This window comes from Desulfopila sp. IMCC35006 (assembly GCF_005116645.1).
Classification (GTDB): Bacteria; Desulfobacterota; Desulfobulbia; order Desulfobulbales; family Desulfocapsaceae; genus Desulforhopalus_A.
The window spans coordinates 1-57671 of record NZ_SWCM01000012.1 but is presented as its reverse complement, the minus strand read 5'-3'; the positions used below and the strand labels follow the sequence as shown (position 1 = coordinate 57671).

The following is a 57671-nucleotide window of genomic DNA, read 5'->3' as shown; positions in this document are numbered from 1 at the left end:
CCATGAGTTGGATCAACATCATGGGCGATACCGGGTTGATCAATCATTTCCTGTTGAGAATAGGCCTGATTCAGGCGCCGATCTCGATGCTCTACAATGAGTTCACCGTGCTGATGGGGCTGCTCATGTACCTGCTGCCCTTTATGATCCTGAACATCTATGTCAGCCTCGAGGGCATCGACAAAAGTCTGCTCGAAGCGGCCCGCTCCATGGGCTGTACCGAATGGCAGGCCTTTCGTGAGGTGACTCTGCCCCTCAGCCTTCCCGGGCTCAGCGCCGGGTCGCTTTTAGTCTTTGTGCTGACGGCGGGCACCTATCTGCCGCCGATGATCCTCGGCGGACCGGGCAACGACATGATCGCCAACCTTATTTTCAAGCGGGTCATCGGCACCCTCGACTGGCCCTTCGGTTCCGCTATCAGTGTTATTTTACTGGCACTGCTCTTTATTATTGTCTGGACCTACAACCGTTATCTGGGAATCAACCAGATCTTCAAAAGCTTTCAGGGGAATTAGTATATGCGACGCTCTTCCATAGGCTGGAAACTCATCAGGCTGCACACAATCCTGGTCTATATCTTCATGTTTACCCCTATAGTGGTGGTCATTGTCCTGGCTTTCAACCCCAAACAGTTTGGCATCTTTCCCATGGAAGGATTCAGTTTTCGCTGGTTTGTCAAACTGGCCCAGAACGATTCGATCATCGACGCTTTCAAGAATTCCCTGATCCTGGGCGGGCTGACAGCGGTGCTGTCGACCAGTATCGGCATCATGGCGGCGCTGGCCTTTATCCGCTTTGATTTTCGCGGTAAAAACACCATCAACACCCTGCTGCTCTCCCCGATCATGATTCCCGAGGTGGTTCTGGGGGTTGCCCTGCTGCTTTTCCTACGGTTTCTCCAGCAGCCGAAAAGCTTTGCCCTGCTGCTTATCGGCCATGTCGTTCTGACCCTGCCCTATGTTTTACTCATCGTCCAGGCCCGTCTGGTCGGCATAAAAAAAGAATACGAAGAAGCGGCCAAGTCCCTCGGGGCCAATGGCTTTCAGACCTTTATGGAAGTGACATTTCCGCTTCTTCTGCCGGCCATTCTCGCCGGGGCCCTTTTTTCCTTTACCATATCGTTTGATGACATCACCGCCACCCTGTTCTGGGCCACCGCCGAAAACCAGACGGTTCCGGTCAAGATTTTCAGCATGCTGCGCAACTCGATCAGTCCGGAAATTAACGCCCTGGGCACGGTGATGATTGTCATGACCGTTGCCACCCCCCTGCTGGCAGGATATCTGTCGCGCAAGTTTACCAATTTAAAAGCCTAGCACGTAAGACAAAACCATCAACAGAGGAGAACCAATGACCACACTAACAACAGAAAAACTGGATAGGGTATATGACGCCTATAAAAGTGGCCGACTGAGCCGTCGTCATTTCCTCAAATACCTTGCTCTGGCCGGCGCCTCCATAGGCCTTGTGGGATCACCCTTTGGCAGCATGCTAGGAGATGCCCGGGCAGCTAACTCTATCCGTTTTGATAGCTGGGGCGGCCCGACTTCCGAGGCTCTCCGCAAATACGCCTTCAAACCCTTTACGGAAAAAACAGGGATAGAAGTGATTGAAGGTGAATTCGGCGACATGGACTCCTATCTGACCAGAGTCAAGGCCTCCTATCCGCCGGGGGGAGAGTTCAACATTGCCCACCTGAGCGCCGTCTTCGATTATGCCCGCTATGCGGAACTGGGTTTTGCATCAGTACTTGATGAATCAAAAATTCCCAACCTGCAAAACGTCATGCCTTCCATGATCAAACCACTGCGAGAGATAACCAAGGGAACACTTTCCGCAGTTCCCTATGATCTTGGTCAGACTGGAATCGCCTATAACAGTAACAAAATAAGCAAGGAAAAGGCCGAGAAACTGGGAGTTGGTCTGCTATGGGATAAAGAACTGAAAGGCAAGCTGGGCAGTTGGGGCGGTGATTTCAGAACCAATATGTGGTATGCCGCACTGCACACCAACCAGGACCCCAACAAGATGACCGACCTCAAGGCTATCTGGGCCGCACTGCGTGAACAGCGCGACCTGATGAAAAAATACTGGAGCTCCGGAGCCGAACTGATGAGCCTGCTCGCCAACGGGGAAATCTATGCCACCGTCGCCTGGTCCGGCAGGGTTGCCGCGCTGCAGCAGGAAGGTCACCCCATCGGCTATCTCTCGCCCAAAGGCACCTATTCCTGGATGGAATATCTCTTTGTCCTCAAGGGGACCGACCTGGACGTGGCCCAAAAACTGCTCAACTTCATGCTCGAGCCTGCGGCCGCCATAGCGGTATCCGAAGGCCAGAACTATCCGCCGAGCCTTGATCCGACCAAGGTTGCCCTGACCGACAAGATCAAAAAAATGCCGGCCTTTGATCCGACCGGCAAGCTGGACGGCTATCTCTTTGCCGATCCGGCCTACTGGAACGCCAACCAGCTGGAATGGACAGAAAAATGGGACCGCATCAAGGCGGGAAGCTGATATTTTTCTTGGTAAACCAGGGCCGGGCACTTCGCGCTGCCAGGTATCCGGCCCTGCAGTACATAATCAAAAACGGGGAGACAACGTACATTGGCTACCAGCAAGAAACAACCCTTGGTTCAGTTCAAAGGCATAATGAAGCAATACGGCAAGGTGACCGCCGTGGAGAAAATGGATTTTGACATCGAAGAAGGCAGCCTGGTAACCTTGCTGGGTCCTTCTGGCTGCGGCAAAACGACCCTGCTGCGCATGGTTGCCGGACTTGAAGATCCGACCGAGGGCGATATCTATATCAAAGGTGTACGCATAAATGATACCCCGATCCATAAGCGCAACCTGGGAATGATTTTCCAGAATTATGCTCTTTTTCCCCATAAGACTATTTTTGACAACGTCGCCTTTGGCCTGAAATACCGCAACGTATCAAAAGACCAGATCCGGGAGAAGGTTATGCAGGCCCTGGAAATGGTCCGGCTGCCCGGCGTCGAAAACCGCATGCCCAGTCAGCTCTCCGGCGGTCAGCAGCAGCGCATCGCCATGGCCCGCGCAATCGTCATTGAACCCGATGTGCTGCTGATGGATGAACCGCTCTCCGCCCTCGATGAAAACCTACGCGAAGAAATGCGACGGGAAGTGGACAACCTGCAGCAGATGCTGGGGGTCACCACAATTTTCGTCACCCATGACCAGCGTGAAGCACTGTCCATGTCGGATAAGATCCTGGTCATGAAGGCCGGCCGTAAACAGCAGGAAGGCGATCCGCAGACTGTCTATAACCAGCCGGTCAATCATTTTGTCGCCGATTTTCTAGGCCACTCCAATTTTATCAAGGGTCAGATTGTCGACGTCAATAAGGAGCACGTCCATGTTCAGATTGAAACCGGCGACCTGCTCATTGCCGATAATAAAAACACCTTTAACCTGGGGGATCGGGTCGAGCTGGTGGTCCGCGCCCAGCGTTTCGATCTGGTAGACGAAGATGAAATTACCACGAAACAGGAGATGAATTCCTTTGCCGGCCGCATCAAGGACCGCAGCTACATGGGAGGAGAAGTTAGTTATTTCATTGAGTTGGGTACTGGAAGAGAAATTCACATTATCAGCATGATGCGCACCAGAATCTACAGCATCGGCGAAAAGGTCCGAGTGCAGGTGGCACCGCATCATTGCCATCTGCTCGCCATTGAATCTTGATGGTGTCGTAAAAATTCCCCAAAGGGGAGAGCAATCTTCATCTGCTCTGCTCAATCGTTAAATTGTTATAAAACTGAAGAAGTTAAGGTTATCTATGCTGCAACTCGACCAGATCACAAAAGGATTTTCCCAACGGTATCCCGCCCGCTTTTTGACGATTGACTCCCATACCCAAGGAGAACCCACCAGACTGCTGATAGGAGGCGTGGGAGAACTCCCCGGCAGGACGATCATAGAAAAACGGGATTTTTTCGCCTCACGATACGACAATTTGCGCCTGCTGCTCACCCAGGAACCGAGAGGCCATAGAGATATGTTCGCCGCGGTGGTCACCGAACCGGTCAGCCCACAGGCGAAGTTCGGCCTCATCTATATGGACGCCAGACGTTACCCCTATCTCTGCGGCCATGCCACCATCGGCGCCGTCACCGCCCTCATTGAAACCGGCGCGATTGAAGCGGAAAACGGCGATACGATTATCACTGTCGACACCCCATCCGGCCCCCTGCACGCCCATACCCGGGTTGCAGCCGGCCGGGTGCTCTCGGTCGGCATCGATATGGTGCCGTCCTTTGTCCAAAAAACGGATTGCCCGCTGGAAATACCGGGATTCGGCCGGGTGAACGTTGATCTGGTCTGCGTCGGCGGTTTTTTTGCCATGGTGTCGGCGGCATCGATCGGCATCGAGCTCAGTGCCAGCAACAGCACCGAACTTATTGCCCTCGGCATGGCTATAATCGATGCGGCCAACCGGGAGCTGCAGGTCTATCACCCTGAACGAGCTGAGGTCAACAGCATTGACGTTACCGAATTTTATGCCGAAAACCCCGGAGATGAGCAAGGCCGAAACGGCACAAGCGTAGTCACCTACGGCGAGTCCCATATGGACAGATCCCCCTGTGGCACCGGTACCACGGCGAAAATGACCCTGATGCACCATAAGGGCAGCCTCGGCATTGGCGATACCTACCGGAATGCGAGCCCTTTGGGCACAGTTTTCGAGGGTAGAATAATCCGTGAATTGACCATAGGCGAATTTGGCGGTATTATCGGTCAGGTCAGGGGAAGTGCGACAATCACCGGGTTGCATCAATTTGTCCTTGACCCAAATGATCCGTTCCAAAATGGTTTCTTACTGTGAGTCTATGCAAGAAAAGCACTGCCCTGAAATTGTTCTACACAACGCCAATCTGGCCAGCGGCAATACCAACACCCCGATTCTCCCAACGGCTGACGCCCTGGCTCTCTGCCGGGGACGCATCATCGCGCTTGGCAGCAGCGACGACATGCTCCATCTGGCAGGCCCGGATACGCAAAAGATCGACCTTGACGGTCGCCTGATCGTCCCCGGGTTTTTCGACAGCCACATCCATTTCTACGAATGGGCCCTGAAGCGCCGGGATCTGCAGCTGGACGACCTGGCCAGTCTCGAAGAGCTGCTTGCCCGGGTACAAAACAGTGCCCAAAACCTTGCCCCCGGCCAGTGGATCATGGGTCAGGGCTGGAACGAGACCGAATGGAGCGTCCCCCGCCAACCCAGCCGGCAGAGCCTTGACCAGGCGGCCCCGGACCATCCGGTATTGCTGTGGCGCTGCGATCTCCACATGGCCGTAGCCAATTCAGCGGCACTGCGTTTAGCCGGGATAGACAACACCACCCCGGACCCGCCCGAAGGAAGGATCGAACGTGATGAAGCTGGAGAACCCACCGGCGTCCTGCGCGAACTGGCCATCAACCTGGTACGCCGGGCTATTGATGCCCCGACGGCTGCCCGGGTGACCGACGCCTTTGCCGATGGCATCAAGGCACTGCATCGCTGGGGAATCACCAGTATTCAAGATATACGGCTGATGGCCGACAGCGATGGCGCCAGCTCCTTTCAGTGTTTCCAGCAGCTTGACCAGGATGGACAGCTCGATCTTCGCTGCTGGATGAGCCTGCCCGGCCACCAGCTTGAGGATATCATCGGCCTTGGCCTCCGCTCCGGTTTCGGCAGCGACTGCCTGCGCATCGGCCATATCAAGTTTTTTTCCGACGGCGGCATGGGGGCGCGCACGGCCTGGATGATCGACCCCTATCTTGATGCCGAACGCGGCATGCCGCTCATGGATATGCAACTGCTGGCCAGAGACATCGAGAAAGCCGACCGAGCCGGCCTCTCGGTCATGGTCCATGCTATCGGGGATCGCGCCAACCGGGAAATAATCAGTCTATTCGAGGATCTTGCGGAAAAGCGCAAGACGTATCCGACACCACTGCCCCCTGCTTTTCGCCACCGTATCGAGCATGTGCAGATGATCCGTCCGGAAGACGTCAAACGAATCGGCACGCTCAACCTGGCACTCAACGTCACCCCGGCGAATATGATTCTGGACATTAATCTTATCGACCGTATCGTCGCGGAAAAGGGCCAATGGGCATATGCCTTCCGACAGCTGATAGACACGGGGGCACCAGTCATGTTCAGCTCTGACTGCCCGGTATGCAGTCCCGACCCGCTGCCGGCCATTCATGCCGCGGTCACCAGGCAGCGCCCTGACGGCACACCGGAGCAAGGCTGGTACCCGAAAGCCAGGATCAGTGTCGCCGAGGCATTGAACGCGTACACCTCCGTCCCGGCGGCAGTTCACAATGCCAGCAACCTGGGAGCTATTGCACCAGGCAACAGAGCCGATCTGGCGGTGCTCAGCACCAACATCCTCAATGATCCGCCATCTTCTATCCCCGGAACACAAGTGGATATGACCCTTTTTGATGGCCGGATCGTGCACCGACTCTTTTAACCTGTTAAATCAAACTGGAGCGCAACAATGGATAAGCGTATCAACTCTGTGCTGGTTCTGGGGCTTGGCAAAGTCGGCTACCTGGTGGCCCTTCTGCTGCATGAGACGGGATTCAAGGTAACAGGTGCTGATGTACACCCCGTTGAAACATTTCCGTTCCCCGTCCACCCCCTCGATGTCACCAGCCACGCCGACCTGACGGCCGCACTCAAAAACCATGAGGCGATTATTTCCTGCCTGCCCTATCATTTCAACGTCGCGGTAGCCCGGGTCGCCGCACAATGCGGGGTCCACTACTTTGATCTCACCGAGGATGTCGGCACCACCAGGGCAATCAGCGAAATGAGCAAAACCACGCCGACGGTCATGGCGCCGCAATGTGGCCTGGCGCCCGGCTTTATTGCTATTGTCGGGGCTTCCCTGGCCCGGAAATTTGACAAAATCAGATCCATCAAGCTGCGGGTCGGTGCCCTGCCGAAGCATCCGACCGGCCTGCTCGGCTACGCCTTCAACTGGTCGCCGGAGGGGGTGGTCAATGAATATCTCAATGATTGTGAAGTCATTGAGGGGGGGGTCCGCAAATGGGTTTCGCCTCTTGAATGGCTGGAGATGATAGTCATCAATGGCCTGCAGCTGGAGGCCTTCACCACTTCGGGGGGGCTGGGCACCATGTGCGAGACCTACCATGGCCTGGTGGAGAACCTCGACTACAAATCTATCCGATACCCAGGGCACGCCGCCCTGATGAACTTTTTCCTGCACGAACTGTTGATGCGCGAAGACAGGGCCCACGCCGGCAAGATCCTGGTCAACGCCAAGCCGCCGGTAAGCGAAGATGTGGTGTATATCCACGCCTCCGCAGAAGGCTGGCAGAACGGCAATCTCAATCGTGAAGAATTCGTCAGAGCCTATTCTCCGATCGAAATTGCCGGAAAAATGCGCCGAACCATTGCCTGGACAACCGCCGCTTCGATCTGTTCGGTGGTGGAAATGGTCAGCAGCGGGGCCCTGCCGGAGAAAGGATTTATCAAGCAGGAGGAAATTCCTCTGGCTACCTTTCTTGCCACCCATAATGGGCGGTTGTATGACGGCCGCCCCCATGGCGGCAGGTTGATCTGAGCAAGATCATTTATCCAGCACATGGTGCAGCAGCCGGGCAAGATCGCGCCGATCAAGCCTGGTCAGACCATACGCCTCTGCCCGCTGCATGGCCTGCCGATATTCTTTGGCGGAAACGGCAGACCCAAGCTCAACAAAGGCATCGGCTCTGCCGCAGGGTCGATACTGGTCCATGATATTCACATAACAGTTGACCGATATTTGCTCTGCCAGAAACCGGAGAATACCGTCCGTCTCGGCACCGCCACCGGGCATCAGCAGATGCCGGACCAGCAGCCCGTGTTCCGCCAGCCCCTGACCATTGATCTGCAGATCACCCACCTGCCGCTGCATTTCCTGCAGCGCCATCCGGGCGACTTCCGGGTAATCGGCAGCCTTGGCATATCGCCTGGCGGAATCTGCAGACCAGAACTTACAATCCGGCATATAGATATCGACTATGCCATCGAGCAGGCTGAGGGCAGCAACGCTGTCATACCCGCTGCTGTTGTAGATGAGCGGGACCCTGAGACCGCCTGCAACAGCAAACGGCAGAGCCGCAAGAATCTGCGGAACCACATGGCTGGGAGTGACCAGATTGATGTTATGGCATCCCTGCGCCTGCAACTCCACCATCACCTCGGCCAGCTGCCGGTCATCGACCGCAAGGCAGCCGGATTCGTGCATATGGTCGGGATGGCTGATGTCGTAGTTCTGGCAAAACACGCAGAGCAGACTGCAGCCACAGAAAAAAATCGTCCCGGAACCATGCTCGCCAACGAGCACTGCCTCCTCGCCAAAATGCGGTCCATAGCTGGCAATCTCGGCTTTCACGCCAGTGCGGCACAAGCCGAGCTGGCCTTGCAGCCGGTCGACTTTGCACCGGCGCGGACATAAGCTGCAATCTGCCAGCAACCGCCGGCTCGCCTCAATTCGCTCTGCCAGCAGACCTGATCGTGCAGCTGCGAGATAGGAACTCGTGGTCATCGACTCTCTCCTGGACATATCGATAAAAATAACTCCGCCAACACTCGGTCCGGCAACCTTAAAACCTGGATGGCGCAAAAGCCCCCGGATCAAGAACCGGTTTCCTGCCGCAGGCAATATCCGCCACCAGCTGACCGGTTCCCGGACCTAAGGAGATGCCCAGCATGGCATGACCGGTTGCCAGAATGAGATTGGGATAGAGCTCGGTGCGACCAATGATGGGCAGGCCGTCTGGCGTCGTCGGTCTGAGCCCGGCCCAGCTTGTGATATGTTCAGGCAGCCGGGGAAAATTGAGGTAGCGGCGGGCAGCGCTCATGATGGTCTGGATTTGCCAGTAGCTGACCGACATATCAAGCGCACTCAATTCAAGACGACCGGTAAAGCGCAGCAGATCACCCATAGGCGAAGCCGCGATTTTCTGTTCGCCCAGCAACAGGGCGTGGCGAAGGGTGTCTGGTGGAGCGGCCATGGTGATACTGTACCCTTTCGCCGGCTGCACCGGGACATCCAGGTGCAATCCCCTGACCACCTCAGGCGACCATGAGCCGGCGGCCAGGATAACCTCCTCCGGGCAGAATGTACCGCACCTGGTCACGACGCCACACACACGTCTGTTCCTTCCCTGCAACTGGTGCACCGGACAGTGTTCATGAATTTCACCCCCCAGACCCCGTACACGCAGGGCGAGCTGCTGCAGAAAGAGTCCGGGATTGAGGTTGGCATCCCCTGGATAAAGAATTCCTCCGACAACCGTATCGGTAACCGCCGGTTCAAGACGACGCAGCTCTTGGTGGTCGTAAATGGTGGCTGCCACGCCATGGCTGCGCAACAGCTCCGCTTCCTCGCACCCTGCACGCAAGGCAGCGACCTGGCGATAGAGATAGAGCAGGCCTTTTTGCTGATAATTGCAGACGATCCCCTCCTCGTCTATCAAGTGCGCATAGTTTTGCGCACTCAACTCCCCCAGGGCTTTGAGTGGCGAAAGGGCCCTGTCGACATTGCCCTGCGAGCAGTTCCGGACAAAGCGCAGCAGCCATTGCAGGTAATCGGGAGCGAAGCTGAACTGCATGGCAAAGGGACTGGTCGAGGGACGAAGCAGCCACTTGATTGTCTGCGCGATCACCCCGGGTGCAGCCAGTGGAATAATGTGGCTGGGTACAATGTGCCCGGCATTACCGGTTGAACTCCCGTCAGCGACACTGCCGCTGTCGATGAGGGTCACCTTCCGCCCGGCACGCAGCAGGTAATAAGCGCAGTTCAGTCCGATCGAACCACCGCCGATGATGAGAATATCTTGCCTGTCGCTCATCCTTTTCCTCCTGCCGTCAACTCTGCTGCGTGACAATCATTTGGGAATACCACCGGCAAAAGGATCACGCGAATCCACCAGCAGTTCCCCTCTGGCCATGACCCATGCCTCGCCGGTAATTGTCGGGACGAGCTGCTCGCCGACGGCTTCGATCTTGCCCTCGAAAATGGAGCCGATAATACTCTGCTGCCGCCAGACCTGCCCCGCACCAAGTTTCCCGTCGGCGTAGAGACAGGCCAGCTTGGCACTTGTCCCCGTCCCGCATGGCGAACGGTCATATGCCGCACCCGGACAGAGGACAAAGTTTCTGCTGTCGGCTTCCCGGCTCGCACCAAACAGTTCAATATGGTCAATTTCGGCACCGTTGCTGCCCCGTATCCCCCCGGCTGTCAACTGGCGGCGTATTTCCCGGCAAAAACCGGTAAGCTGTTCCAGGTTAGCCGCCGTGATAACAAGATCATGATCATGCACCAGAAAGAACCAGTTGCCGCCCCAGGCGACATCGCCATGGATGGTTTTGCCGGCAATTTCAAGGGGAACCCGGGTGAGAAAACGATACGCCGGCACATTTTTCAAGGACACACGATTCGGATAGTCATTTGCCTTGCCCTGTGCAGTCGGATGCAAGGTCGCTTCGACAACTCCCACCGGGGTTTCAACTTTCACCGTTCCCGGCTGAATCCTGCCGAGAAAAGAAAGTGTGGCGATCACCCCGATCATGCCGTGACCGCACATGCCGAGATAGCCGACGTCATTAAAAAAGATAACCCCGAACTGGCAATCCTGCTGAGCCGGCGCAACCAGATAGGCGCCGACCAGGACATCCGAGCCCCGGGGTTCATGCAGGATGGTTTTCCGCAAGGTGTCATGCTGCTGCTGCAGAACAGCCAGCTGTTCGGCAACCGACCCCCGGGGAACAGAAAAAGGCAGCTCAGGGATAAGCCGCGTCGGTTCGCCTCCGGTATGCGAGTCTATGTACGGTATCGATTTCATCGGATATCCATTGCCGGCAAGGCGGCAAACAGTTTCTTAAAGGCCGATTTTTCATGTTCTTCAAGGGGCAGCAAAGGCCTTCGGGGACTGCCGACATCAATGCCCAGCAGTTCGCAGCCGTATTTAACCTTCTGGGTGTAGCTGCCGCTCTCAAGGCTGCGCAACAATACCAGAAGCCCTGACATCATGTCCCTCGCGGCAAGAAAATCCCCGGCCAAGGCAGCGTCCAGCACCTGACGGTGCAGGCGGGGAGCACAGGAAGCGCCACCGCCAATCCAGCAGGTTGCCCCCCAGAGGAAATAGTCCAGGGCCTGATCATCGCTGCCGCAGATCATCTGATACCTGTCTTTATAGCGGAGATGGAATTCATACACCCGGGACATATCGCCGCTCGCCTCTTTAATGCCGACAACGTTTTCGACCCCTGTCAGCTCATCCATGACGTCGTAACCAATTTCCGTCCCGGCGCGCCAGGGGAAATTGTAAAGAATGACCGGGATGGTAACCGATTGGGCCACAACCCGGTAATGGGCGAGTAATTCCTGCTGATTGGGACGGGAATACGGCGGCACGGCGACCATCAGACCGTCGTAGCCCATCGTTTCAGCAGCCTGGCTGTAGCCGATGACATCCCGGGTTGCACCGCTGTTCGTCCCGGCGATGAGCACCGCCCGATTGCGCACTTTTTCTTTTACAAAGCGAAAGATTTCCAACCGTTCCGCTTCGCTTAACGCATACACTTCCCCGGTTGTCCCGCCGGGTACAAAACCGGCAACCCCTTCTGCCAGCAGAAATTCGATAAGCTGCTCCAGGACCGGGTAATTGATATTTTCATTGGCATCAAAGGGCGTGACTAAAGGGGCAAATAATCCAGTATATCGCACAGAAAACTCCTCGTAGTTATACAGGGATAAAAAGGAATCGGATCATTGGGCGAGAGCGTTTACTGCTAAGAAACGCTTTCAGGCAGAAGCTAATTCAAATTTAAGACTTGTCAAATCCGGTACCATAAACCGAAAAAAATTGTGATTACCACCAAACTTACACTATATCGGCTTATGAGGTGCCCTTTGCACGGGACGCCATAAACCCATCCCTGGGGGCTTGACCGCAGCCATCCAGGCTGCGGGACACCCGTCCAAAGGGCACCTCATATCCCTCTGGACCTACCAGGCTGAACTGTAGTGGCCATCACCAAAAGAATTGTCCGGGAAAATTGAGTACACCGCGGAAGATGGTTACTGTTGCCGGATACAGGGAGAGTGGACGGGCCTCTGTGGGATCGCAGGCGCCCATTTCACCCGCCACAACGAACAATATTACCGAGAAATATATCGAACCACTGACCATAAGGATGACAAGATGAAAGACACAACGATTCAGGAGCGGGCAACCGGCGCCATCATGGGTGCCTTGATCGGCGACGCCCTCGCCCTCGGCCCGCATTGGTATTATGACCTGACCGAGCTGCGCCGCGATTACGGCGAATGGATCGCGGACTACACCGACCCCAAACCAGGTCGCTACCATAGCGGCCAAAAAGCCGGACAACTTTCCCAGGCAGGCTATATTCTCACTTTGATGCTGCAATCGCTGGGAGATTGCGGCGGCTATAATGAGACTGATTTTTGCCGAAGGCTGGATGAGGAGCTTTTCCCATTACTCGACGGCAGCCCGATGAATGGACCGGGAGGGTATACCAGCCAGTCCATCCGCGAGGCCTGGAAACGGCGCGTACAACAAAAGCTGCCCTGGAACCAGACCGGTGGCCATGCCGATACCACAGAAGCAATCGAACGCACCCTGGCCATTGCCGTCCGCTATGCCCGGCAACCAGGAAAAATGGCCAGTGCGGTGACCGGCAATACTGTCCTGACGCAGGCCGACGACACCGTGGTCTCGATGACTGTCGCCTACGGTGCGGTGCTCGCCATGCTGGTTCAGGGGCACCCGCTTGACCCGAGCCTGTCCGCCAGATTAATGCAGCTGGTCAAAACCGGTGAGCTGCCTTTTCATGCGGTCACCAGTGAAAACCTGCAGGCGCCCAATCCGGGGGTCCCCGAACCAAGCCGCGCAGGACGCTTTGCCTCACCCGACGCCCTGCTGACCCCATCCTACATGGCTTCGGCTGCCGCTGATCCGGGAATCAGGATCGAGCCTGCATGGAAGGTTTCCCTCGTTTACGGCATGCCCTGCGCGATCTACCATCAACTGCCGGCGGCTTACTACCTGGCAGCGCGGTTTCATGACGACTTCGAGTCCGCCATACTCCATGCCGTCAATGGCGGCGGGCAGAACCAGGCACGGGCAATCCTCACCGGGGCGCTGGTCGGCGCGCAGACCGGTATCTCCGGTATTCCGCAGCGCTTGCTGGATGGTCTTGACAATTCAGCCAGTCTTCGTCGGCTGGCCGATCAAATCGCGGCACAGGTATAGAGAACAAAAGGGGTGACATCAATGGCGCAGACATTTACTGCAGGCAGTTTTATCGGACGCTGGTTTTTTGCTCTGGTCCTGGTGCTGGGATCTTACAACCCTACCGCGTATTCCTACGTCAGCTGGGTACTTGCCCGAAGTACACACTTTGGCCCGGTGGTGGCCCTGGTGGGGCTCGTTCTGCTGATCGGCTGGATCATCTATCTCCGCGCGACGTTCCAGTCGATGGGCTGGCTCGGCATTACCCTGGGCGCAGCCGTATTGGGATGTTTGGTCTGGTTGATGGTGGATCAGGGCTGGTTCAGCCTGGATTCACAAGATACAATTATCTGGATAGTACTCGTAATACTTTCACTGATCCTTGCCATCGGGATGTGCTGGTCCATTCTCCGGCGAAATATAACCGGCCAGATCGATGTGGACCACGTCGACGATTGAACCCACCCCGATAGACAGAGAGAAAGCCGGGATACAACGACAGAATGGATAAGATTGTTTTCAGGCGGAAGGCGTCTATCCCCGGCAGTACACAGAGGAGGAAAGATCATGACAAATCAAGATGTTCGTTTTATTTCCCGAATATTTCACGAGTGTGGCCTTTTTCCCAATAATGAAAATCTGCCCCTGGTGGTTTTTAAATCCCCGCTCAAGGATGCCCGGATCGTACCGGAGTATTTTGAAAAAATATTCAGCGACAACGGCTGGCCGGCTGCCTGGCGCAATGGACTCTATGATTTCCATCACTATCACTCCAGGGCACACGAGGTCCTCGGGGTATATTCAGGGTGGGTGCGTGCCTGTTTTGGTGGTCCTCAGGGAGAAATTCTGGAGGCGGAGAAGGGAGATGTAATCATAATCCCCGCCGGGGTTTCCCACTGCAATAAAGGGCAATCCCCAGATTTCAAGGTGGTCGGCGGCTATCCTGTCGGCCAGCCGGTAGATATGATGTACGGAAAACCGGAAGAGCGGCCACAAGCGGATAGAAACATCGCCCAGGTGCACCTGCCAGCCACCGACCCTGTTTTCGGCATCGATGGCCTGCTGCTGGAGCTATGGCAATAAATGTTTGTAATTAATAATAAAGTTCAGACCAGAAGGTCCAGATGGATATGAGGAGCCCTTTGCACAGGACGTCATAAACCCATCCCTGGGGGCTTGACCGCAGCCATCCAGGCTGCGGAACACCCGTGCAAAGGGCACCTCATATCCCCATGTAGCTGATGTTTAGTGGTAATCACATAACTGTTTGTCTATGCTGTTAATAATATTGGCGCCCGATCTCATCAGGACGGCAAGGTGTAGTCACGCCCCGCAAACTGGATTTTTTCGGCTGTCGGGCTCATGGGGGCGACCGCATGCACGCCGCCGCATTGCGAGCACACTCCGACATACGTTTCCAGGATAAAGGCTGCCTGACAACCCTGGCAAACCGTCTCGATGGGGCCCTGCTGAATCTTCTGGTCCCTCACAGTACCGCCATGGGCATGAAAGACAAATTCTACCAACTCTTTTCCTTTGGAAAAAGGCCCGCCATTATTACTGGTACATCCGCAACCGCATCCCGACATATTCCACTCCTGTTATTGTAATTTTCTGTTTAGTCTTTGCACTTTTAACCCGCCTTTTTCACCAGTAAAGATGATTACATATCAACTCGTTACCCGTTGAGGCATAAAATGTTCATGATGATTCCGGGTTAGGTACTTTTGTGATGCGTCTTACAATAGAACACGGTTGATCAAATCACCTTGACATAGGTCAAAACCTTTCCGGGTCTTGCAGTTTCGGAAAAAAGCCACCAAAAGCTGAAACATCTGTGTAAAAATATACTCGGTTTATGGACCATTGCGGCATGGTGCATTCGAAAGCATGGCGGTAAACCCCAAACCATCAAACCTTGTCACAACCTCAGCTCGAATTATTTTTCATGCTCACCGTTTCGTGTACCGGCCGCGCGCCTCGCTGCGGCACGGGCGGCTTGCAAAGCCAGGCCCCAGGTAACCAGCAGCGGGAAAAATAGTGTAATGTAATGTGTAAGATCAGAGGGAAACGCTTTCTCAAAGAGCCTGAAAAAATGACCGCCAATGCACCTGTCCAGGCTTTCTTCCCGTTTACCGGGGGTTGGCCGAGGAACTCATTGTAATAGAAAATGGTTAGTGGTAACAATATATGTCCCTGTAATTACGCAACAACAAATCACCACATTGTGGCAATGTCTTTTGTGCCAGCGTTCCTGCCATTAACTACTTTGGCATTTTTTATAAATGAAGAAAGGGAAGAGTTTAGATAAATTGGAAATATGTGAACTTTAGGCCAAGAGAATTTGTTATTAAGGCGGCTATTGATCAGTAGACATAGAAGCATATTTTGTCCACGGATGCATGAAGAAGGATTTAAGTTTTTCCGGTAGCCTCTGAAGTGAGCGCATAATGCTTTCGACTCTCTTATAGAGTTCAAAACCGCCGCTCGTCGTCTGTCGGCCAATTTTATGGTTTTTTAAATAATTCCATACATGTTCGTCCGGATTCAATTCCGGAGCATAAGGTGGAAGGAAGAAAATACGTAATTTGCCTTCCGTCGATTCAACATACTTTCGTACTTCTTCAGACCGGTGGACTGAATGATTGTCAACAATAAAAAAAATGTTACTCGAGGCTTTGAATATTAAACGTTTTAAAAAACTGATGAATACATCGGCATTCACATTGTCTTCCGTAGCCATGAACCGCATGATACCACGACTATTTATCGCAGAAATCAAGTTGACTCGGTGTCTCTTTCCCGTCGTCTTGACGACCGGAGTTTGCCCTCGAGGAGCCCAGGTGGTGCCGGAATGATAGTCAGAACGGACAGACGATTCGTCACCGAAGTAAATTTCTGCCTGATGCTTTTTCGCAAGCTTTTGTATCTCCTTGTAATCCTCCGCCATCCACTTGAATACAGCAAGCTCATCTCGCTGGATGGCTTGACGCGTCGGACGCTGTGGGCTCAACCCAAGCTTCTTCAACAGCCGACCTACAGCCGTATCGCTCATTTTCACCTTGAATTCGCGCATAATAAATTCACGAACCATAGCCCGAGTCCAGAGAGCAAACTCAAATTTGAGCTGCCGTGGGTCGTTCCCAACGACAATCTGATAGAGTCTTCGAAGTTGTTGGCCGCCCAGTTTCGGCGACTTGCCCGGCGCTTTTCTGCTGCGCAGAGCATCAATGCCGCCCTCACGGTATTTCGCGATCCACGTGTAAATAAGCGTTCGGGTGAAACCGAGGGCTTTGATTACAACTTCGGGACTCTCGCCAGCCTCAACACGCTTGACAGCCCTGATGCGAATTGCTTCAAGAGCTTTACGATCAATTTTTCTTCCGTCTGAATTATCCATGGATGGAGTATAACATATGTCTACTGATTAACGCACTACTTAACAGTAAAGATCTCTCCTATAAACCAGGAAAGACTGATTGGAAATATGTTAACATTTGGAGAAGAAAATTTTCAGTAAACGATGATGTCCTTTCGCATATTGTTTTTTTGAGGGGGATATGCGAAGTCGCATAATCAGTTGTTAGCAAGCATAAATATTGTGCATAAAGAAACATGTTCAGAATATTTCTCTATTAACTAGGACACACATATGGAATTTGGAGTATTGCAAGCACTTACATATTTTCTTAAAGAAATCTTTGGGTTTATTACGAGTAAGCTCGATGTAATATTGGCTTTCTTCCTTTTTCTAATGGGCTATAGACTTTTCAAACTTTCGATCCAAAAGACCAATTTGAATAATGGCGAGTTAGACTATAAGGCATTCTTGATATTAAGCTTACCGGCCGTGTTCATTTCATTATTCGGTGCAATATTTGTTATCAATTTGGTTCAAATAAATTTGCTCATAATGTTCCTTTTTGGCGCTCTTATGACTGGGATTGCCTTCGCGATAATGGGATATCTATTGCTTATTAGAGGTGTATTTCAAGAAACTAATGTAGAGGCCGTATGGAAAGACAAGTCCTTGATCTTAAAGAAGGCTTCTCCAGGGACGATATTTGCTCTCTTTGGTGTTTGCGTTATTGTTTTCTCCTTGTGGAAAGGCACTCAAATGGTAAGTAACTACCAAGCCACTCAAGCAACTGTAAATAAAGAAGTAATATCTGCTATTGATAGAAATGTTCCTGAAGTTATAAGTATTTTAAAGGAGTATTTAAATTCACGTAAAAATGACCAAGACAAACAAAATATAGGTAATTCTAGAGATAAATTAGATCTATCCAAGGAAAAGACAAATTGAATTCGTTAACTAGTGCGTGAACGTGGATTGTCAACTGCGCTACGCTGCATTGGCAACCGGTTACGCTTGCGGTCTCGCAGTTCAGATAGCTCCTATAATTCTTGACTGCTAGAGAGGCGATCCGTCAGGAAACATCTTAACCAAACGAATCTACGAATCGCTTTGCGTTGGCAGTACAAATCTTGCACCCGAGCCTGCACAACATTGACGTGATTTCAACCACAATACCTAACATAATCGTTGAAGTTCTTCGCAAAAATAATCTGGAATTATCTCGGAGGGTCGGCAACACAAAATGTGATAGACATTCGACCTCTTGAATGCCTTATAATCATTAGATATATTCAGTGCAGCCACTTAAGAAGTGTAAATTTTATTTTTTAAAAAAGTTCAGTCAATAATGCTCTTTTTTCTCAAAAGGAAACAGGTCACAAAATGAAGCTTTTCAACATCGGTGCCAGGCCGGAAGATTTTGAGCTCATATTCAATCATATTCCGATGGGAATCGCTTATCTGGATCGTGACTTCAAAATTCTCAACATGAATCCCTATCTTCTGAAAAAGCTCGGGGTAAGCCTTGAGAACGTCAGAGGAAGGCACTGCTACGAACTGCACGCTGAATTATTGGGAGAGATAAAAAAGGACCTCAAAACGTGCAATGACTGTAAGGCCCCGGAGGCAATGGAGACGGGAGAGATGCAGACCTTCGTCAAAGAAATCACCCCAGGTTTCATAGTCGAAAATATCATGGTCCCGGTGAAGAACGAGAGAGGAGAGGTCATCGGGGTCATAGAGCTGTTTCAGGATATTACCGAGAGTATACAAACGGACAGGGAACTGCGGGAAAGTGAAGAAAAATACAAAAGCTTGGTCGAAAATATCGGTATCGGTGTAGCTCTTATCAGTCCTGCCATGGAAATAATTACCATGAACAAGCAAATGAATAAATGGTTTCCGAATATTGACGTTTCAAAAAAACCTGTTTGCTTTCAAACATTTAATGACGCTCCCAGGGAAGATATCTGTTCCTGTTGTCCCACGATTAAAACGTTACAGGATGGACAGGTCCATGAATCGGTAACGGATACGCCGCTTGGCAATGAAATCAGAAATTATAGAATAATCTCTTCACCTATTTTTAATTCGGACGGCAAAGTCACCGCCGCGATAGAGATGGTCGAAGACATCACCGAGGGCAAAAAGGCGGAGATAAAAATACAAGAATATCAGAATAACCTGGAGGGTCTGGTCAAGGAGCGTACCGAAAGACTGTCAATTACAAACAGGGAATTGAATAAGGAAATTGCTAATCGCAAGCAGGCGGAAAAGGAACGAGAGGCAACAATCGAATTTTTGCGTTTTACTAACGAAAGCCGGGGAACCAAAGAACTGAGTCATGCAGCAATAGCCTTTCTCCAAAAACAATCAGCCTGCGAAGCTGTGGGAATAAGGTTGAAAGAGAAAAATGACTATCCCTATTACGAGACGCGGGGTTTTTCGGACGAGTTCGTTCTCGCGGAGACACGGCTATGCGCCCGGGACGAGGCCGGGCTTCTGATCTGCGACAGCACCGGCAACCCAGTGCTCGAATGCATGTGCGGTAACGTCATCTGCGGTCGTTTTGATCCTTCCAAACCATTTTTCACAGCACAGGGAAGCTTCTGGAGCAACCACACCACCGAACTGCTCGCCTCGTCTTCTGAAGCAGACCGGCAGTCCCGTACACGCAATCGCTGTAATAGCGAAGGGTACGAGTCGGTAGCCCTGATCCCACTGCGTCTTGGTACGGAATGCCTGGGGCTTCTCCAGTTGAACGATCGGAGAAAAGAACGATTCAACCTTGAAACCATTGCCCTGCTGGAGCGACTCGCAGGCTACTTAGCTGTGGCACTGAGCAAATTTCAGTCCGAAGAGAAGCTTCAAGTTCTAAATGAGGAACTTGAAATGAGGGTCGAAGAAAGGACCCACGAGCTGCTGGAAACCCAAAAACAGTATCTACATGCGGAAAAGCTATCGGCGATCGGCAAGCTTTCCGCCTCCATCGCCCATGAGTTCAACAATCCTCTCCAGAGTGTTATGACCATTATCAAAGGGATCGATCAATACGTTCCCCTGGAAAAAACGGAAGCAGAACTCGTCACGCTGGCTCTAGAGGAATGCCAAAGGATGAAGAATCTCATCGCTAATCTCAGAGATTTCTTCCAGCCTACTTCCGGCATACTTACACAGGTAGACATTCATGCTCTCCTTGACCCCCTCCTCTTGATCTGCAAAAAAGACTTTCATACTCGTAAAATCAGCATCATAAAAAAGTACGCCGACAATCTCCCCTCGATTATGGGGGTTATTGATCAGCTGAAACAGGTCTTTCTCAATCTGTTAAATAATGCTGCAGACGCATGCCAAGGCGACGGTATGATGATCACTATTACAACTGAAGTAATCAACGGGGAGAACATTGCAGTCCGCATTGAAGATAACGGCATAGGCATAAGCCCAGAAAATATCGCCCATATCTTTGAACCTTTTTTCACCACTAAGCAAGACCTAAAAGGAACTGGTCTTGGTTTATCCGTAAGTTATGGCATTATAAAAAAACATGGTGGCTATATAGATGTGAAAAGTGAACCCGGTAAGGGATCAAAATTTTCAGTTTTTCTACCCGTTGTGAAAGTATAAAAGGAATTTGGACTGTAATGGAAAAGAAAACCGGGTTAAGGATTTACGTTACTCTCAGAGGCTGGTCAGAATCACTGGTGTCATCGTGGTCGTCTTGGTAAAATGGTCTGTTTTGAGTGTTATCAACCCATCAGCAATTCAATACAAATGAGGAGGAAAAAATGACAAATAACGTCGTTATCACAGTTTCATGCGGGACTGATGATCCCAATCGTGCCACTCGAGCCATTCATTTAGCAACAGTTGCTCACAAAGAGGGAAAAAACGTCACCCTGTTTCTTCTCGATGAAGGAGTGTATCTCGCCAAGATAGGTCTTTTAGACAACCTTCGCGCAGCAACCGGGGATGTGGCGGATGATCTCATGACGTATCTGCAAGCCAACGAAGTACCGGTGCTTGCCTGCACGCCATGCGCCAAGGCTCGGCGAATAACGGAGAGTGATCTGATTGAAGGGGCGAGAATGGGTACTGCTGTCGAATTGATACGGTTGTCCTGCGATGCAACGGTTATCAGCCTGTAGGACTCATTTCAATGAGATGCTGGCGGCTGCCTGACTCTTTTGGGGGTAATGGTGAGGTTGCAGGCAGCAAAAGGAGTAGAAGAGTCAAGTCGTTGCTTGACTCTTCTACAGTTTAAAACGTCTCAGAAAGTCGATTTAGCCGCACTCACGATCTCTCCTATGAATCTTCACCGAAAAACCATCAAGAAAGTCTTCCAGAGAACCTTTGCTAGCCCGCATATTTCATGGATGGTTTATATTTGTCCAGAAGTGATTCTTTTGCGGTTTTGTAGAGTCACTTCGCCTTTTCGCCGACGCTTGAGAGGTATTTTCATGAATATAGCGCGCACCTCTCCCATAGCCCCCGTTTTATCTCAACACGCCGGGGCAGCGCTCAGACCTGTCTTTACCCGGAGGCGAGTCTTGCTGCGACTTTGGCAAAAATCTCCTGATACGGATAGCTGTCACTCAATAACACCCGTATCTTTCTGGTATTACGTATAATCACCGCTCCTATCTTGAGTAGTTTCAGGCGGATTGTTGCAACTTGACTGCGTGCCAGTTCCGTTCCGGCCAGGCACCGCCGCCGAATAGTTTCCAGTTAGACATAGCGGAAGAAAGCAATAATGATCAGAAAAGCCATGAAAAAAACGTCCCTCCTGCCGGCCATGGATCGCATCGTCGGTGGCATCAAAATCGAGAATCAGTTCTTCCGGTCCATCACTATAAGAGGCAATGAAACGATCCACTAATACCTTATGGATGGCAATCGCCTCATCACATCCCATTCGGTTTTCAAACCGGCACAGGGTCGACGGACTGGCCAAGGCTTGCGTCTTCCCGAGAGCGGTCTGAATCAACGGATCTGTTCGTAACGTCTCATGGTCATTGAGGTCTTCATAGCCCAGGCAGATCGCATAGACACGCTGACGCAAGAGGCTTGCAGGATCATGCCGGATCTGTTTTTTGCGCCGGTGATCCGATAAACTTCTGGCGATATCATCAGTTAACTGTAAACGACGATCCATTTCTCGAAGAAGAACCGCTCCACCATCACTGGTTATGTCTCCTCCGGTAAAATCGGTTTGAACTAACCGTTGTTTACAGTTTGTGAAGTCCATTGGCCTTGTGGTACATTTTGTCATGGCGAACCCTCCCTTTATTTTCTTTCTAGGCAATTGAATTATAAAGGATTTTTGAGGTTTCGCCTTCTTTTTATGAAATATTCAGGCTAGCCAGGTTGACACCGATCAAAATCAATTTGGGAATGAGCGCGTTTATTGCCCTATCTGCAGCAAAACAGGAAACAACCAAGCCACAGCGTTCCACTGCGAGACAAACTGAAACGCTGTGGAACATATGTTCCATAATGTTCCACAAGAAGCAAAACAACACCAGCTCTACTTTCTTCCAAATAGTGTCGTATCTATTTATAATATCGCACAAAAAATGAATACTGTAACATTGTGGTACAGTATCTGCAATACAATGGACAAGAGGAGAGTTTCATTATTTGAGTGAGAAAATGACTAAAAGGAGACCCCTATGTCCTCAATCGCATTGTTTAACAGCATTTTCACGATGGAAAAGGAAATCCGGGAAAAACTGGCCGTGGCATCCGGTTATGTTACTATTCAAGATCATGACATAATCGATGAAACGTGCCTGCAGTACAAATTAAAGAAAGATAAGGTGGCAGAAGCTCTTTATAGTCCGACATCCGTCTTTAACAAGTTCACATTTGAGAGAGAGCGCACCACGGCTCACATAAAACTTGCCTTGGCTGAACATATCAGCCGTTCCAAAATTATTTTTTCCGGTTTCATTACCCACTTAATTCCCTCTTCGGTGAGCCACATCTTGAAAGTGGGTGTCTTTGATGAAAAACAAGGTCGTATTAAGCGGGCAATCGCCGAGGGCTTGATCGAGAAAAAGGCTGTCAATCTGATTCATCATCATGACCTTAAAGCAATAGGCTGGACGGATTTTCTCTTTGCCAAGACAGTAAGTGATCCATCTCTTTACGACATTGTTATTCCTGTCGGGTCCAGTAGCCCTGATGCGGTGGTGCAACGTATCATGGAAAACTATCACAAACCAGCTGTTCTCGAAACCGAAACATCCAGGCAAGCTGTCGTGGACTTCATCCTGGCAACGCAGGTCGAGTTAGCCTTGATCGAAAAAGGCTACATTCCCTCTGTTGTGAGCAACAATGGGCACATTACCCTGTTCGTTAACAAAAGTGTTCTCAATTTTTCAAAACTAGCTAATGCACTGAAAAGAATAGCTAAAAGTGTAAGCGGTGTACAAAATGTTGAGGTCGCGACGGGCAAAGATTACTACGTGTCCGTTTACAGAGCGCAGGAATTCTCTCTCCCGCCTAAGGTTTTACTGGTTGATGATGAACAGGAGTTTGTGGAAACGCTTGCCGAACGACTCAATACGCGAAACTATGGTTCTTATCCTGTTCTTGATGGCGAGCAGGCCCTCGACTTATTGGCGCAGGAAACTCCTGATGTCATAGTTCTCGACTTGAAAATGCCAGGTGTGAGCGGTGTTGAAGTTCTCTTTCAAGCAAAAGCAGTGAAACCTGAAATTGAAATTATCATCCTTACCGGCCACGGATCAGAGGAAGATGAAAAAAAATGTATGGAACTCGGAGCCTATGCCTATTTGCAGAAACCTGTTGATATAGTTCAACTAACAGCAAAGATCGACGAGGCCTACAAGAAAGTGGCAATGGCCAAATTAGCGCAGGCAAAACTTCACCCCTAACTATTGAGAGGCAGTGCAATGAATAGTCAGTTAGCGACAAAAGTTATGCTGGTAGATGACGAGAAAGATTTTATCGAAATTTTGTCCCAGCGTCTCGAAACCCGTGGACTCAAGGTCATAGCGGTGACAAGCGGCGAAGAAGCATTGGCCATGACTGATGACCAGAATTTTGATGTTGCAGTCGTCGATATTGCCATGCCGGGGATAAACGGTATCGAGACCCTCAAGCAGATCAAAGAAAAAAGACCTGACATCGAAGTCATTATGCTTACCGGACAGGGCACGATACAAAGTGGCATTGAAGCGATGAAACACGGGGCAATAGATTACCTTGAGAAACCGGTAGACTTAACCATTCTCATGGAAAAAATACGCCTGGCTAAGCAGCAACGGATTCTCATGCTGGAAAAGAAATCGGCAAACGAAGTGAGAAACATTCTAAAAAGTAAAAGCTGGTAAAATTCTGTTTCTCTCTGCAGAAGCATTTTCCCTCTAACCAACGGTAATTAAGGAAACAGGCTACTGTAAACCAGCCGAAAAAGAACTGGTGCGTCCAGGTGTTGTAAAGACCAAAATTCACCGAACTGTTTGAGACAGACTTCGGAAAAAGGAGAAGTGTTATGGATACAAAAAAATCGACCATCCGAAACCTGGTTATCCCTATTGAGCACTACCCACATTTGAGCGAAAATCAGACTCTGCAGGAGGCAATACAGTCATTTATGTCTTTTCGGGCAGGACAGCAGGAACGTCAGCACTATTCCATGCTGTTCGTGGTCAACGACCTGAATCAACTGGTCGGTAAATTATTCTTGATGGATATCATGCATGGGCTGGCGCCGGGTCTCCTGAAAGGCACGAAGGTGGGAAAGTTTGAAGGCAAAGAAGGAGATTTTCTGGACCTGGCTCCTCTCTATGAAACATCAACATTTTCAGAATGTGGAAAGAATCGAGATAAGCCCATAAAATCACTTGTGCATCCCATTGATTTTTCATTTCCGGCGGACACCCACATTCTAAAAGCGTTAGTCATGATGTCCAACCGAAACGAATTTGATGTTCCGGTAACCGATGACGGCACCATAATCGGTGTTCTGCGCCTTGAGGAGATCTTCATGGCCATGTGCAACACCTACTGCCCCATTCCATAAGAAAACATAAAGAGGAGAAGAGGATGAGTGCTGCAGATTCTACCACTATCAGCCTGCCTGAAACCCCAAAAAAATTCGATTGGAAGCGGCTCACCTTCATGTTGCTTGGCATGGGGCTTTTTGTCTTTGTCTATTACTGTCCTCCGTGGCCCGATGCCATTGACCCCATGGGGGAACACTTTGTTCTGAGCCAGCAAGCCAAAGGAGCCTTAGCCGTTTTTTTGTTGGCGGCAACATGGTGGGTCTTTGAAGTTGTTCCAATCGGTGTCACCAGCTTAACCATTGGTGTTTTACAGGCACTTTTCATGATCCGTGATCCAAAAGTTGCCTTCAAGGATTTCATGGACCCATCCGTGCTGTTTATCTTCGGGTCCATAGTAATCGGCATGGTGTTTACCAAAACCGGTCTCACCAGGCGAATCGCGTATAAAATGCTCTCAATCGTCGGTGAAAAAACCAGCATGATAATGCTGGGCTGTTTTATTATGACCGCGGCCCTGACTCACGTTATGGCCCACACAGCAGTGGCTGCGACCATGTTTCCGCTACTTATGGCCATTCACGCTCTTTACTCCGACGAAGAAAAACCTTCGAAATTCGGCAAGGGGCTTTTCATAGGCATGGCATACGTGGCGGGAGCCGGTAGCATCATTACCCTGCTTGGTGCAGCCCGTGGAGCAGTAGCTCTTGGGTTCTATAAGGATATCACAAACGTGGATATCGGTTTTTTTGAACTCACTACTTATATGTTTCCTATCGGTTGGCTTATGACCTTTCTGCTCTGGGGATTTTTCATGCTCGTTTGCAAACCAGAACGTAAAGTTATTCACGGATTAAAGGAACGATCCAGGAACATGTATGCAGAACTGGGCAAATGGCGAAGAAATGAGATCTTGACCGTGGTTATCGTCGTCGCCACAATCCTCATCATTGCCCTGAAAAATTTTTTCCCGGCTTTTAGCGGACTACATAAAACAGGGATTTTGCTTTGTTCTACTATTGCGTTTTTTCTCTTTAATATTCTCGATGTGAATGACTTGGAAGATATCCCATGGAATATAATTTTACTCTTTGCCGGGGCCATGTCCATCGGTTTTTGCCTCTGGGAAACGGGCGCAGCGAAGTGGCTTGCTGTTAACTGGCTGATCCTGTTTGAGAACTCTCCACCGATTATCTTTATCCTCGGCATGGCCTTTTTTGTCATGATGATGACCAATTTTATCATGAACGTGGCAGCCATTGCCATATCCCTGCCCGTTGCTCTGGTTGTCGCACCCTATCTCGGGGTCGCCGGCGAGGTGATCCTGTTCTCTGCACTCGTCGTTTCCGGCATGCCCTTTTTGCTGCTGGTTGGTGCCGCACCAAACGCAATTGCCTACAACTCCAACATGTTCACCACCGGTGAATTCTTTTTATACGGCATACCGGCGAGTATTCTCTTGATGCTGGTTACTTGGCTGGCGGTGACCGTTATCTGGCCGCTAATGGGCATGGCGGTCTTTGTCCCAAAGGTAATATAAATACAATCCAACTGCAGGCATGCCGGCTGTTTTTTGGGTCCGCATGGGCTGTTTTCCCAGGTAACTTTTAATGAGCTTGAAGCTGAAAATAGACAACAGCTGTTTTGCTGAAGACGGTAACGGTCAACTCAATAAATTTTCAATTTATCGCTTATAAAAAGGAGGTAGGTCGTGTTCGGTTTTTCTAACAGAGTTATTTTTCTGGTCTTTTTACTATTAGGTATCCCCGGTGTGGTCATGGCAATGGCCACCGGGGAAGCCCCTTCTCTCGATCTTACCTCGCACTGGGTTGGCTACACCTCCCTTATTATTTTTGTGGTTGCCTATAGCCTGGTTATCGCGGAAGAGTATACGCATATGCGTAAATCAAAACCGATCCTGCTTGCTGCCGGGTTGATATGGGGGATTATTGCCTGGATATATGCCAGTAACGGTTTTACCCATGCAGCTGAAACAGCGGTTCGCCATAATATACTGGAATACGCGGAACTTTTTCTCTTCCTGCTGGTGGCAATGACCTACATTAACGCCATGGAGGAGCGGCAGGTTTTTGAGGCTATGCGGGTCAGACTGGTCTGTGCCGGATTTTCTTTTCGTAAGCTCTTTTGGGTTACGGGCTTGCTGGCATTTTTTATTTCGCCCGTAGCCGACAACCTGACCACCGCGATGCTTATGTGCGCTGTAGTCATGGCTATAGGCAAAGACAATGCTAAATTTATCGGTCTTGCCTGTATCAACATCGTTATTGCCGCCAATGCAGGAGGAGCATTTAGCCCATTTGGCGATATCACCACTCTTATGGTCTGGCAGAAAGGCATTGTAGATTTCTGGACTTTCTTTAATCTTTTTATCCCTTCTGTCGTTAACTGGCTGGTGCCGGCGGTAATCATGAGTTTTGCCGTACCAAAAATCAACCCTGCCACCTGCGAGATCGATGTCAAGATGAAACGCGGTGCTGTTGTGGTCATGCTCCTCTTTCTGATGACCATTGTTACCGCCGTCAGTTTTCATAGTTTTCTGTACCTGCCGCCCATGATGGGCATGATGACAGGTCTTGCATATCTGAAGATATTTGGTTTCTACCTGAAGAAAACCCATAAAAATGGACATGGTGTGGCAAGCTATGATCCGGAGAAAGCAGATGAAATGGTCGGCGACACTGTAGCTTTTGATGTATTCAAAAAGATTGCCCGAGCCGAGTGGGACACCATGATGTTTTTCTATGGTGTTATTCTCTGCGTGGGTGGACTTGGCTTTATTGGCTACCTGGGCATTGCTTCCCAGACCATGTATGGCGACTGGGGTCCAACAACGGCCAATGTGATGGTAGGGGTTCTTTCTGCTATCTTGGACAACATACCGGTCATGTTTGCAGTGCTTACCATGAATCCGGAGATGTCCATGGGACACTGGCTCCTGGTTACTCTTACTGCAGGGGTCGGTGGCAGCCTGCTTTCTATTGGCTCCGCTGCCGGTGTGGCACTCATGGGGCTCTCCAAGGGAAAGTATACTTTTTTCGGGCATATGAAATGGCTGCCGGTAATCGCCTTGGGGTATGCTGCCAGTATCGGTACGCATTTCCTGATAAACGGTCGTTTTTTCGACATTATGCCTCTCTAGCTCCTGTCGGCAAAAAACGGTGCTAAATGCATTCCCCCCTGGTGTTCAAACTGTTACTGCACGGATAGCTCGTGTTGTCCTGATGCAGCAACAGTTTGAGTTTTGGCTCAAGAGGCCACACACACAATTTCGTACACATGGGAAATAGTGCGGCCGGTATCTTGGGTATCTTTACTCAGAATCGGTTAAAGGTGTACTGCAAGATCACCAATTTATGAAAAGTAGGTACAGAATGCAATAAAACCGCTAGAATATAACAAATGGCCGCTGTGAATGTTAATATGTGACATATTTTCAACAAGATACAGTCGATGAAAACTAATCTTCCCGAGTTATTGAATGCAATTCCACATGGCATTGTCCTCCTCGATACAAAGCTATGTATCGTAGCTATAAATCGCTCCTGCGAGGGTCTGGTCGGCTATAGCAGTGATGAGGTTAGTGGAATATATAGTGACTTCATACTACGGACAAACCTTGGCAATAATGATCAGGTGTGCAGGAAGGTTTTAGAAGACGGCCTTTCCGTTTCCAAAGAAGGGAACTTAATAAACAAGAGGCGCGAGAAAATACCAATCCAGTTTACCATTTCCCGCTTGCATGACCTGCGACACAAGCCAACAGGGATACTGATTGTACTGGAAGACATTTCGGCTTTACAGGCAAAAAAAGCTGATCTCCAAGGAGATGACCAAGAATTCGGTATCATTGGCCATAGTCGACAGATGGAAGAAGTTTTTGAATTGATGTCTGTGCTTGCCCGCACTGATGCGTCAGTTTTGATCACCGGTGAAACAGGAACGGGAAAGGATAAGATCGCGGAGCAGCTCCATAAATTATCACAGCGTGGGCGTAAGCCATTTATCAAGGTCAACTGCGGCGCTCTGCCGGCAGCTTTACTTGAATCTGAACTTTTTGGTCATGTTAAAGGGGCGTTTACCGGTGCGGTAAACGATAATATCGGCATGTTTCGACTAGCCGACAAAGGGACTATATTTCTCACAGAGATAGGAGATCTATCACTTCCACTGCAGGTAAAACTGCTTTCCGTTCTGGACGATCATGCTTTTTATCCTGTGGGAGGAAGCAAACAAATAGAGATAGACGTACGTATTATTGCGGCAACCCATCGCTCTCTCAGGATGGAGGTAGAACAGGGACGCTTTAGGGAAGACCTCTTTTATCGGCTCAATGTTCTCCACTTGCACATACCTCCACTTCGGGAACGTGACGGTGACATTCCCCTGTTGCTGGATCATTTTTTACGCCAGTTCAGAACCAAACTCGCTCGGGATATTATTGGGTTCAACAGAAAATCGATCGACAGGCTCAGTTCTTACCACTACCCGGGCAATGTCCGCGAGTTGCGAAACATCGTAGAGTATGCGGTAACTTTCTGCCAGGAAAAAAAGATCGGGGTAAAAGATCTGCCGCAATACCTGGTAAAACCGACAAAGTCTCCTCGGGTCAATCACACCGATCATGTTGACCCTTCGCTTTCATCCCCTCCCCCGGAACAGTCCGTTCAAGCAAAAACTGGAGGTTGGGCTGAGGCGGAAAAAGAGAATATTATGGATGCGCTGGTTAAAACGGGGGGTAATCGTTCTAAGGCCGCTGAGCTTCTTGGCTGGGGAAGGACCACTCTTTGGCGTAAAATAAAAAAATACAGGCTGACATAAGGGGGAAAAATGAAAATCATGATGACAACAAGAGGCGACTATATATCTCCCCGATTTGATATGAGTGCGGAGGTTATCATTGCAACCTGTTATGACCGGCAACTGCTGGAAGAACCACATTCGTTGGTCTTGTCTGAGATGTCTGCTGAGTTGTTATGTGATCTTGTCCTCAAGGAAAACATTGGTGTCGTTGTCTGTGGAGGAATCGAAGAGGAACACTACCAATTTCTGATCTGGAAAAAAATCATGGTGTTCGATGCCGTCATCGGGCCCCATGCTGAGGTTCTGAGGTTGGTTATGGATAATTCTCTTAAACCAGGCGCGATGTTGTCGCGAGTAACATCCAGAGAGGGGGCCTTATGAAGCACAAATCCGGTTGGCTGGCAGGTATTCTTCCTTCTCCCTCAAGAGATATTGATCATGGAGCTGACCTTGACAAAAGTTACAAGAAATTTTCAAGAGGTCTTTCTCTTCTCTTGACGATACTGGTTCTGGTTCCGTTGACAATTATCTCTATCCTTTCACATTATCAATACAAACAACTGCTGCAAAAAGATGAGTTAACCCAACTGATGTTGAATCTGGAGCAAGCTCAGAGCACTATTGAACTCCTTGTATCAAAACTACAGTCAAGTGTCAGACTTGTTGCGCGCGATGATCGCTATCAAGATTTGATTGATCCAAAGAATCTTAAAGCCCTTTTCGTGAGGCTGCAGAAAGAGCATCCCGATTTTGCGGATATCGAGATCATTGATTCCGAAGGAATGCAGAAATCATATGTTGGGCCATATCATCTGAAGGCTCAAAACTACCGTGACCAAACCTGGTATCAGGAAGTTCTGCTCCGTGGGGTATACATCAGCAATGTTTTCTCCGGTTTCAGACAAGTTCCCCATTTTGTCATAGCCATAAGCAGAAAACATCCCAAACAGGAAGGGTCCTGGGTTTTACGTGTCACAATTGACGGCAAAACCTTACAACGCTTTGTTGATACTATCAGTACAACCTCCGTCGATGATATTTTTCTGGTTGATGCAAAGAATATAGCGCAGACACGCCCACAGCAATATGGTGAAATCGGTAAAGAAAATGTTCTTTACAGTGTTGACAAAACAATAAGTTCTGACATTTCCCGCTTTCTGTCAACACACAATAAGATCTTGCCAGAAGCTTCAGATTTAATTGTCCTGAAAAATTTCAACGGCCAGGAAGTCCTCCATGCATCCGTTCCGCTGAAGGGTACGCCATGGCGGATAGACATGGTAAAAAGACTCTATTTACAGGGAGATGCATGGTCCTCATTTAAAATACGCTTAGACACAATTTTTCTTTGTTGTGCAATTGTTGCGATATTTGTGATTTTAAAATTGAGCGACGGAATTACCAATCACATTCGTGAAGCAGACAAAAAACGGCAACAATTTCTTATCGAGGCCGAGCATGCAAATAAACTTGCCTCCATCGGTCGGTTGGCGGCGGGAGTGGGGCATGAAATAAACAATCCACTATCGATAATAAATGAAAAAACCGGTCTTATTCAGGATTATTTCGAAATGACAGGAGATTTCCAATACAAGGAATCAATGCAAGGGGCGCTCGACAGCATACAGAATAGTGTGGTGCGATGCAAAACAATAACCCACCGATTACTTGGCTTTGCCCGACATACTGATGTTCAGACAGAAGAAATTGACATCAACCTGGTTTTGCAGGAAGTTGTGGCTTTTCTGGCACAAGAAGCCACCTATAGTCAAATTGATATATGCTTTGAACTGGATCAGGATATACAGAAAATATTCAGCGATCGCAGCCAACTGCAGCAGGTTTTTCTAAATATCACAAACAATGCCATTGATGCGATTGGCAGCAATGGCCAAATTGTGCTGAGCAGTAAGCAGATTGATCCAGAAACCATTCAGGTAAAAATTACCGATACTGGAAAAGGGATGTCTCCGGATGTGCAACGACGCATCTTTGATCCTTTTTTTACTACCAAAGAAACCGGCAAAGGAACCGGCCTGGGGTTGTCCATAACCTATGGCATACTAAAAAAACTTGGTGGACGCATCAATGTGCAATCAGAGGTCGGCAAGGGAACAGAATTTGAAATTACCCTGCCGGTCAAAAACAGTTAAGAAGAAAGGATCACATGGATAAAGCAAAGCTGTTAATTATTGATGATGAAGTTGAGTTTGCCTCAACTCTGTGTGAACGCTTGCGTTTACGAGGCATAGACTCCACAGACGTACACAGTGGCACTGAGGGATTGAAGAAACTTGTTGAGATAGCTCCTAATATCGTAATTCTTGATCTAAAAATGCCAGATATAAATGGAATTGATGTTCTCGCTCGGATAAAAAAGCATGATCCCGACATTGAAGTCATAATGCTTACAGGCCATGGATCCAGGGCCGCCGGTATACTGGCAATGGAAAAAGGTGCCATCGATTACATCATGAAACCAACCGATATCAATGAACTTCTTGAAAAAATAAACTTCGCTTTTGCAAAGCACAACAAAGCATGAAAGCCCTATTGATGCGGTGACAGAAAATAGCATCCGACAGGAACAGGTTCAACCATTTGGGGAAACCCAACAACCATGTACCCACGGGCCATTTGGAAATATTAGAATCGCTTATCTCCTTCGAAATACGTTAGAAATCGACTTGGGTCGTTTTACCGGAAAGTCAGACGGCCTCCTATTGCATGAATGTTGGGGTTACCCCTGATTGCAAAGCTATCGGGTCAATTCAATATAGGTCCCGTTGATCAAACAGAGACTCAGCACATGGTGGAGATGCCGAGTGCCATAGTTCTATTGAAATGCGACATGGCTGGTGATGATACGAGGTTGGTCCAGGTCAAGGACCTCGGGCTCGATCCGCTGCAGCTCCTCAACATTCCAGTTGCCGTTGCGCTCGAGCAGCTCCAGAGCCTCGGCCTTGGACGGTGCCAGCACCGTTACATCAGCCTGCAGATAATTTTCCTTGTGGATATGCGGCTCATCCAGCATGGACCAGCTGGAAAAGCGTTTGCTGTGGCGCCAGACAAAAAGCAACATCGTTTTCCTCCGTAAAATCGATAACACATTACCAATGCAAACTCCAATGCATGTGCAAATGATGCGACATGAGTATTATTCATTCTGACAGATCAATTCGATTAGAAAGATCCCCAAGGGTGTGGACTCGGCCAGCGCCTCGGTATGTGGAACTCAAACCTATTTCAACTGGCTATCCTTACTGCCTCGCCTGTTAATACCGGTTGCAAAGGTCTGACGCTTCTCTTTCTCAGATTGACAGAGGATGCAGAGACGGACACCTGGAATAGCGTCTCTTCTGGCCGCCGGGATCGGCTCGTCGCATTCCTCGCAGTGGCTTAGGCTCTTGCCTTTAGGGATACGGCTCCTGGCTAATTTTACGGCATCTTCCACACTTGCATCGATTTGTTGTTGTACAGCTCCGTCGCTGGTCCACCCACCTGCCATTTTTTATCCTATGTTTCTCTGTTGCCTGCAAAAGGTCCGATTCACCAAAACGATCCGCGTTCCTCTCTTCATAGCTTCTAGCTTTCCATATTAGTCATCCTTTGGCTTCTCTGCTAGTCGGATATCAAGTAGGTATTCAGATCACCAGTCCATTTCATATCGCTTATCAACACAAACGCGCCTAACCGGATGAGATCCTGCAGATAGTCAGGCAACGAATATGCGTTATTTCATACACTGACACCGACCAGACCTTATGAGAAAGAATGGCAAGCCAAAGGGAGGCTCCGGTTTACTGGCCTTCGATGTGCCACTGTTAATACTCAGTTGAGGTGCACGCACAATGTGGCAAGGAAAACGTGGTCGGCTCTGAAACCTCCATGTAGAAAATGGAGATCCTTTCAATTCGACGAGGCTTATCAATAACGCAGGAATGGTTATCTTTGTACGACAGGTAAGGACGAAGCCGGAGAACTGAAAGGCCGGAAAAGTTTATTCCCTCAACAGCAGCAGATCCATATGAATTCGTTTAGTTTTCTTCTTGTCGATGATGAACAGGAGTTTATTGAGGCCCTTGCCTTGCGCCTGCGTCAGAGGGGCTACGCGGTGGAGTGTACTTTTACCGGGGCAGAAGCACTGAAACGACTTGAAATGGACAATTCTGTCGACATCGTATTACTCGATATCAGCATGCCTGCGCCAGACGGGATGACGACGCTGCAAAAAATCAAACTCAAGCATCCTCTTATTGAGGTCATTATGCTCACAGGCCACGCTTCGACCCGTTCTGCCGTTGAAGCGTTAAAGTTCGGCGCTTTCAATTATCTGACGAAACCGTGCGATCTACAAGATCTCATTTCCCTGTCAGAACAGGCAGCTGCCAGGAAGAGGGCGCGTGAGGCCAAATTACTCGACGCGAGGATAAAACCCTACATCTCAGATCAGGATCGGCAGGAGCTGATTCACCAGATTTTGGATAGTAAATATAGTGACTCTTAACAGAATGTTATTACCACTAAACTTCAGCTGCATAGGGATATGAGGTGCCCTTTGCACGGGTGTTCCGCAGCCTGGATGGCTGCGGTCAAGCCCCCAGGGACGGGTTTATGGCGTCCCGTGAAAAGGGCTCCTCATATCCCTCTGGACCTTCTAAGCTGAACTTTAGTGGTAATCACAACGGTTTATGAGCAGCAAGATCCTGCATAATTTTCGGCGCGCATAGAGGCCCCGCAAGGCCTTTGCCACCACTCACCTCGGCTAAGGCCAGAGCTGCCTGATTTTTTTCAAAAAAAGTCTTTGGTTCAAGAGTCCAGCCGGCGGCAAAGCGTCTTTCTTCTTTTTTCATGGTCCAGTAGATAGAGCGACCCGCCACCGGGGCGACCAGGCGAGGCTGCCAGCCGAGGGTGGTGTAGATATCCTGGAGTAAATCGGCAAGTTGTTGATGCAGAACCGGGTCATGCCGGTACCACTTTTTCATGGCCCAGACGGCGCCCGCATACATGGTGCGCAACGGTTTGACATCTTTAAGGTAACGGTTTCTAATCCGATTATCCGGATGCGAGGCATAGCGCTGCCAGCCTTTCAGGATGGTCCGGATAAGCCGGGAGAGGCTGGGACCATTCACCTTGAAATCCTGTTCAAAGGCCTCAAGGAGTATTTTTTCTTCCGCGCCTGCCGGAATATGGGGATGGCGATGGTTGAAACGGAACTGGCCATGGCTGTCGGAGACCTTGAATTCCTCCGGCGGCAATAAAGCCCCCTTTTCTTTCAACTCTGTATAGAGAGGCGTTCCCTGATTGGCAGTATACAGCATGAACTGGTGAAAATCGGTGGCATGGGAGACCGCATAGTCGATGACCTGATCGATATTTTCCGGACTATGCCCCTCCAAACCAATGATCGAGGAGCCGAGCACCCGGATACCGTGGTCCTGCAGGTCGTGGATCAGCGATCTTGTGTCAATGCCTGCAAGTTTTACATACTGGCTTTGTTTTCCCTCAAGGCCCATCCAGACCCAGGAAATACCAAGCTCGACGAGCTGTTCCATCCGATAGGAGCGCAGAACCTTGGCCGAGCTGAAGACATACAGGGCCCAGCTCTTATTATGTGCTTTCATCTGTTCGAGCAGGCCCAGTGCCCGTTGTTGATGGAGGAGGAAGTTTTCATCAAGGATAAAAAATGAGCTTGTCTGCAATTTTTCTTCCAGATCGGCCATCACCGCATAGAGCTCCTCCCCGGTCTCATAAAAATTATTGAATTTGCCCTTCCCGCCAAAAAGAGCCGAAGTTGAGCAGAAGTTGCATCCCATGGGACAGCCAACCGAAGGCACCACGATGGCCGCGGTATCTCCCGGCTTTTCGGAAAGCTCCTGGCCGAGGATCCTTGCACCAAAGGCCGAAGCCACCGCCGGATGCCTGACCGGCCTGGTCATATCCTGCCCCAGGTATTGACGAAACCATTTGATACCGTCGCCCCGGACGATATGATCGGCATCGATAAGTGTATCGATCCCTTCCATATTACTGATATGTCCACCGACCACGATAACTGCGCCGGGCTGATAGGTGCGGATCAGTTCGCACATTTTCTTGACCTTGTTGACATTGGGGATAATGGAACCGATGCCGATGACATGGTAGCGATTGGTGCGAATCGTCTCGATAAAGCGCTCCAGATCCGGAAAGTCGAGCAAAGTGCAGGGGGCTTCGATATTCTCTTTGATCATCAACAAACCAAAAGAGCGATGAAACATGCGCAGGCTGAAAACTCCCTGTACGCGGGTGACTTGATTGTGGTACAGTTCCATCGGATTGATTGCACTGCTGCCGTACTCGTCGTCCTGGGCATAGGGACCGAAAACACTGGTCAACAAGACCTGTGCCTTCGTACCAAGGTGATGGACCGGATACTTGTCTGTCATAGGGAATACCTCGTCGCCTGAAAGAATGTGGAAAAATGCATTGAGGTAGAGTAACTCATTAATTTGATGGTAGATAGTCAAGCGAGACAAATGACAATTCTTTTACAAAACGGCCGGAAGCAATGAAACGCTCCATCTGGTTTCTGCATCCGGTCGCTATCTTCGTTTTTTCGATAATTGCCCTCGGCCTCTCGCTGTTTTTGTATATCTACTGGTACGTTGAGGTGAGTACCGGCCTCAAGGCCGTCATCAAAAAGACCAACCTTGACCCGCAGCAGTTCGAATCGTGGCAGACCTGGGTGGTGATCATGGTTCTGTCAATCCTGGTCGGCATCATCCTGCTTGGCATTTTCATTATTTTTGTCTATCAGCGAAAAACCCAGGCCCTCTACCGGTCACAGTACAACTTCATCAACAGCTTTACCCATGAGCTGAAGACCCCGACGACTTCGCTCCGACTTTACCTGGAAACCTTCATAAAGCATGAGTTGCCAAGGGACAAGCAACTGAAATACCTGGAGTATATGCTGGCCGATGTCGGACGGCTCTCCGACAACATTAACAGCATCCTTCACCTGGCCCGAATCGAAGCCAAAATCTTTAGCGGCGAGCTCGTCATAGTCGACGCCGTGGCAGAGATAGAAGAGTTTTGCCGAAAAAATGGACAATTATTTCGCGGCAGCGAGATCGTCATGCAGCAGCAGCTCCCGAATTGCTATTATTGTGCGATAAATCAAGGACTTTTCCAGATGCTGCTGATGAACCTGCTGGCCAATGGCATCAGGCACAACGAGAGCGAGTGTCCGCGGATTACCATTACCTTCAGTCAGACGGAGAAAAACGTATTGATCTGCTTTGCCGATAACGGCATAGGGTTTGACAAGTCCCAGAGCAAGAAGATTTTCCAGAAATTTTTTCAGATCGAGCGGGAGAATTCGCATCATGTCGGCGGGACTGGTCTGGGGTTATATATGGTCGACCAGGTGGCCAGGTTCCACAAAGGCAAAATAACCGCCCAGAGCGACGGGATAGGCAAAGGAGCGAGCTTTACCCTGAGCTTGCCAAGACATCCCCCACCCATATTGGAGCAAGAGAGACCAAGTGACTGCAACAGCTAAAAAGCGCATCTTAATTATCGAAGATGACCGCCATATCGCCGAAGGCATCGAGTTGAACCTGAGCCTGCAGGGCCACGAGGTGAAGGTCGCGCAGAATGGCATCGAAGGGCTGGAAGCCTGGAAACAGTGGTGTCCCCATCTGATCGTGCTGGATCTCATGTTACCCGGCATCGACGGCATGCAGATTCTGCAAAACATTCGCCTGGAGGATGAACGCCTGCCTGTCCTCATCCTGTCGGCCAAGGTGGATGCCGCGGACAGGGTCGACGGTTTTCTCGTCGGGGTCGATGACTACATGACCAAACCCTTCAGCCTCGAAGAATTCCTCCTGCGAGTGGGCCGCCTGCTGACCCGGGATCAGTGGCAGCGGGAACAGGACGACACCCTGAAGACACCGGAACAAAAGCAGAACGTGTACCGCTTTGGTGCCAACACTGTTGATTTCTCCAGTGGCCAGGCGGAGTGCTGCGCCGGAACCATTCAACTGACCGAGCAGGAAATAAAGTTGCTCAAACTGTTTATTGTCAATAAAGGAAAGCCCCTGTCCCGCAGCAGATTACTGGAGATCGGCTGGGGCTACAACAAGGGAACGTCAACCCGTACCGTCGACAACTACATTGTCCGCTTCCGTCGCTACTTTGAAGAACAGCCCAAAAAGCCAAAATATTTTAAAAGCAGACGTTCGCTGGGCTATGTATTTGACCATGACCCAATTCAATAACCCGTGAAAAGTTGCTAAAATGCCCATCTCCCCACCACGTTATTCCGATGAAGAGCTGAACGGTTTCTTCACCGAGGCCTGCAATGCCCAAACAGCAGGGCGTTTCGCGGAGGCCGAGGAGAAATACCTGCTGCTGCTTGGGTACTTTCCGGACGCGGCCATGCTTCGCTATAACCTCGGCCTGGTATACTATAGTCTGGAAAACTTCACCGGCGCCCTGCACGAATTTTCCCAGGCCCTGACGTCTCAACCGGAAGACAGTGATACCCTTTTTAATCTGGCCCTCAGCCAGAAAAAAACCGGCGACAGCCGTGCCGCAGTTGCCACATACCGTCAGCTGCTGGAAGCCAGGCCGGACAATACCGACGCCTGGTACAATCTTGCCGGCTGTTATCGTGACACCCATGCCGACGAGCAGGCAATTTCCTGCTACCAAAGGGCGCTGGCGCTCGATTCCGATTATCTGCCGGCGCTCAACAATCTGGCCTATCTTTATCATCGCAGTGGCGATATGCAGCAGGCGGAAATCTGTTATCGACAGGTACTGACCTTGCGGTCGGACGACGATTCGGCACACTATATGCTCGCATCTCTTCTCGGCACTCCGCTTGAGCACGCTCCCGACTCCTATGTCCGGCATTTTTTCGATGCCTATGCTGAGGACTTTGAACAAAGTCTGGTGGATGGTCTGGGTTACGACACCCCCCGGCAGCTGCAGGCATGTTTTAAGAGATGTACTCAGCTAAAGGGCGTTAAGGATCAATACGACCATGGCCTCGATCTCGGCTGTGGGACTGGCCTCAGCGGTATCGCCTTCAAAGGCATTGTCCCTGTTCTTGATGGCGTTGACCTTTCCGCAAACATGCTTTTACAGGCAGCAGGAAAGGACTGTTACCATGGTCTGTACCAGGACAGCATCATTCACTACTTACAGACAACCGCGGCAACCTATGATTTTTTTCTCGCCACCGATGTTTTTATCTATGTCGGGGAATTGGGCGCTATTTTCAGCGCCCTGCGCGCTGTCGCCCGGCCGGGGGCACTCTTCTGCTTTTCTACGGAAACCCTCGATGCAACCGACTCAACGGGCTATCAGCTCCAAAAGACCGGCAGATTCGCCTATTCCCGCGACTATATCCACAGTATTGCGGGTGCAGCGGACTGGCTGGTGTTAACAGAAAAGAAGACCAGCCTGCGCAAAGAGAGAGAGAGGTGGGTTGCCGGCGATCTCTGGATTCTACAGATGAACACACGGCAACAATGAAGTTTTACTACCGGATTACATATATGTTCGACACCCTGTCCGGTACGTTTTCACCGGACCAGGATCACCTGCGAGCCGGATCCACAAGGCACTATTTCTCCGGGCTTTATCCCCTATCCAAACGGCAGGGAGCTGCGAAGCCGGTTTCTTCAGTCGTTATGTAAAGTGATGCAGGCGGCCACTACATCAAATTTTATACTATCCATGCATGAGTTCACGCCTTAATGTAAGGTACAGGGAAACAAAAAGTCACGTAGGGCGATAAAACCATGAGAAAAAAGGCTTCTTTGAAGACTTTTTTTCCGTCCCCTGCATCCTTATTTCGTCCTTAGTTCGTGCACTATTTGTTATTAGTGACTTAGAAATGATTGTCTTGTAAAAAAACAGTGCCCAACTCCCGTAAAAAAATCAACGATCAAAGACGAATTTATGAATGAAATAAATGCATTGCGTCGAGAAATTGATGATTTAAGAGTATTTGAACAGCGCTACCAGCGCGCCGAGGCGGCACGCAGAGCCTGTGAAGAAAGAAATCAGCTGCTGAGCGACAGCGCCCCGCTGGGAATTTTCACGGTCGATCTCCAGGGCAACATAACCGGGATCAACCGCAAGATGCGGGAGCTCCTTTCCTGGTCGGCTGACGACCCACCAACGGCGCTCACCCCATTAGAACGCCAGACCATGGCTCTAGCGGAGATCTACAGCGATATTCAACGCTGCATCAATCAGAAGAAACTGGTCATTGCCGAACGTCCCTATACCAATAGCCAGGGAGCCACCATTCATCTGCGCTATAATCTGAGCCCGATAGCTGCAGAAAATGGAGACATCAACGGAGTTATGGCCATTGCCGAAGACTACACTGATTTGAAGCGCGCAGAGGAAGCGATCAAAGAAAGCGAGCGACGCTACCGCCAGTTATTTCAATCGGCTCCCATCGCCATTATCGAATGGGATGTCTCCCGGTTGAAATCCTATCTGGAAGAGTTGCGTACGTCTGGGGTTTCCAATTTTCGAACATATTTTGAAGAACACCCGGAAGAAATTTACCATGGCTGGGAGTTAATCAGAACAGCCGACTTTAATCACGCCTTCCTGGATCTGATGGGAATTCCCCGAACCGTGACGCCGAATGGGGCCTTTCTTTCGACCGATGCCAACGAATTTTTCGAAATGGCCCGCGAGGTCATCCTGAAAACTGCTGAAGGGCATACCACCGTCGAACGGGAGGAAACAATTGTAACCACCAGCGGTGAGACCAAGGTCGTACTGGGGAAATCATTGGCCGTTTCCGGCCATGAGGATACGCTGGAACGAGTGGCAATTGCCATGGTGGATATCTCCCAGCGCAAGAAGGCAGAGAAAGCCTTGCTGGAAAGTGAACGCCGGTTTCGAGAGCAGGCCTTCCGAGATGGCCTGACAGGTCTTTACAACCAAAGGTATCTGTACCAGTCACTCAATGATCTGATAGATTGCAGTAAAGCGGCCAAGTCACCACTTTCCCTGCTGTTTATAGATTTGGACCATTTCAAAAAGGTCGTTGATACCTATGGCCATCTGAACGGCAGCCGCGCCATCCTTAAAGTCGCACAAACAATTGACAGCTGCCTCAAAGAACCTGCATATGCGGTGGCCTACGCCGGCGATGAGTTTGTGGTGGTCCTGCCGGGGATGGATCAAGACCAGGCGTACCGGAAAGCTTCTGAAATTCATGACAAGGTGCGGAGTACTGCCTACCAGTTAGAGCAAAACATTGAGGTCAGCCTGACAGCGAGCTTCGGTATTGCAACCTTTCCCCAGCATGCCACCGATATGCATGACTTGATAGCCGCTGCAGATCAGGCTCTGTTTGCCATCAAGGAGACCGGAAAGGACGCCATTGGCCAGTTTCAGCTCTCCTAGATTCATGTTTTACGACTATTGTCAGAACGGCCGGAAACCTCAGCTTTCACCCGCTTGTGCTTCCCGGGACGCCTGTTCATCTGAGTCAGGCTCCGCAGGATCTGCATGCAAAAGGAAACTGATCTGCCATCCCGGTTTGAGCTCCGGCTGATAAACTTCGGTAAACCAGTGCAGGCGCTTCTGGGCATCCTGGGCAAACAGCAGTGATACTTTATCTTTATGGGAAGACAAAAGGTTTTCAAGGGTGAATTCTTCGGTTATAGATGTCGTTTTGATCTGTCCGCCCAGGGCCAGCTGTGCTGCCAGTTCTGCATAGGTCAGCTCTGTTCCAAAAAGCATTTCTCCGATCCACTGGGCCGGCGGTCTCATTCTTTCGGTCGTCGCGTCATCTGCCTTGGCTCGAACCATGTAAATGTTATCTTTGCCGAATTCCAGCCGATAGCGCATTGCAGCAGCAGTATTGATACTCTCATGGTGGGACAACGCCAGCAGACAGCCGATTCCCACCAGGTCGAGATGGCGGTCCGCATGTTCTGAAATCGGATTGCCCAGGTAGGTTTGCAGACCCTCCATCTTTGCCGCGGCAATCCTGTCCATGGAGGTATCTGCCAGCAGAACCCTGAACCCTTTCTCCACCAGTGACTTTGCCATGGCGATCGCCAGGGTATTGGCACCGACGATCAAAAATCCCAGGGGCTCAGGCTCTGCCACTTTGAGCAAAACAGCAATGGGTCTGGCGGTAAGACTCTGGAGAATTACGGTGCCGATAATAACCGAAAAAACAAGCGGGACAAGGACCTGGGCATTCGCAAAACCAGCCGTTTCGAGCTTGAGGGCAAACAAGGCTGAAACGGCGGCGGCAATAATACCTCGGGGCGCTATCCAGGCAAGCAGATGACGTTCAGGCCAGGACAGGGCTGAGCCGGCCGTGGAAAGTATCACATTGAGCGGTCTTGCAACAAATTGAATGACGAGAAAGATCCCAACAACCGACCATCCCAGTTCCGTTATGGCGGCCAGATCAAGACGGGCGGCGAGCAGGATGAAAAGCATGGAAATCAGAAGCAGGCTCAGGCTCTCCTTAAAGTTGAGGATCTCCTCAATCTCAATATCTTTCATGTTGGACAGCACCATTCCCATAACCGTCACCGCAACCAGACCGGACTCAGCCTGGACCGTATCGGACAAGGCAAAAGCTGCCAAAACCAGAGACAGCGTCGACAAATTCTGCAGGTATTCCGGTATCCAGCGATGTCTTAGCAGAAGACCAAAAACATATCCCCCAGCCAGCCCGGTAATACACCCTGCAGCCACAATCATGCCGAATGTGACAATGGTATGCATCCATGCCCCCTGCCCCCCGCCGGCGATGATAAATTCATAGACAAGAACACCCAGGGACGCGCCAATGGGATCGATCACGATCCCTTCCCAGCGAAGAATAGTTGCAATGGAAGCTGTCGGCCGTACAGTTTTCAACATCGGAATAATCACCGTGGGTCCGGTCACAACAGTAAGGGCACCGAACAAAAACGAGAGCTCCCAGGAAAGCCCTGTCAGAAGCCTTGTTCCCCAGGCTGTTATGATCCAGGTTGCAACCATACCGATGGTTACCAGATTTCTGACAACAGCTTCCAATCCCAAAAGATCACGAAATTTTAGGGTCAGCCCTCCCTCGAACAAAATGATGGCAACGGAAAACGAGATAAAGGGAAGAAAAAGCGGGCCAAGCATTTCATCCGGATTGACAAGACCAAAGAGAGGACCGACGGCAATGCCGGTAAGGAGTAGAAAAATAATCGCCGGCAGTTTCACCCGCCAGGCGGCCCACTGACAAATGCTGCAGAGTATTAAAATACCGGCAATAGTGATGGTAAATGACATAAGGGTTTTCCTCTTATCTCACCAATTAAGAACAGGACATGCGCGGTAGAAGCGTGTCAGGAATATCGCCCTGGTTCGTTATGCAGATATCCAGGTCTTTCAACAACCCGTCTTTAACATTGTAAATCCAGCCATGAATTGCCAGTTCCCGGTTGAGTTGCCACGCGCCTCGGACGATTGTTGTGCGACACACATTCACCACTTGTTCAATAACATTCAGCTCGCATAGGCGATCAAGTTTTTCATTTTCACTTTGGAGGCAATCCAACTCCGGCTGGTGAAACCGTTGGACATCCTGGATGTTTCTTAACCAGTTGTCAATCAATCCATTTTCCTTGTCTTCCCAGGCCGCTTTTATACCACCGCATCCATAATGCCCGCACACAATAATATGTTTTATTTTAAGCACTTCGACGCCGTACTGAATAACTGAAAGGCAATTTAAATCTGTATGGGACACAATATTGGCAATATTACGATGCACGAAGACCTGGCCTGGGAGCATGCCGGTAATTTGATTTGCCGGGACACGGCTGTCCGCGCATCCAATCCACAGATATTGAGGATTTTGCTGGCCGGAGAGTTTGTGGAAAAAATCAGGATCAGACCTGGTCATATCTTGTGCCCATTGGTTGTTCTGATCAAAGATTTTTTTTAATATGCGCATCGTCGAATATTTATGTAACTTTTATTATCTTAGTCAGGAAGTAATGCCGTGCGTCACCGGGGGAAAGCTCCTCGCCATCCTGTGGCAGCAGAGGTCTGCACCCCGCAGGGATGTGGCCTTGCGGGGTAAAATCCCCTGTGCATGATCCTGTGTCAAGTCATTTGCTTACCATGAAATACTAACTAATGACAAGAGCATTGTCGCGGGGGAGTATTTGGCGAAGACAATAGCAGAATACTCGGTTATCCGGCGGCTTATGTTTCCCCCCCTGGCTCCTGAGACATCCACTCTCCTTTTGGGGCTCGATTCGTTGGCCAGTAAAGCCCAAAACCGGCCTGAGCCTTATCGGCTCCTGTCTCATGCAGAATTCCTGCTTGCATTAATATTGCCGTACAAGGAACGGTGAATTATTTTTTCATAGGACTGGATGTGGGCTGATTTTTGTTCAATTTTCTGAAATGCATATTGCTGAATTGTCAGTAATGGCAGAACAATATTTTCCCTGAGTTTGATGGAAAGACTTGATATCGGTTCTTCTTCCATCAGGAATCGGTTCCTGGAAACAAGAAGGACCATCTGTTTTGCCAGTTTAAATTCTGCAAACAGGATATTCCAGAAGTCTTTGTATTCTTCATCCCTCTGGATATATGCGGTTAATTCAAAATAGCATTTTGACATGGACATCATGCTGTTCAGAATCAAGGCCTTGAAGAAGGGCACCTCCCGGTATAATTCCTGCAACATGTCGATACCGGTTTCATCAGCCAGTACCTTCAAGGCGGTTCCAATACCGAAATACCCGGGCACATTCTGCCTCAGCTGGCTCCATGAGCCGACAAATGAAATGGCTCGCAGGTCTTTCAGGGTAAGTTTCTCCGTATTCCCCCTTTTGGCTGGCCTGCTGCCGATATTTGCCATGCCATAATATTTTAAGGTACTTTTGTTCTCCAGATATGGCAGAAACTGTTTGTGATTTTTGAGTTCCACATATTTTTCATAGCTTACGCGTGCCAATCTTTCTAAGATCTGCCGTGATTTCTCGTAGATATCAACCTCTTCTCCGGATAATCCGTGGGACAGCCCGGCAGTCAGTAACTGTTCGCAATTATGGATGAAATGGGCGCGGGTACCGTACTGACTGGTAATCGTCTGGCCCTGAATGGTCAATTGAATGGCATGGTTGGCAATCCTTCGGCTTTGGGAGGCATAAAACCGGTGCGCCTTGCCGCCACCACGGGCAGGAGGCCCACCCCGGCCGTCAAAAAATACAGCCTTGATATCATTTTGCTCGCAAACGGCGGACAACACCTCTTTTGTTCTGAAGATCGACCAGTTGGCCTGCAGATACCCGCCATCCTTCGTTCCGTCAGAGAATCCCAGCATGATGGTTTGTACATCCCGGCGATATCGAACATGGGACCTGTATTCCGGAAGAGCAAACAGCGTCTGCATGATCGATTCTGCGTGCTTCATACCGTCCATGGATTCAAATAAGGGAACGATATCAACAGGTATTTTTTCGTCTTTCCAGCCGCACCACCTCAGCAGCGCAAAAACATACAGGACAGAGAAAATATCTTCGGAATTGCTGATAATATAGCGGTTGCATCCGACCTCGCCATTTTTGCCCTGTATGGATTTTATCTGCTCGATGGATATAATCGTATCCCTGACTATCTCGTCCTGGAAATGATCCGGCTGAACGTCAAATTTTTCATGCACAAGAATTGCAACCAAATCCTCTTTTGCCAGCTCCTCCAGGCTGTTATTGATTCGCTTTTCGTGTTTAAGAATTTGCGTAATTGTCTTTTCATGTTCAAGATGATTCTGCCGGATGTCAAGCGTTGCAAAATGTGTTTTGAAAATTTTTATTTTATCAATAAAGCTCTCCAGGTCTTCCATGTACAGGCCATTGAACTTCTCACGTAATAATTTTTTAATCTGATTCAGCAGGCTGAGTATCTCTCCGACCGATAGCGTTTTCAAAGGATCAAACATGGTGACATAGAGCTGTGCCTTCAACGTGGCAATATGATCTTCTACCTCTCTGAAGGTCAGTTTCTGTTCCAGGCGCTTGACTTCCTGATAATAGCATTTCATCAAGGTCATGCGAAGTTCGTCCGCCACCTGGGCAGTAATTTTTGACGTGACAAAGGGATTGCCGTCCCGGTCTCCGCCAGGCCAGAATCCAAGCTGGATAATCTCAGGATTGTCAAAATCATCGGCCGGGAAATTTTCTTTGATGTGGGCATATAAATCTCCGACGGCGTCATAATAGACAGAGCGTAGAAAATAAATAATGTTTTTTGCCTCCTCAAGCGGAGTCGGTTTGCTTGCATTCATGAGTGATGTCAAGCCCAGCTGTTGCAGGGTAAGATCAATTTCATTTATTTTATTTTCACGAACAAGAACCCGCAATTTGGCAATGATGTCCAGAATCGAACGCGGATAAAACTGGGTTGGATGTGCAGTAAAGACGATGCGAACACCGAACTCTGACATTTTCTTGATGAGAAAGGGGGTGATCTTTTTTATTTCTGCAATTTCGAGACAATTGGTGAAGGACATCTGCTGGCCATCTTTAAGCAATTGCGCAAATGCGGCGTCTTCAGCGCTGTCAAACAGGACCACCTGTCGTTCAACAAACTGGATTACCCGAAACATGAAATCGATTTTTTCTTCTTCCGTTTCCAGATTTGTGTGCAACCCGAAGAAAGAATCCAATATTTCCAGTGGCTCTTTTCCCGATTCAAGCCCTTTCCTGCACTCATGATTCAGGAGGGGAATAAGTATGCCGACATTGGTGATTTTCTGAAACGGCAGGCTCAGAAACAGGCTGTTATAGATATTAAATTTATTCTGTACTGAATTTTTATACTCTGTTTCTCTCGGAGAGCTATTCATGGGGGGGCTCCCGTATTTTTTGGGTGAAGGGATCAGGTCCGCTTTTGGCTTCTGAACGAGAAGATGATAGTCGTTAGTCATCAGGCAATACGCTGAAATATTCCTCCGATAACTCTGCCGGCGCCCTCAGTTCATTGCATGGTACCAAGCCCCAGGAAATCCTCTGGGTAACGGTCTGGACAGAAAGGTATGGTAACTGAATTGCAGCTAAAGGCCAAGAGCTGAATGGCCCCCTTGTTCTGCGGGGCATGTCTCTTCTTAGCCAGCCAGCAGCCAGGGGCAGGGACTGGATCTGATTTGATTGTAATAACGTAGAGGGGCCGGCAATCTTACGTGCCCATCATTTACTGCGATGGAACAATTATTGAGCCATACATTGATCACAGAAAGCAGACGCAACGCTGACCTTTGGGGGGATTGCCTGCTGTAAAGGAAAAGGGGTTGAACCACAGGTCTACCCCTTTTATAATTCTGCGGATTTTCAGGTCAGCTGATGGACAGCAGCTCAATTTCGAAAGTCAGCGTCTCACCGGCCAGCGGTGGATTGCCGTCAAGTACAACAGAATCTTCCTTCAATTGACTGACGACAACAAGCATTGGTTCATCATCGTCATCGGCCAGTTCAAGTTCATCCCCAACTTCAAAGTCCATATCGTCCGGCATTTCCGCCAGGGGGATTTCGATAAACATAGCTTCATCCGGATATCCATAGGCCTTCTCCGGTTCGATTATCACGGTCTTCTTTTCACCGACAGACATGCCCAGGATGCCCTCCTCGAAACCATCGATAATTTCACCCTCGCCTATCGTGAAGACCAGAGGCTCTTCTCCGACTGATGAATCAAAAATGCTGCCGTCAGCAAGTGTACCTGTATAGTGGACGGAGACCTGGTCCCCGTGTTTTGGCTTGGTCATACCTTAACTCCTTTAATTTGAAAATACGTTGTGCTCACTGTTTGAGAAAACATCGGTTATTGTCTGTCAGTGCGTAAGGACTTGCGATAGCGCGATTAGAGTGCTATGCCAGATTATCCTCAAGGGAGTCCGGAGCAATACATTTCATCTACAGATACCTGCTGATCACTTTCACCAAAAAACAATCAGTCACCTATATACACCGGACATCCACTTGTCCAATGGGCATCGCAGGAAAAATTCAGAAAAGAGAAGATAAAAAAACGCCACGGCATAAAAACTGCCATGCCGCAGAAGCCCCCTAACCACGGAGAGGCGAAGCAGACTGAACCGGAGAATATAACTATTGCCAGCACCCCCAGCGGGATTTCGCGGAAAAGTGCGCGGCTTGTTTCACCGCCATACTGGTAATGAAGAACCCAGAACGCTTCTTTAAACGATTGCCAGAGGCTGAGCTGGTGCTCCTCTGCCGATTTCTGCAGAGCGTCATAACCATTTTTGTCGGTGACATTTGCAGCGAATCAAGATAGCCGTCAGGAATGGTTTCGGGAAATGTTGAGAGTTTGCAGCGGAAACACATCAGCGGAAAGATTCGTAACGATTGAGGCCATATTTCTTAATTCGATAGCCGATCTGCCGTTCAGTCAGCCCCAACTCCCGCGCTGCCCGCACCTGTACCCAGCCATTGCGCCGGAGGGCCGCTTCAATCTCGATCCGCTCCATATCCTGGAGCGACTTGCGGGTAAATGGCGGCCGGCTCTTTTCCTCTTTACCGCTCGCTTCCGCGACTTTTTCCGGCTGCAATTTTTCCATCCGAAACAGGCTCGGCGGCAAATCGCTCAGACCAAGCCGATCCCCTTCGGCCAGAATAACCATACGCTCAACCAGGTTCTGCATCTCCCGGACATTGCCCGGCCAGGGATAGCCGATGAGAAAATCGAGCAGCTCCGAGGAAATTTTGATCGTCCGACCGTTGCGCTCGTTGCTCTGGCTCAGAAAATGGCTGAACAACAAGGGAATATCTTCTTTGCGATCCCTTAAAGGCGGCAGGACAATTGGAACAACGTTCAGCCGGTAATAGAGATCAGCGCGAAATTCCCCATTGGCGACCGCCTGCTCCAGACTGACATTGGTGGCCGCGACAATTCGCACATCGACGGTAAAGGTCTTCGAGCCACCTATTCTCTCAAACTGTTTTTCCTGCAATACCCGAAGCATCTTGGCTTGCAAAGCCAGCGGCATTTCACCTATCTCATCGAGAAAAATTGTCCCCTGATCGGCAAGTTCAAACCGTCCGGGTCTTGAAGCATGCGCACCGGTAAAAGCACCTCGTTCATGGCCGAACAGCTCACTTTCCAGCAGGGTCTCCGGCAGGGCGGCACAGTTCACCTTGATAAAAGGATTATCCTTGCGGCGGCCGCCGTCATGAATTGCCTTGGCAACCAGCTCTTTCCCCGTTCCCGACTCTCCAAGCAGAAGGGCGGTCACCGTACTGCTGGAGATTTTATCGATCATGCTGAACACCTCCTGCATTGGCTTGGAATGACCGATAATAAAGTGTCCCCGGTGAACATGGTGCAGCTTGGCCTTGAGTGAAGCATTCTCCTGGATCAGCTTGGCCTCTTTTTTTTCTATCTCCCGGTGCAGGGTGACAAACTGGGCAATGAGAGTCGCCAGGACGGTGAGAAACCGAATATCTTCCTCAAAAGACACATCATCGGCGAACAACCGGTCGACAGTCAATACCCCCTCGGGGTTGCCCTTGACCATGACTGGAACGCCGAGAAAGGAGATCTTGCTTTTCCGGACCTTCGTTCGTGCCCCGGTGCGGTTGAGAAAAAGAGGTTCGCTGTTGATATCCGGCACGACAAAGGGGGAGCGGGTTTGAAATATCTGTCCGCACACGCCTTCGTCCGGCCGGTATACGCCGCGCATTTTCTCCTCCTCCGATAAGCCGCAGGATGCTTTAATCATCAGTTTCTGATTCACTTTGTCATAAAACAGCAGCGTCGATCGCTCCATTTTCATGGTATCGTTGAGAACACCAAGAATACGTGACAAGGTACTCTCCAGATCAACCGCCGTGCCAATCAACTCGGTAATCCGGTACAGAGCCAGCAGTTCTATGCCTTGAATTTGCGTCTGTTCAATTGGTAAATCTTGCTTGTCTGTTCCCATCATTCATCCTTTCATCATTTAGCTTTTGCTCCCCCAATGGAGATCACAGGGTATCAAGGCATCTGTAGCAAACTACATTCCATAACCATATCATATCGATATTATTCACTATATATTCAAACAACCGCCACCACCACGCTGCTTTGTGGAAGTCGACCCTTCTTGAGCACAACACATTTGTTGATACAGAACCCCCTATATTACATTTTTGTAAATTAATACACTTTACAAAACCAAGAACTCAAAATTCGACAATTTGTTACTTTTTTGTCTCTTTCCTACCAAAAAGAGATTCTCTGCCAATGGCATAAACGCCTGACAGGAGAGCAAAAAACGACCAATAACATTTTGTTTTTGTTCGCTTAAATTTCATTTTCAGAAAATGGCACAGCCTTTGCTCAAAGAGTTACAACTACGACGGCTGGTAAGCATTCAACAACGAACACATTCCACAAAACATAAGGAGATTGTGATGAGAAAAGTGGCAATTTACGGCAAAGGCGGAATCGGGAAATCAACTACAACGCAAAACACTGTGGCAGGACTTGCCGAGATGGGACGAAAAGTAATGGTCGTGGGCTGCGATCCGAAGGCCGACTCCACCCGTCTTTTACTTGGCGGACTGGCACAGAAATCGGTACTCGACACGTTACGGGAAGAAGGCGAAGACGTAGAACTCGACGATATCAGAAAACCAGCCTACGGCGGAACCTGGGCAGTTGAGTCCGGTGGTCCGGAGCCAGGTGTCGGCTGCGCCGGCCGAGGTATTATTACGTCGATCAACATGCTTGAATCACTTGGTGCCTATGAGGAAAGCGAAGGACTTGACTATGCCTTCTATGACGTCCTCGGTGATGTTGTCTGTGGCGGGTTCGCGATGCCGATCAGAGATGGCAAAGCTGAAGAAATCTATATCGTTGTCTCAGGTGAAATGATGGCTATGTACGCCGCCAACAATATCTGCAAAGGCATCATGAAATATGCCCAGTCCGGCAGCGTTCGACTCGGCGGCCTCATCTGCAACTCCAGAAATGTCGACAACGAAAAAGAGATGATCCAGGAGCTTGCGAAAAAAATAGGAACCCAGATGGTCTATTTTGTCCCTCGCGACAACGACGTACAGCGTGCAGAAATCAACCGGAAAACTGTAATTGAATGGAATCCGGAGGCCCCACAGGCAAACGAATATCGCGGCCTGGCCAAGGCAATTGACGAAAATAAAATGTTTGTTATCCCCAAACCGCTTGAAATCGAAGAACTGGAGCAGTTGTTGCTCGACTTTGGCCTGTTAGAATCAGTTTAAGAAATACGATAAGACAAACCCCGCTTAAAGGCGAAACGATTTCCAGTCCCTCTTTGAAGGGTGCAAGTCACTAAGGAGACATAAAAAATGATGATCATGATCAGAGCCATTGTTCGACCGGAAAAAGCAGATGACGTACTCGCTGCCCTGATGGATGCAGGATTTCCGGCAGTAACCAAATACTCAGTCAGCGGCCGGGGAAAACAGCGCGGCATAAAAATTGGCGATGTAACCTATGACGAAATTCCGAAAACCATGCTGATGAGCGTGGTAAAGGCCGAAGACAAAGATTTCGTAATTAATACCATCATGGATGCTGCACGGTCCGGAATAAAAGGAGCCTTCGGGGACGGTAAAATTTTCGTCGCCGACGTTCAGGATGTATACACCATCAGTTCCGGAGTGAAAGAAGACGCCGACGCGGCGGAGGTGACGGCATGAAAGAGGTCATCGCCGTTGTCCGTATGAACATGATGAATAAAACCAAGGCAGCGCTCACCGCCGCAGGAATAAACGCATTTTTTGCCCATGAAGCACAGGGACGCGGCGTTGGCTTTGTCAACCGGAAACTCATCAAAGGCGTCGAACAAGGTTACGAAGAAGCGGCAGCGCTGCTCGGAGAAAAAGGCAATCTGTACCCCAAGAGGATGGTCACTATAGTTGTCGACGACAGTCAGGTAGATGATGTGATCGAGGCTATAATCACCACCAATCAGACCGGCAAACCAGGCGACGGTAAAATATTCGTCATGCCGGTGGCGGAAAGCGTTCGGGTACGAACGGGCGAAAAAGGCAAGAAATCAATAGGATAGGTCCAAGGAGATACATCATGGGAAAAGCACAAAAACTGGTGCAGTGGACACCCCACAACATCAAGGAAAAGCTTCTGGAAAAATATCCTCCAAAAGTTGCCCGGAAACGCGCCAAGCAGATAATGATCAACGAGGCACTGGAGAACACGACTCCGGAAATAGTCGCCAACGTCAGAACCATCCCTGGCATTATCACCATGCGCGGTTGCACCTACGCGGGCTGCAAGGGTGTTATCATGGGACCGACAAGCGATATCGTCAACCTGGTGCATGGACCGATTGGCTGCAGCTTTTATGCATGGCTCACCAGGCGGAACCAGACAGATGGCATCAACGAAGGCAACGAGAACTACATCCCCTATTGCATGTCCACCGACATGCAGGATTCCGACATCATCTTCGGCGGGGAAAAAAAGCTGGAGAAGGCAATCCAGGAGGCCTACGATCTGTTCCACCCAAAGGCTATCGCTGTCTTTGCCACCTGCCCGGTAGGGTTGATTGGCGATGATATCCACGCTGTCTCCAAAAAGATGAAAGAGAAGTTCGGCGACTGCAATGTGTTCGCCTTCAGCTGTGAAGGGTACAAAGGAGTCTCACAGTCAGCCGGTCACCATATCGCCAACAACCAGGTTTTCACCCACGTGGTGGGTAAAAGCGAGACAGAGAAGACGGAAAAGTTCAAAATCAACCTTCTGGGAGAATACAATATCGGCGGCGACGGCTTTGAGATCGACCGGATATTCCATAAGTGCGGGATCACCAACATCTCGACCTTTTCAGGCAATTCGACCTACGATAAATTTGCTTCGGCGAACCAGGCTGACCTGAGTGCGGTCATGTGCCACCGCTCAATCAATTACGTAGCCGACATGCTGGAAACCAAATACGGCATTCCGTGGATCAAGGTCAATTTTATCGGCGCGGAGGCAACCGCGAAGTCGCTCAGGAAAATCGCCCAATATTTTGACGACCAGGAACTGATCGACAGGGTTGAAGCAGTTATTGCTGAAGAAATGCCAGCCGTTGAGGTGGCATTGCAGGCAGTCCTCCCCAGAACGAAAGGAAAAACCGCCATGATCTTTGTGGGCGGCTCCCGGGCGCATCACTACCAGGAGCTGTTCAATGAGATGGGCATGAAAACGATCTCTGCCGGCTACGAGTTCGGCCACCGGGACGACTACGAGGGACGACATGTTATTCCTTCCCTGAAAGTGGATGCCGACAGCAGAAACATCGAGGAAATTCATGTCGAGGCAGATCCGGTACTGTACAAACCGAGAAAAACTCCGGAAGAGATAGCAGCACTTGAGAAAGACGGGCTTGAATTCAAGGCATACGAAGGACTTAACCCCGACATGGCACCCAACACCATCATCGTCGACGACCTCAATCAATACGAGGCCGAAAAATTGGTAGAATTGATGAAACCGGATCTCTTCTGCGCTGGAATTAAAGAGAAATATTCCATCCAAAAGCTGGGTGTACCGATGAAACAGCTGCACAGCTACGATTCAGGCGGACCATACGCCGGCTTCAAGGGAGCGGTCAACTTCTACAGTGAAATCGACCGGCTGGTCAACAGCAGGATCTGGAGCTACATGAAGGCACCTTGGCAGGAGAAACCGGAACTTTCCGCAACGTACTGTTGGGAATAAATTTTTCAGGAAGGTAAGACAATGCTACTGAGACATACACCAAAAGAAATAACAGAGCGAAAAGCTCTGATGATAAACCCGGCCAAAACATGCCAACCAATCGGCGCCATGTATGCCGCCCTGGGAATTAAAGGGTGTCTGCCCCACAGTCATGGTTCCCAGGGTTGTTGTGCCTATCACAGGTCCACACTGACCAGGCACTATAAAGAACCGATTTCCGCGGCAACCAGTTCCTTTACCGAGGGAGCCTCGGTCTTTGGCGGGCAGGCCAACCTTTTGCAGGCAATAGATAATATTTTCACGGTCTACGAACCGGATGTTATCGCCGTTCATACCACTTGCCTGTCCGAGACAATCGGGGACGACCTGCCGCAGATTTTCGACAAAGCGAAAAAAGAGAAAAAAGTCCCGGAGGGCAAGACTGTTCTCGGTGCCAATACCCCCAGTTATGTCGGCTCCCATGTCACTGGCTTTTCCAATATGGTCAAGGCCATGGCTGCCCTGGCGGAACCGTCAACGAAGAAGAACGGCAAGATCAATATCATTCCGGGCTGGGTTGAGCCATGCGACATGGAGGAAATCAAGAGACTTGCCACCCTGGTGGGAGCCAAAACAAATCTCTTCCCCGATACCTCAGGGGTGCTCAATGGACCTCTCACCGGTGAGTACAAGATGTTTCCGGATGGCGGCGCATCCATCGACGATATAAAAAACAGCGGGAGCAGTATCGGTACCCTCGCCCTCGGCGAGTGGTGTTCGGCGGATGCAGCAAGACTGCTCGATACACAGTGCAAGGTGCCCTGCGCGATACTCGATATGCCTTTTGGTCTCCAGGCCACCGATCGTTTTATCGATGCCCTGAGAACCATTGCCGGCACCTCGGTACCCGACGAGATTGCCGCGGAGCGAGGAACCCTGGTGGATATGATTTCCGACATGCATCAGTACCTCTATGGCAAAAAGGTTGCCCTGGTTGGTGACCCGGATCAGGTCATAGCGATGACCGAGTTCCTGGTCGCAATCGACATGTGTCCTGTCCATATCATCACCGGAACCCCGGGCAAGAAGTTTGAGGCACGGATCAAGGAAATCACGGCAGACATGGGCCATAAAGTCAATGTAAAGGCCAAAGGCGATATGTTTCTTTTGCACCAGTGGATTAAAAATGAGCCGGTGGACCTGATTATCGGCAATACCTACTGCAAATACATCGCCCGCGATGAAGATTTACCATTTGTTCGCTGGGGCTTCCCCATCCTTGACCGCCAGGGACATCAGCACTTTCCGACGGTTGGCTACAAAGGTGGATTACGGCTGCTTGAAAAAATCCTCGGGGTCTTGCTGGATCGCAAAGACCGTGACGACCCTGAAGAGAAATTTGAGCTGGTTCTTTAGCGACTTAGAAATAAGTCTCCTGTGCTTTTTACAGGAGACTTATTTCGTGAAGGAGCTTATCCCCGTCAAGCGAGGACGAAACAGAGTCCCGCAACGCTGTTGGGCGGGATGAGTTCTTTTCGCAGCAGCGGCCAATCCTGGCCGGCTGCTGCCTTTTACCAATGCTTCCAGGTGGAAAAGATGAGCGTACTATCCATTGCAGACCCTAACGAGTGTTGCTGTTCAAATCCAACGAACACAAACGACGCAGTCGTTTATCTGCCGGTTGCGCCACAGATTGTCGCGCGAACCCGCTTCTCACCACCGACCGCTACCCACAGTCAGTGCCTCATGGTCCCTGAGGCACTGGACTGGCTAGACCACGTCATGAAGGAAAGGGGAGAAAGTGTGTCGACTGTGGCAATTTCAGGACCGGGCGACCCACTCGCAACGCCAGACATCACTCTTCATGTTGTCACCGAAGTCCGTAAACGTTATCCACATATCCGGATTGGCCTGACCACCCTTGGAATAGGGAGCGATCGGCTGGCAAGCGATTTGGCCAAGGCTGGAGTCAATTATGTGGCCATGGAAGTAAACGGGGTTCGCAGTGAAATAGTGGAAAAGCTCTATGCCTGGATACGGCCTGCCCAGAAAACCCTCAAAATTTCTGAAGCAGCCAGGCTCCTCATCAAGGAGCAGCGGAACGGTGTACCCGCCTTAAAATTTCACAATTTGACGGTCGGCGTGCATACGACCCTCTTCCCTGGCTACAACACCGACCACGTTGCCAAAATCAGCAGCGAGATGATGGAGCTGGGCGCCGACACTATTTCTCTTGTTCCTTATGTTCCTGAGGCAAATGCGGAAGTCGATCTGGACATTCCATCTCCTGAGATTATTGCCAACGCGGTTCAAAAAGCGGGACAATTCCTCAATGTCACTGAACCGATCCTCAGTCAAGCGATGACCAGTGGCTGCGGCTCACCTGCAGCAACAATCGCCGAGCTTTCTCAACCCACCAAAAAACGACCCAATGTGGCGGTGGCCAGCTCGAACGGCATTGAAGTTGATCTTCATCTGGGTCAGGCAAGAAAGTTCATTATTTACGGCCCCAGAGACGACGGTCTCGCCTGCCTGCTTGAAGTGCGCAATGCACCAGAACCTGGCAAGGGCAGCGCCAGATGGACCGAACTTGCCAATGTGCTCCCCGACTGCTTTATGGTGCTTGCGGCAAGTGCTGGCGAGACACCGCGTCGAATACTTGGTGAAGCGGGCATTAAAGTCCTTATCACCGAAGAAAACATCGAAGGCACTGTCGATGTGCTCTACGGTGGTGGCAAAAAAAAGAAGAAAAAATAGCAGACCATAGCCGAAGCTGGCGCCCATGCACCGTTTGGAAGCCAGAGGCAAGCAGTTACCATACCTTGCATCAGATTATGTCCCGGTTACCGGGGTCAGTATTTTATTTTATTACCAACAATAAAGGAGTGCAACATGGCTTTACCGGAGAGGCAGGTTCTTCTGTGCCAAAGTTTTCGATCAAAAGGCGACCCCAAGGGGATTTGCCATAAACAGACGGATGGTTTTCTGCAGTACCTCGAAGAGGAAATACTCGATCGCGGCCTGGATATGCAGGTTGTCGCCACCGGTTGCCTCAAACAGTGCGAATCCGGGCCGATCATGGTTATCCAACCGGACAACCTGTGGTTTAAAGGCATCGACAGTGAGGAAGCGATCGATGCGGTGCTGGACGGACTCGAAGATGGGGTGCCGCCTGGAGATTATCTGATCAAATAGGACAAGAGTCGACAATTTTCAATGATCCAACCAGCTCAACACCAGGATATCAGCGAAATGTTGCTGCTCTTGCGCCAACTTTTCGGCATCGAAGAGGATTTTGCCTTTGATGCCGAAAAACAGCGGAAAGGCCTGGAACTCCTCCTTGGCTCGCCAGATGCAATCATCATGGTGGCGAAAGAGGACAAAACAGTCATGGCTATGGGTACGGCCCAGCTGGTCATCTCCACCGCCGAAGGAGGACCCTCCCTGTTGATTGAGGATGTGGTGGTCAGGCCGGATCGGCAAAACCTTGGCATCGGAGCCCGGCTGTTGCAGACACTCGGAGAGTGGGGGGCAACAAAAGGAGCCCGACGCATGCAGCTTCTCGCTGACCGCAGCAATGCGCCGGCCCGCGGATTTTATCAGCACGCGGGCTGGCAGCAGACCCAACTCATCTGCCTGCGTAAATTTCACCGTGAAAGGAACAATACATGAATATTATCCAGATAGACAACTGGCGCGACTACCGCCGGGACGGTGAGCAGTTTCTCCATACCGCCACTGCGGCACACGAGAAAAAGAAGAGAGGATTTTCAACCGACACCCTTTACAACGTGACATGCATGGCCATCGAGAAACTGATCATGGCCTTTTTAATGAAAAACGGCGACCTGGCGGAAAACCACACCATGGCCGATCTTCTCAGGGCCCTGCAGCTCCATCTCGGCGACATCCCGGAGCTGGCCGAAAAACTCATGTACATGGACACCTTTCAGGAGATCTGCTCACTCGACAACTTCACCATCCATATCCCCAGCGAAGAGGATGTCGTTAAAATGCTGGCGATTGGTGAAGATGTCCGGGCAGCCCTCCAACCCTATCTCTATGATGAGCCAACAACTTTAAGACAATAACCAAGGAGACAACACGATGGACAAACAAACATTGGAAAAGATTTTTGAATATGCCTCCATGCCCGTTCATGGAACCCTCTCGAGGAAAATCAGAAAAGAGGTCAAACTCCAGGTAAACGAAGGGAAAGAGTATGAAAATGCCGTTCTTTTTCTTGGCGATAATTTTATTCGCATAACGGAGCAAAAGGAGAAAGAAGCGATCAACACCTATTATGGCTCAGTAATATCCGGTTAGAAAATTGCATGCAAATTTTTGATAAATATTAACATCTTGGGTCGTTTTTTCTTGACAAAGAGATAAAAATTTTCGGTCGCCCCCTTAAAAGAAAAATCTTTTAAGGGGGC

Annotated in this window: 53 protein-coding genes (1 of these 53 running past the window's edge); 37 read left to right on the top strand and 16 right to left on the bottom strand. The window is 50.0% G+C overall.

Annotated elements, in window-relative coordinates:
• The 7 genes from FCL47_RS18260 to FCL47_RS18230 form a co-directional block, all read left to right on the top strand.
• On the top strand, positions 1–515 hold the 3' portion of the coding sequence (locus FCL47_RS18260; protein WP_136815075.1) for an ABC transporter permease. It extends 352 nt beyond the left edge of the window; 515 of the gene's 867 nt are visible here — the last part of the coding sequence; the start codon falls outside the window, past its left edge; its stop codon occupies positions 513–515.
• Positions 516–518: 3 nt separating this feature from the next.
• The gene (locus FCL47_RS18255; RefSeq protein ID WP_136815074.1) at positions 519–1316 is read left to right on the top strand and encodes an ABC transporter permease; all 798 of its coding nucleotides are present in this window, start codon (positions 519–521) and stop codon (positions 1314–1316) included.
• A gap of 34 nt (positions 1317–1350) precedes the next feature.
• Complete coding sequence (locus FCL47_RS18250; protein ID WP_136815073.1) at positions 1351–2514, top strand: extracellular solute-binding protein; 1164 nt, start codon at positions 1351–1353, stop codon at positions 2512–2514.
• Between the two features lie 90 nt (positions 2515–2604).
• Positions 2605–3708 carry an ABC transporter ATP-binding protein gene (locus FCL47_RS18245; protein WP_136815072.1) on the top strand — a complete coding sequence of 368 codons (1104 nt, stop codon included), beginning with the start codon at positions 2605–2607 and terminating at the stop codon, positions 3706–3708.
• 94 nt (positions 3709–3802) lie between these two features.
• Positions 3803–4849, top strand: a complete 1047-nt coding sequence (locus FCL47_RS18240; RefSeq protein ID WP_136815071.1) for a proline racemase family protein — start codon at positions 3803–3805, stop codon at positions 4847–4849.
• Between the two features lie 4 nt (positions 4850–4853).
• Complete coding sequence (locus tag FCL47_RS18235) at positions 4854–6491, top strand: amidohydrolase (protein WP_167496554.1); 1638 nt, start codon at positions 4854–4856, stop codon at positions 6489–6491.
• Between the two features lie 27 nt (positions 6492–6518).
• On the top strand, positions 6519–7610 hold the full coding sequence (locus tag FCL47_RS18230) for a saccharopine dehydrogenase family protein (protein WP_136815069.1): 1092 nt from the start codon (positions 6519–6521) through the stop codon (positions 7608–7610).
• Positions 7611–7616: 6 nt separating this feature from the next.
• Here FCL47_RS18230 and FCL47_RS18225 read toward each other — a convergent pair whose 3' ends face one another.
• From FCL47_RS18225 to dapA, 4 genes are read right to left on the bottom strand one after another with little or no spacing between them, the layout of a single operon-like run.
• Positions 7617–8576: a radical SAM protein gene (locus FCL47_RS18225; RefSeq protein ID WP_136815068.1), complete on the bottom strand. Its 960-nt coding sequence runs from the start codon at positions 8574–8576 to the stop codon at positions 7617–7619.
• Between the two features lie 58 nt (positions 8577–8634).
• Positions 8635–9885, bottom strand: coding sequence for an FAD-binding oxidoreductase (locus FCL47_RS18220; protein ID WP_136815067.1), 1251 nt, complete (start codon positions 9883–9885; stop codon positions 8635–8637).
• Positions 9886–9921: 36 nt separating this feature from the next.
• On the bottom strand, positions 9922–10878 hold the full coding sequence (locus FCL47_RS18215) for a proline racemase family protein (protein WP_136815066.1): 957 nt from the start codon (positions 10876–10878) through the stop codon (positions 9922–9924).
• Positions 10875–11762 carry a 4-hydroxy-tetrahydrodipicolinate synthase gene (dapA, locus tag FCL47_RS18210; protein ID WP_167496553.1) on the bottom strand — a complete coding sequence of 296 codons (888 nt, stop codon included), beginning with the start codon at positions 11760–11762 and terminating at the stop codon, positions 10875–10877. The genes FCL47_RS18215 and dapA overlap by 4 nt, the downstream gene beginning before the upstream one ends.
• 478 nt (positions 11763–12240) lie before the next feature.
• On the opposite strand from dapA, the gene FCL47_RS18205 reads away from it, so the two are divergent.
• The 3 genes from FCL47_RS18205 to FCL47_RS18195 all read left to right on the top strand — a co-directional run bounded on the left by FCL47_RS18205 (position 12241) and on the right by FCL47_RS18195 (position 14376).
• Positions 12241–13314, top strand: coding sequence for an ADP-ribosylglycohydrolase family protein (locus FCL47_RS18205; protein ID WP_136815064.1), 1074 nt, complete (start codon positions 12241–12243; stop codon positions 13312–13314).
• Between the two features lie 21 nt (positions 13315–13335).
• A complete protein-coding gene (locus FCL47_RS18200; RefSeq protein WP_136815063.1) occupies positions 13336–13752 on the top strand; it encodes a DUF6524 family protein in 417 nt (138 codons plus the stop codon).
• Positions 13753–13860: 108 nt separating this feature from the next.
• Positions 13861–14376, top strand: coding sequence for a cupin domain-containing protein (locus FCL47_RS18195; RefSeq protein WP_136815062.1), 516 nt, complete (start codon positions 13861–13863; stop codon positions 14374–14376).
• Between the two features lie 221 nt (positions 14377–14597).
• On the opposite strand, the gene FCL47_RS18190 is transcribed toward FCL47_RS18195, so the two are convergent.
• On the bottom strand, positions 14598–14882 hold the full coding sequence (locus tag FCL47_RS18190) for a hypothetical protein (protein WP_136815061.1): 285 nt from the start codon (positions 14880–14882) through the stop codon (positions 14598–14600).
• A 770-nt stretch (positions 14883–15652) separates the two neighbouring features.
• Entirely contained in the window at positions 15653–16693 is a 1041-nt protein-coding gene (locus FCL47_RS18180) for an IS630 family transposase (RefSeq protein WP_136815060.1), read from the bottom strand.
• A 252-nt stretch (positions 16694–16945) separates the two neighbouring features.
• On the opposite strand from FCL47_RS18180, the gene FCL47_RS18175 reads away from it, so the two are divergent.
• The 3 genes from FCL47_RS18175 to FCL47_RS18165 all read left to right on the top strand — a co-directional run bounded on the left by FCL47_RS18175 (position 16946) and on the right by FCL47_RS18165 (position 20799).
• Complete coding sequence (locus tag FCL47_RS18175; protein WP_136815059.1) at positions 16946–17599, top strand: hypothetical protein; 654 nt, start codon at positions 16946–16948, stop codon at positions 17597–17599.
• Positions 17600–18034: 435 nt separating this feature from the next.
• Positions 18035–20278, top strand: a complete 2244-nt coding sequence (locus FCL47_RS18170) for an ATP-binding protein (RefSeq protein WP_136815057.1) — start codon at positions 18035–18037, stop codon at positions 20276–20278.
• A gap of 161 nt (positions 20279–20439) precedes the next feature.
• On the top strand, positions 20440–20799 hold the full coding sequence (locus FCL47_RS18165) for a DsrE family protein (protein WP_136815055.1): 360 nt from the start codon (positions 20440–20442) through the stop codon (positions 20797–20799).
• Positions 20800–21184: 385 nt separating this feature from the next.
• Here the strand turns inward: FCL47_RS18165 and FCL47_RS25720 are convergent, their stop codons facing one another.
• Positions 21185–21316 carry a transposase gene (locus tag FCL47_RS25720; RefSeq protein WP_370459580.1) on the bottom strand — a complete coding sequence of 44 codons (132 nt, stop codon included), beginning with the start codon at positions 21314–21316 and terminating at the stop codon, positions 21185–21187.
• The gene (locus tag FCL47_RS18160; protein ID WP_370459578.1) at positions 21273–21923 is read right to left on the bottom strand and encodes a transposase; all 651 of its coding nucleotides are present in this window, start codon (positions 21921–21923) and stop codon (positions 21273–21275) included. Before FCL47_RS18160 ends, FCL47_RS25720 begins: the two co-directional genes overlap by 44 nt.
• A gap of 400 nt (positions 21924–22323) precedes the next feature.
• Here FCL47_RS18160 and FCL47_RS18155 point away from each other — a divergent pair, with 400 nt between their 5' ends.
• The 9 genes from FCL47_RS18155 (at position 22324) to FCL47_RS18115 (ending at position 32050) form a co-directional block, all read left to right on the top strand.
• Positions 22324–23553: a response regulator gene (locus FCL47_RS18155; RefSeq protein WP_136815054.1), complete on the top strand. Its 1230-nt coding sequence runs from the start codon at positions 22324–22326 to the stop codon at positions 23551–23553.
• An 18-nt stretch (positions 23554–23571) separates the two neighbouring features.
• Positions 23572–24012, top strand: a complete 441-nt coding sequence (locus FCL47_RS18150) for a response regulator (protein WP_136815052.1) — start codon at positions 23572–23574, stop codon at positions 24010–24012.
• Between the two features lie 161 nt (positions 24013–24173).
• Positions 24174–24704: a CBS domain-containing protein gene (locus tag FCL47_RS18145; RefSeq protein WP_136815051.1), complete on the top strand. Its 531-nt coding sequence runs from the start codon at positions 24174–24176 to the stop codon at positions 24702–24704.
• Positions 24705–24727: 23 nt separating this feature from the next.
• The gene (locus FCL47_RS18140; protein ID WP_136815049.1) at positions 24728–26224 is read left to right on the top strand and encodes an SLC13 family permease; all 1497 of its coding nucleotides are present in this window, start codon (positions 24728–24730) and stop codon (positions 26222–26224) included.
• Between the two features lie 237 nt (positions 26225–26461).
• Positions 26462–27844 carry a sodium:proton antiporter NhaD gene (nhaD, locus tag FCL47_RS18135; RefSeq protein ID WP_136815158.1) on the top strand — a complete coding sequence of 461 codons (1383 nt, stop codon included), beginning with the start codon at positions 26462–26464 and terminating at the stop codon, positions 27842–27844.
• A 311-nt stretch (positions 27845–28155) separates the two neighbouring features.
• Positions 28156–29523 carry a sigma-54-dependent Fis family transcriptional regulator gene (locus FCL47_RS18130; RefSeq protein WP_136815047.1) on the top strand — a complete coding sequence of 456 codons (1368 nt, stop codon included), beginning with the start codon at positions 28156–28158 and terminating at the stop codon, positions 29521–29523.
• 9 nt (positions 29524–29532) lie between these two features.
• Complete coding sequence (locus tag FCL47_RS18125) at positions 29533–29886, top strand: hypothetical protein (RefSeq protein WP_136815045.1); 354 nt, start codon at positions 29533–29535, stop codon at positions 29884–29886.
• Positions 29883–31658, top strand: coding sequence for a PAS domain-containing sensor histidine kinase (locus FCL47_RS18120; protein ID WP_136815043.1), 1776 nt, complete (start codon positions 29883–29885; stop codon positions 31656–31658). The genes FCL47_RS18125 and FCL47_RS18120 overlap by 4 nt, the downstream gene beginning before the upstream one ends.
• A 14-nt stretch (positions 31659–31672) precedes the next feature.
• On the top strand, positions 31673–32050 hold the full coding sequence (locus tag FCL47_RS18115) for a response regulator (protein WP_136815041.1): 378 nt from the start codon (positions 31673–31675) through the stop codon (positions 32048–32050).
• 291 nt (positions 32051–32341) lie between these two features.
• Here FCL47_RS18115 and FCL47_RS18110 read toward each other — a convergent pair whose 3' ends face one another.
• Entirely contained in the window at positions 32342–32587 is a 246-nt protein-coding gene (locus FCL47_RS18110; RefSeq protein ID WP_136815039.1) for a hypothetical protein, read from the bottom strand.
• Positions 32588–32746: 159 nt separating this feature from the next.
• The gene (locus tag FCL47_RS18105) at positions 32747–33013 is read right to left on the bottom strand and encodes a DksA/TraR family C4-type zinc finger protein (protein WP_136815037.1); all 267 of its coding nucleotides are present in this window, start codon (positions 33011–33013) and stop codon (positions 32747–32749) included.
• A 519-nt stretch (positions 33014–33532) separates the two neighbouring features.
• Between FCL47_RS18105 and FCL47_RS18100 the strand changes: the two genes are divergently transcribed.
• Entirely contained in the window at positions 33533–34012 is a 480-nt protein-coding gene (locus FCL47_RS18100) for a response regulator (RefSeq protein WP_136815035.1), read from the top strand.
• 172 nt (positions 34013–34184) lie between these two features.
• On the opposite strand, the gene FCL47_RS18095 is transcribed toward FCL47_RS18100, so the two are convergent.
• Complete coding sequence (locus FCL47_RS18095) at positions 34185–35933, bottom strand: B12-binding domain-containing radical SAM protein (protein ID WP_136815033.1); 1749 nt, start codon at positions 35931–35933, stop codon at positions 34185–34187.
• Between the two features lie 122 nt (positions 35934–36055).
• Here FCL47_RS18095 and FCL47_RS18090 point away from each other — a divergent pair, with 122 nt between their 5' ends.
• The 4 genes from FCL47_RS18090 (at position 36056) to FCL47_RS18075 (ending at position 40938) form a co-directional block, all read left to right on the top strand.
• Complete coding sequence (locus FCL47_RS18090) at positions 36056–37051, top strand: sensor histidine kinase KdpD (RefSeq protein WP_136815031.1); 996 nt, start codon at positions 36056–36058, stop codon at positions 37049–37051.
• Positions 37035–37772, top strand: coding sequence for a response regulator transcription factor (locus FCL47_RS18085; RefSeq protein ID WP_136815029.1), 738 nt, complete (start codon positions 37035–37037; stop codon positions 37770–37772). Before FCL47_RS18090 ends, FCL47_RS18085 begins: the two co-directional genes overlap by 17 nt.
• 19 nt (positions 37773–37791) lie before the next feature.
• Entirely contained in the window at positions 37792–39036 is a 1245-nt protein-coding gene (locus FCL47_RS18080; RefSeq protein WP_136815027.1) for a tetratricopeptide repeat protein, read from the top strand.
• Positions 39037–39465: 429 nt separating this feature from the next.
• The gene (locus tag FCL47_RS18075; RefSeq protein WP_136815025.1) at positions 39466–40938 is read left to right on the top strand and encodes a diguanylate cyclase; all 1473 of its coding nucleotides are present in this window, start codon (positions 39466–39468) and stop codon (positions 40936–40938) included.
• Between the two features lie 39 nt (positions 40939–40977).
• Here the strand turns inward: FCL47_RS18075 and FCL47_RS18070 are convergent, their stop codons facing one another.
• The 5 genes from FCL47_RS18070 to nifA all read right to left on the bottom strand — a co-directional run bounded on the left by FCL47_RS18070 (position 40978) and on the right by nifA (position 49489).
• The gene (locus FCL47_RS18070; protein WP_136815023.1) at positions 40978–42822 is read right to left on the bottom strand and encodes a sodium:proton antiporter; all 1845 of its coding nucleotides are present in this window, start codon (positions 42820–42822) and stop codon (positions 40978–40980) included.
• A 25-nt stretch (positions 42823–42847) separates the two neighbouring features.
• Positions 42848–43489 carry a carbonate dehydratase gene (gene can / locus FCL47_RS18065; RefSeq protein ID WP_136815021.1) on the bottom strand — a complete coding sequence of 214 codons (642 nt, stop codon included), beginning with the start codon at positions 43487–43489 and terminating at the stop codon, positions 42848–42850.
• Positions 43490–43846: 357 nt separating this feature from the next.
• Positions 43847–46393 (bottom strand): phosphoenolpyruvate carboxylase, encoded by a 2547-nt coding sequence (locus FCL47_RS18060; protein ID WP_136815019.1) that lies wholly within the window; start codon positions 46391–46393, stop codon positions 43847–43849.
• A 486-nt stretch (positions 46394–46879) separates the two neighbouring features.
• Positions 46880–47308 (bottom strand): peptidylprolyl isomerase, encoded by a 429-nt coding sequence (locus FCL47_RS18055; RefSeq protein ID WP_136815018.1) that lies wholly within the window; start codon positions 47306–47308, stop codon positions 46880–46882.
• A gap of 579 nt (positions 47309–47887) precedes the next feature.
• Positions 47888–49489 (bottom strand): nif-specific transcriptional activator NifA, encoded by a 1602-nt coding sequence (gene nifA / locus FCL47_RS18050; protein WP_205747365.1) that lies wholly within the window; start codon positions 49487–49489, stop codon positions 47888–47890.
• 469 nt (positions 49490–49958) lie between these two features.
• Here nifA and nifH point away from each other — a divergent pair, with 469 nt between their 5' ends.
• The 10 genes from nifH to FCL47_RS18000 all read left to right on the top strand — a co-directional run bounded on the left by nifH (position 49959) and on the right by FCL47_RS18000 (position 57561).
• Positions 49959–50789, top strand: coding sequence for a nitrogenase iron protein (nifH, locus tag FCL47_RS18045; protein ID WP_136815016.1), 831 nt, complete (start codon positions 49959–49961; stop codon positions 50787–50789).
• An 87-nt stretch (positions 50790–50876) separates the two neighbouring features.
• Positions 50877–51230 carry a P-II family nitrogen regulator gene (locus FCL47_RS18040; protein WP_136815014.1) on the top strand — a complete coding sequence of 118 codons (354 nt, stop codon included), beginning with the start codon at positions 50877–50879 and terminating at the stop codon, positions 51228–51230.
• Complete coding sequence (locus FCL47_RS18035; protein WP_136815012.1) at positions 51227–51601, top strand: P-II family nitrogen regulator; 375 nt, start codon at positions 51227–51229, stop codon at positions 51599–51601. Before FCL47_RS18040 ends, FCL47_RS18035 begins: the two co-directional genes overlap by 4 nt.
• A 17-nt stretch (positions 51602–51618) precedes the next feature.
• Positions 51619–53256, top strand: coding sequence for a nitrogenase molybdenum-iron protein alpha chain (gene nifD, locus FCL47_RS18030; protein WP_136815010.1), 1638 nt, complete (start codon positions 51619–51621; stop codon positions 53254–53256).
• Between the two features lie 21 nt (positions 53257–53277).
• Positions 53278–54651: a nitrogenase molybdenum-iron protein subunit beta gene (gene nifK, locus FCL47_RS18025; protein WP_136815008.1), complete on the top strand. Its 1374-nt coding sequence runs from the start codon at positions 53278–53280 to the stop codon at positions 54649–54651.
• A gap of 180 nt (positions 54652–54831) precedes the next feature.
• On the top strand, positions 54832–55992 hold the full coding sequence (locus FCL47_RS18020; protein WP_167496552.1) for a NifB/NifX family molybdenum-iron cluster-binding protein: 1161 nt from the start codon (positions 54832–54834) through the stop codon (positions 55990–55992).
• A 135-nt stretch (positions 55993–56127) separates the two neighbouring features.
• A complete protein-coding gene (locus tag FCL47_RS18015; protein ID WP_136815004.1) occupies positions 56128–56430 on the top strand; it encodes a ferredoxin in 303 nt (100 codons plus the stop codon).
• Between the two features lie 21 nt (positions 56431–56451).
• Positions 56452–56907: a GNAT family N-acetyltransferase gene (locus tag FCL47_RS18010; protein WP_136815002.1), complete on the top strand. Its 456-nt coding sequence runs from the start codon at positions 56452–56454 to the stop codon at positions 56905–56907.
• On the top strand, positions 56904–57326 hold the full coding sequence (locus tag FCL47_RS18005) for a HEPN domain-containing protein (RefSeq protein ID WP_136815000.1): 423 nt from the start codon (positions 56904–56906) through the stop codon (positions 57324–57326). The genes FCL47_RS18010 and FCL47_RS18005 overlap by 4 nt, the downstream gene beginning before the upstream one ends.
• Before the next feature lie 16 nt (positions 57327–57342).
• Positions 57343–57561, top strand: a complete 219-nt coding sequence (locus FCL47_RS18000) for a hypothetical protein (protein ID WP_136814999.1) — start codon at positions 57343–57345, stop codon at positions 57559–57561.
• Positions 57562–57671 lie beyond the last annotated feature (110 nt).

Coding starts and splice junctions, on each gene's coding strand:
- FCL47_RS18255 (WP_136815074.1), top strand. CDS start 519: ATGCGACGCTCTTCCATAGGCTGGAAACTCATCAGGCTGCACACAATC.
- FCL47_RS18250 (WP_136815073.1), top strand. CDS start 1,351: ATGACCACACTAACAACAGAAAAACTGGATAGGGTATATGACGCCTAT.
- FCL47_RS18240 (WP_136815071.1), top strand. CDS start 3,803: ATGCTGCAACTCGACCAGATCACAAAAGGATTTTCCCAACGGTATCCC.
- FCL47_RS18235 (WP_167496554.1), top strand. CDS start 4,854: ATGCAAGAAAAGCACTGCCCTGAAATTGTTCTACACAACGCCAATCTG.
- FCL47_RS18230 (WP_136815069.1), top strand. CDS start 6,519: ATGGATAAGCGTATCAACTCTGTGCTGGTTCTGGGGCTTGGCAAAGTC.
- FCL47_RS18225 (WP_136815068.1), bottom strand. CDS start 8,576: ATGACCACGAGTTCCTATCTCGCAGCTGCACGATCAGGTCTGCTGGCA.
- FCL47_RS18220 (WP_136815067.1), bottom strand. CDS start 9,885: ATGAGCGACAGGCAAGATATTCTCATCATCGGCGGTGGTTCGATCGGA.
- FCL47_RS18215 (WP_136815066.1), bottom strand. CDS start 10,878: ATGAAATCGATACCGTACATAGACTCGCATACCGGAGGCGAACCGACG.
- FCL47_RS18205 (WP_136815064.1), top strand. CDS start 12,241: ATGAAAGACACAACGATTCAGGAGCGGGCAACCGGCGCCATCATGGGT.
- FCL47_RS18200 (WP_136815063.1), top strand. CDS start 13,336: ATGGCGCAGACATTTACTGCAGGCAGTTTTATCGGACGCTGGTTTTTT.
- FCL47_RS18195 (WP_136815062.1), top strand. CDS start 13,861: ATGACAAATCAAGATGTTCGTTTTATTTCCCGAATATTTCACGAGTGT.
- FCL47_RS18190 (WP_136815061.1), bottom strand. CDS start 14,882: ATGTCGGGATGCGGTTGCGGATGTACCAGTAATAATGGCGGGCCTTTT.
- FCL47_RS18180 (WP_136815060.1), bottom strand. CDS start 16,693: ATGGATAATTCAGACGGAAGAAAAATTGATCGTAAAGCTCTTGAAGCA.
- FCL47_RS18175 (WP_136815059.1), top strand. CDS start 16,946: ATGGAATTTGGAGTATTGCAAGCACTTACATATTTTCTTAAAGAAATC.
- FCL47_RS18170 (WP_136815057.1), top strand. CDS start 18,035: ATGAAGCTTTTCAACATCGGTGCCAGGCCGGAAGATTTTGAGCTCATA.
- FCL47_RS18165 (WP_136815055.1), top strand. CDS start 20,440: ATGACAAATAACGTCGTTATCACAGTTTCATGCGGGACTGATGATCCC.
- FCL47_RS18160 (WP_370459578.1), bottom strand. CDS start 21,923: ATGACAAAATGTACCACAAGGCCAATGGACTTCACAAACTGTAAACAA.
- FCL47_RS18155 (WP_136815054.1), top strand. CDS start 22,324: ATGTCCTCAATCGCATTGTTTAACAGCATTTTCACGATGGAAAAGGAA.
- FCL47_RS18150 (WP_136815052.1), top strand. CDS start 23,572: ATGAATAGTCAGTTAGCGACAAAAGTTATGCTGGTAGATGACGAGAAA.
- FCL47_RS18145 (WP_136815051.1), top strand. CDS start 24,174: ATGGATACAAAAAAATCGACCATCCGAAACCTGGTTATCCCTATTGAG.
- FCL47_RS18140 (WP_136815049.1), top strand. CDS start 24,728: ATGAGTGCTGCAGATTCTACCACTATCAGCCTGCCTGAAACCCCAAAA.
- nhaD (WP_136815158.1), top strand. CDS start 26,462: ATGGCAATGGCCACCGGGGAAGCCCCTTCTCTCGATCTTACCTCGCAC.
- FCL47_RS18130 (WP_136815047.1), top strand. CDS start 28,156: ATGAAAACTAATCTTCCCGAGTTATTGAATGCAATTCCACATGGCATT.
- FCL47_RS18125 (WP_136815045.1), top strand. CDS start 29,533: ATGAAAATCATGATGACAACAAGAGGCGACTATATATCTCCCCGATTT.
- FCL47_RS18120 (WP_136815043.1), top strand. CDS start 29,883: ATGAAGCACAAATCCGGTTGGCTGGCAGGTATTCTTCCTTCTCCCTCA.
- FCL47_RS18115 (WP_136815041.1), top strand. CDS start 31,673: ATGGATAAAGCAAAGCTGTTAATTATTGATGATGAAGTTGAGTTTGCC.
- FCL47_RS18110 (WP_136815039.1), bottom strand. CDS start 32,587: ATGTTGCTTTTTGTCTGGCGCCACAGCAAACGCTTTTCCAGCTGGTCC.
- FCL47_RS18105 (WP_136815037.1), bottom strand. CDS start 33,013: ATGGCAGGTGGGTGGACCAGCGACGGAGCTGTACAACAACAAATCGAT.
- FCL47_RS18100 (WP_136815035.1), top strand. CDS start 33,533: ATGAATTCGTTTAGTTTTCTTCTTGTCGATGATGAACAGGAGTTTATT.
- FCL47_RS18095 (WP_136815033.1), bottom strand. CDS start 35,933: ATGACAGACAAGTATCCGGTCCATCACCTTGGTACGAAGGCACAGGTC.
- FCL47_RS18090 (WP_136815031.1), top strand. CDS start 36,056: ATGAAACGCTCCATCTGGTTTCTGCATCCGGTCGCTATCTTCGTTTTT.
- FCL47_RS18080 (WP_136815027.1), top strand. CDS start 37,792: ATGCCCATCTCCCCACCACGTTATTCCGATGAAGAGCTGAACGGTTTC.
- FCL47_RS18075 (WP_136815025.1), top strand. CDS start 39,466: ATGAATGAAATAAATGCATTGCGTCGAGAAATTGATGATTTAAGAGTA.
- FCL47_RS18070 (WP_136815023.1), bottom strand. CDS start 42,822: ATGTCATTTACCATCACTATTGCCGGTATTTTAATACTCTGCAGCATT.
- can (WP_136815021.1), bottom strand. CDS start 43,489: ATGCGCATATTAAAAAAAATCTTTGATCAGAACAACCAATGGGCACAA.
- FCL47_RS18060 (WP_136815019.1), bottom strand. CDS start 46,393: ATGAATAGCTCTCCGAGAGAAACAGAGTATAAAAATTCAGTACAGAAT.
- FCL47_RS18055 (WP_136815018.1), bottom strand. CDS start 47,308: ATGACCAAGCCAAAACACGGGGACCAGGTCTCCGTCCACTATACAGGT.
- nifA (WP_205747365.1), bottom strand. CDS start 49,489: ATGATGGGAACAGACAAGCAAGATTTACCAATTGAACAGACGCAAATT.
- nifH (WP_136815016.1), top strand. CDS start 49,959: ATGAGAAAAGTGGCAATTTACGGCAAAGGCGGAATCGGGAAATCAACT.
- FCL47_RS18040 (WP_136815014.1), top strand. CDS start 50,877: ATGATGATCATGATCAGAGCCATTGTTCGACCGGAAAAAGCAGATGAC.
- FCL47_RS18035 (WP_136815012.1), top strand. CDS start 51,227: ATGAAAGAGGTCATCGCCGTTGTCCGTATGAACATGATGAATAAAACC.
- nifD (WP_136815010.1), top strand. CDS start 51,619: ATGGGAAAAGCACAAAAACTGGTGCAGTGGACACCCCACAACATCAAG.
- nifK (WP_136815008.1), top strand. CDS start 53,278: ATGCTACTGAGACATACACCAAAAGAAATAACAGAGCGAAAAGCTCTG.
- FCL47_RS18020 (WP_167496552.1), top strand. CDS start 54,832: ATGAGCGTACTATCCATTGCAGACCCTAACGAGTGTTGCTGTTCAAAT.
- FCL47_RS18015 (WP_136815004.1), top strand. CDS start 56,128: ATGGCTTTACCGGAGAGGCAGGTTCTTCTGTGCCAAAGTTTTCGATCA.
- FCL47_RS18010 (WP_136815002.1), top strand. CDS start 56,452: ATGATCCAACCAGCTCAACACCAGGATATCAGCGAAATGTTGCTGCTC.
- FCL47_RS18005 (WP_136815000.1), top strand. CDS start 56,904: ATGAATATTATCCAGATAGACAACTGGCGCGACTACCGCCGGGACGGT.
- FCL47_RS18000 (WP_136814999.1), top strand. CDS start 57,343: ATGGACAAACAAACATTGGAAAAGATTTTTGAATATGCCTCCATGCCC.